A 57,671-nucleotide genomic window follows, 5' to 3' on the forward strand; every position below is an offset into this window, starting at 1 on the left:
TATACTCAAACAACCATTGATTCTGATCTAAGCCAGAAACTAAAAAATATTTTGAACGAAAAATTTAATCCAGAACATCCAGATGCTGTATGGTGCTCAGATATCACTTATATTTGGACTTTACAATACCCTTATCAACAGGCAGAAGGCCTTGAAAGGAGTTTTGAATATGAGCGTTTTACAAACCATTGACCTGAAAAAGTATTACGGCACAGAGCCAAACATTACCCGCGCATTGGACGGTGTAAACTTCTCCGTAGAAGACGGCGAGTTTGTGGCCGTTGTGGGAACATCCGGCAGCGGAAAATCCACTCTGCTTCACATGATGGGAGGACTGGACACTCCCACCAGCGGAACCGTGGTTGTCCGTGGCGAGGAACTGGCCAAAAAGAACGACGAGCAGCTTACCATTTTTAGACGCCGCAACATCGGTTTTATCTTCCAGAATTATAACCTTGTTCCCATTCTGAATGTATATGAGAACATTGTCCTGCCGGTGGAGCTGGACGGGGACACGGTGGATCAGAAGTTTTTGGATGAAATTATTCACCTGCTGGGGTTGGAAAATAAATTAAAAAATATGCCAAATAATCTTTCAGGCGGTCAGCAACAGCGTGTGGCGATTGCCCGTGCCCTAATTACCAAACCGGCCATTGTGCTGGCTGACGAGCCGACTGGCAACCTTGACAGCAAGACCAGCGCTGAGGTGCTTGGACTTATCAAGCGTACCAGTGCCAAGTTCCGGCAAACCGTCGTGATGATTACCCACAATAATGACATTGCCCGTCTTGCGGATCGAATTGTCCGCATTGAGGACGGAAAAATCATGGAGTAAGGAGGTGACGGCTATGACTTGGCCTTTTGAAAATGATACAAGCGCCATTGTAAAGAAATTGGCAGATAGGAGTATGAAAGCGGATAAGAGAAGCAAGACTTTTTTGCTTTTGACAATCGCCCTCTCTGTCTGTATGGTTTTTTCGATTATCCTAATATCAACAGGAACACAAGAGGAATTTAAGAACACACAGAGGAATAAAGCACAGATTGGCATTTTGGGAGTTACGGATGAACAGACAGCTTTGCTGCGCCAAAACAAAGATATTTCATGGATCGGAGAATATTCCGCTATTGGCTTTTTTTATGTGGATGATAAAACAATTACGGTTGCTTATGGAGATGAAGATTACTTGTTGCATCAGGAAGAAAAGACTTTACAGGGAAGTGTGCCGCAGAAAGAAAATGAGATTATGCTTCCGCAGAATTATATTGACTTTTTAGGAAAAGCGTATAAACCTGGCGATGTTATTTCCCTTGACGTGACCGGCACAGGGCAGAAAGCGGAATATACGCTTTCTGGTATTCTGGACGACACAAAGGAAAGCAACGGATATTTTATTTATGTCAGTAAAGAGCTTGCCCGAGATTTGGCAAAAGATTCTTTTCAGGTTACAGCATATACAAGGCTGAATACAGATGCCATAAGCTCCACGGCGATTCTTGATTTTGCCAGCAAAGCAATACAAAATACAGGCATCGTCGAGGAACAGGTAATGCTTACAGAATATATTGCTGTTATGTCGGGGGTGATCACATCGGGTATTCCGATTCCAGTGCCATTACTGGCGGCATTGACGGCTATTCTGGCGGCAACGATTGTCTATGGTGTCTTTTACACAAAGATTGTAAAAAATGTTCAGATGTTTGGGCAACTGCGGACACTTGGCATGACAAAAAGGCAGATTAAGCGGATGGCAGGAAAAGAGGGACGGTTATATGCCTTGACGGGTATTCCTCTAGGTCTTGTCATTGGCGCACTGATTGGATTTATTGGTTGTCCTGACGGATTTCAGCTGAAAACAACAGTTATTTATGCTGTACTGATCGCCGCAGTAGCCTTTATGACAGTGAATATTGCCATTTTTAAGCCTGTCCGGGTAGCAATGAACACTTCCCCGGTAGAGGGTGCGAAATATCTCACGTATGCCGGAAAGGCAAAAAACAGTCCGAAATTGCATCGGAAACTTACGCCGTCTCATCTGGCAAAATTAAATATACAAAGAAATAGGCAAAAGGCAGCTTTGACACTGCTAATGCTTGGAGTGAGCGGTGCTCTTTTACTGGTTACTTCTACGGTTGCTGGTTCTATTGATCCGGAAAAACAGGCGAGCTTTAAATATTATCCAGCTGGTAACATTCTTATACAAATAAAAAATACAGTGGGTAGTTCCTTTGATAACGAAGCGGAGCCATACGGAAGTGCAAAATTGCAGCTGGAAGAAAATCCGCTTGAGGATCAGACACTGATGCAGGAATTAGAAAAGATAGACGGGGTAGAAAAAATCACTGCATTCGACAGCGTTTATATGACGGTTACTTTTTCGGGCGGAAGTGGTTCTATCACGAGCATTTCAGATTTCTTTCCAACCTTAAACCGGGAGCAGACGGAAGAAAAGCAGGCAGTGCTATCCTCTGGAACGGCAGATTACGACGATATGGTTGAGAAAAATGGAATATTGGTTGAAGAAGGTATAGCACAGGTTGGCGATACTTTGAAGATTGAGGGCAGATCTTTTGATGGCAGTATCTTTAATGTGGAAGCCGTTGTTGTAGGCACATACAACAGGTCTGATTTGATGGAGAATAGCCCGGTCGTTCCCGGAAGTCCCTACTTCATGATGACTTATGATACAGCAGAGAAACTGACAGGAATAACAGAGCAGACGGGTATTCTGGCAGTCAAAAATTCAGACGGACATTTTGACGAAGTTTTGACTGCAGTTCAGGAGATTGCGGATGAAAATGGAAAAATAGAAGTAAATACGATTGATCAAACGATAAAAAATATTCAGCATCAATATAGAGCCTCTATAAATGCTCTGTATATGGCCTCTGCTATTCTGTTTGTCTTTGGAAGTATCAGTCTTATGAATATGCTTATGGTTGATTTTCAGAACAGGAAACGAGAGTTTGGCTTACTGAAGGCCGTTGGAGCAACGCAGAAGCAGCTAAAATCAATGTTAGACCGAGAGATTGGTAGTTACCTTGGTGGCTCCCTGTTGGTTTCTCTTGCATTTGGAGGACTTATCAGCATCGTGGCATGTCAACGCTTGGATGCAGTAAACCATTGTATTTCGTTGAAATTGCCGTGGCTGTTCCTCATAGCGCTTGTTGCTGTTATGGGAGGTATTTATCTGATTTTTGTAGCATATGCCAAAGTTGAATTAAAGAAAGCGGAAATTTTGCCTGCCATACGGGAAGAATAGCAGTAAATCAGCGGAGTAATTAATAAATGCTGCTTCGCTGATTTTCAACTTTATCCGATTTCTTTGAATTAAATGGTGTAGTGTGTTTACAATCATAGAAAGGAAAGCATAAAGGAAGGTGGTGCTTTTGGGAAGTTGCTGATTTTGTCCTTTGAAGATAACGAAGAACATATTATCAACAATATTTTATCATGTTTGAATGAGGAAACAGAAGTCTTACGACAGCAGATTGTCAATAAACGAAAACTGATATTTGATGGACTTCGCATTGACGAACATAAGCGGATTGTGGTTCGGGAAGATAATGAGATTGAGTTGACTTACACAGAGTTTGAAATCTTATTGTTGTTAGCACAAAATGCTGGAATAGTATTCAGTAAGGAGCAGATATACAATCGTGTTTGGAAAGAACCTTATTTTGGCAATCATAACATCGTCATGAGCCATATACGCAACATACGAGAAAAGATAGAAGATAACCCAAGCAAGCCAATCTACATACAGACGGTATGGGGTGTAGGCTATCGTTTCAACAAAAATTTAAGCAGCGGTCTGTAAAGAAGAAATACAGATCACTGCTTATTTTTCGCTTCTGACATCTAAAAGATATTCACAAGATACATGGAAAAATTCAGCAAGGGCAACCACTTCATAATCTGGTACAAAGCGTGTCCCTTGTTCTATTCGTAATACGGTCAAATCACTAAATTCATATCCGGCAAGTTGGAGCTGTTCTGCCAGTGCTTTTTGCGAAAGCTGCCTTTCAGTTCGCAATTCCTTTACTTTCTGACCTATCAGATTTTTGGAATTGCTTTTTTTATTCCAGTAAATTTTCATATCATCACCAACTTTCTAAAGATGAAGTGTGGAAAAATATTTTTGTAAGAAATTTAAGGATTGATAATACTGCCTGTAAAATGCAATACTTAGGGATAGAGAAAATTGTGTGGTGTGGGAAGTATTACTCTAAGCGGAGAAAAAGGTAGTGTTTGATTTATTTGATATTTCTGAAAGGGGTTGAGATAAAATATTGGTTTAATTGTTTCATTCGTTTTAAGAAAAAATGAGGAATCTTTTAATCATTTTAAGTGCATAACCCGTTATTATATATATACAGATATTCAATGGAAAGGAGTCTGATGCGTGTTGAGTGATGACGAATTAGTGGAACAGATTCTACTTGGAAATGAAAATGCAGCAGAAGAATTGATAAAACGCTATTATACATCTATTTTACGTTACTGTAGGTGGCATTGCTCTAATCTGGAAAAAGCAGAAGACCTGACTCAGGAAACATTTTTGAAGTTGTTTAAGAATTTATCCGGATATAAAGGGAAAAAGAAATTTAAGGCTTATCTATACACGATTGCAAATCATTTATGTATTGATGAAAGTAGGAAGGCTGAGTTTTATCCATTAGAAGATGAAGAAAATATAGTGCATGAGTATAACGACATAGTTCGGCTAGAGGATAGGGCAGAGATAAGCTATTTTTTGAATTTTTTATCATCAGAACAAAGGGAAGCAGTCATTCTACGCTTTGGAGAACAACTTAGTTTTGGAGAGATTGCAAAAGTGATGGGATGCAATATGCGAACAGCACAAAGCAGGGTTCGTAATGCTTTAAAAATTATGAGAAAGGAGCAGGAAAATGAAAGATAAAAATTTGAAGGGCTATTTACAGCAATCTTTAGGAGAGGAAGTACAGCCTAAAAGATTAGAGGAAACGATTAAGCTTTGCACTGAAATTGTACGAGAACAGGAAGTGACTAGGGCAGAACCGAGGACAGGTTTCTTTCACTATCTTTCAGATGTATTTCGCTTTGATGGTATTCCAATATTTGGTTTGCAGGCAGTAACGTTATTTATAGTTTGTTTAACAATTGCCAGCATTGCAGACGTGCCAAAGAATATACCAATTTTTATGCCGCTGTTTGTATTGGCTGTCATGCCAGCAATTTTTAAAAGCCAGTATTATGGAATGAGCGAGATTGAAGCGGTAACAAGAGCTTCTGGTGCCCAAATCACGTTAGCAAAGCTGGTTTTGGCTGGGGCTGCTAATTTGGTGTGTATAACAATTCTTTTGTGTATGGAAGTTTATTTGCAAAATTCTTATAAAGAGATTGGACAGATGGTTCTATACTGCCTTGTTCCGTACTTAGTGTGTATGGTTGCGTTGCTGCGTTTGATCCGTTTGCAAAAGAAACAGAGTTTACAGATATGTGCGATTGTAATGCTGGGTTCCTGCATTTGTTGGGGTATGTCAGCAAGAATATTGCCATGGTTATATGAAACATCAGCAGTGGGGGTGTGGATTGTTACATTTTTGATTTTTGCTATGTTCTTTATAAATGAAATTCATTATATTGCAGAGATGAGAAAGGAAGGAAAAATGTATGGAATTGTCGCTTGATCGTTTAACAAAACAGTATGGCAGGAAAATAGCGGTAGATTGTGTTAGTGCAACCTTAAAGCCGGGAGTATATGGTCTTTTGGGGGCTAACGGTGCAGGTAAAACAACATTGATGCGTATGCTATGTGCTGTTTTGGAGTCAACCTCAGGGGAGGTATTGCTGGATGGAAAAGAAGTAACTTCGATGGGGGCAGATTACCGGAATGTGTTGGGTTATTTACCACAGGATTTTGGATATTATCCAAATTATACTGCGATGGAGTTCTTAACGTATATTGCAGCACTGAAAGGAATACCGAAGAATGTTGCAAAAAAACGTGTGACTGAATTGTTGGAAGTAGTTGATTTAAGCCATGTGGCAAACAAAAAAGTAAAAACTTTTTCCGGTGGTATGAAACAAAGAGTAGGAATTGCACAGGCGTTACTTAATAATCCGAAAATTTTGATTTTGGATGAGCCGACTGCGGGACTTGATCCGAAAGAGCGTGTCCGTTTTCGTAATCTGCTCTCAGAGTATGCAGGCGATAAAATTGTAATTCTTTCCACACATATTGTATCGGATATAGAAGCAATAGCAGATGAAGTGCTATTGATGAAAAAAGGAAAATTTGTATTGCAGGGTACGGTTCCTGAGTTGATTCACAAGGCAAATGGTAAGGTTTGGGAGCTTTCTGTTTCTCCACAAGAAGCTAGACAATGGCAGACAAAAGCAACGGTTGCTAATTTACGGCATGAAGGAAAAGAAATTATATTGCGTATTATTTCAGACAATATGCCTAGTGAGCGAGCGGTTCCTTGTGAAGCTACATTGGAAGATCTTTATTTGTTTTATTTTCCCACAGAGGAAGGAGTGAAATAGAATGGAACTATTTTGGTTAGAGCATAAAAAGTTATGGCGAAAGAAAATTGTTAAAATATGTGTGTTGTTGTGTTTTGTTTATTATGTAATTTTTGGAAGCATACTTTCGTTTCAATGGTTCGGTTTTGGCAGCTCAGATGACTATACAAGTGCTTTTGGCAATAATTTTGATGGATATACAGTAATAAAGGATAGTCAGGGATATGCACTTTCATTTGGTGGAGAATTGACGGATGAAACCTTGCAGCAAATAGTAAGTGATTATCAGCAAATGGAAGCTGACGGTATGGAGAAAGAACTGGAAAAGACAGACTGGCAGATAGTTAATAGTTGGCTCGGAACATTGTATCCGGAGCTTCGAGATACCAGTAATTATAAAACGATGATAAGCTATGTTGATCCGGATAAGTTAACAGGCTTCTATGAAAGAAGACAGCAGGTGCTTGATGAGTTTTTGGAGGTCAGTGGTCAGGTAGGTGCTGAAAAAGAGTATTTACATCAGATAGAGAGAAAGGTAGAAAAACCATTTCATTATGAGTGGGTAGAAGGCTGGTCAACGCTTCTTGGTAGTATGGTTGCGGATCTGGGAGTTGTGATGGCTTTGTTTCTCAGTATTGTTTTATCCTCTTTATTTGCTGGCGAATGGCATGATAATACAAGCACACTAGTATTGACGACTCGAAATGGTTGGGGGAAAATAGCTCTTGCCAAAATTCTTACTGGTTTAGCGTTTACAGTGGAGTTATTTGCATTACTTGCTGCTTCAAATGTTATATCACAGTTGTTTTTTATGGGAACTGCCGGATGGGATATGCCGATTCAGAATATCAAGCTGATTGCTGTTGCACCTATGAATATGCTGCAGGCAGAAATTTATGAATATGCTTTTGTACTGCTTGGAGCAATAGGTTTTGCCGGAATTGTTATGTTTACATCAGCGGCTGTAAAAAATAATGTACTTACCTTACTGCTTAGTCTGGCTGTTGTATATGCACCAATGATGATTGCAGAATATCTTCCTTATGAAATGCAAAAAGCATTGGATTTAATACCATTGGTAGGAAGTTCAACAGATATTTTCAGAACTAATACTTTTCGTATTTTTGGGAAGCTTATCTGGTCACCATATCTACTTATTACTATTCCTGTCTTGATTGGTATTCTATGTATGCCATTCGCTATAAAGAGCTGGTCAAGAAGGATGAAGGCATAAATAACAATATGGCAAAGAAAAGAGATAAAAAAAATAAGTTGCGAGGGAAATGGTTGCGAGGAATTATCATAGTTTACTTGCTTTTGATACTATGTAATCTATTTCACGAATTTCCTTCAAGATTAGGGAATTTACATAGTATTCCGGTTTCGGAGGAGTGGTATTTAATTGTAGTAAACCGTTGGAATGAAATACCGGAAGATTATAGAGTGGAATTAACAGAATTATCAAATGGTCAAAAGGTGGATAGCAGGATATATCCGTATTTACAAGAAATGTTTGATGCAGCAAGGAAAGATGGAATATATCCGGTTGTTCGGGAAGGCTATCGAACTTATGAAGAACAGCAGAAAATATTAGATGATAAGATAAAAGCTTATATAAATGAAGGATATTCACAGTCAAGAGCAGAAAGAACTGCTAAGGAATGGGTAGCTTTGCCCGGAACAAGTGAACACCAATTAGGTATTGCAGTTGATATTAATGCTGATAAATCAAAGAGCTCAAATGATGAGGTATATACGTGGCTTGCCGCAAATGCACATAATTATGGTTTCATATTACGGTACCCACAAGGGAAACAGGAGATTACAGGGACAAGCTATGAGCCATGGCATTATCGATATGTAGGAGTAGATGCGGCACGAGAAATTTATGAAAGAGGAATATGTCTTGAAGAATATTTTGAGCAATAGATTGGGGAGTGAGGATTATAGCTAAGTTACTGTTGCTTTCACTTGAGGAAGATGAAGAAGTAGTATTAAATGCAGTTATGTCTGCATTGGGAAGTTTTGAAAATAAAACACAGTTAAAAGAAGAAATAGCGTGTGAAAAATTAGCCTTTGCAGGAATGGAAATAGATGCATCAAAACGGTTAGTATATCGTGGTGAGAAAGAAGTAAATATTACGTTTACAGAATTTGAAATATTGCATTTATTAGCAAGGAATCCAGGCAGAGTGTTCAGCAAGGAGCAGATTTATGATATTGTCTGGAAGGAATCCTATTCCGGCGATTACAACATCATCATGAGCCATATCCGGAATATTCGGGAGAAGATAGAGGATAATCCAAGTAAGCCAATCTACATACAGACGGTATGGGGGGTAGGTTATCGTTTCAACAAAAATATAAGCAGCGGTCTGTGAGTAGATTACAGATCACTGCTTATTTTTCATTTTTAATACCCAAGAGATATTCACAAGATACATGAAAAAATTCTGCCAGAGCCACTACCTCATAATCCGGTACAAAGCGTGTTCCTTGTTCAATACGAAGTACTGTAAGATCACTGAACTCATATCCGGCAAGCTGGAGTTGTTCAGCTAATGCTTTTTGTGATATGTGCTTTTCGGTTCGTAATTCTTTTACACGTTGTCCAATAAGGTTTTTGGAATTGTTTTCTTTATTCCAGTAAATCTTCATTCAAATACCAACTTTCTAAAGATGAAGTGCTACATGATTGATTTTACGGAATAATGTTGATAATATACTTCTAAAGATGAAGTATAAGAGAATAAAGTTGTTGAAAATAATGCAAGGACTGATAATACTGCCTGCAAAATGCAATACTTATATGGAAAGGTGGATACAAAAATGAACGAAGTATTTGAAACGGTGGCAGAGGTATTGGAGGAGCTTCGTAGCGAAGCAGGAGAGCGTGAGTATTCTGTTTGTACAAAAGAGGCGAAAAATGCAGCTAAAGAATTAAAAAAGGCAAATCAGGAATATGAGAAGTTGCTGGCAGAGATTTCAAGAGAACAGAAGGTGCTTTTGGAAAAATATATGGATATTGTGGATCATGCCCATTTTCAAGAAGAACAAAGAGCGTATTATCAGGGAATGATAGATGCGATACAGATATTTGAAGGATTGGGAATTTTGAAAAAAAGAAATAAAGTAAAAGAATTGCTTATGCATACTGAAAAATAGTTCAAACGGGGTGGAAGGCTTACAGGCAAGCTGACCACCCTGTTTTATCCAGAATTATTCAGAAATAATCCAGAAAAAATAGAAATCTTTCTGCTATTCTGTTTCATGGGTTTTATATGTACGAAGATAGGCTTCCACAAGTGCAAGGATGGTGGTTATCTGATCGGGAGTACATTCTGAAAGATAAATCAACAGCCTTTGGTAATCCAGATTATCGTTCAGAGCCGCTGGATAAAAAAATGGATCGGCAGAGATGTGTAAAGCACGAATGAGCTGTCCGAGTTTTTCAAGACTTGGAACATTGCCATGATTTTCAATCTCTTTAATATATCTTGATGAAACACCGGATTTTTCGGATAGCTCATCATAAGTCAGCTTTTGGTCTAATCTGGCTTTCTTCAGGCGAAAACCCATGTCTTTATCAATTTTCTTAGATTTAGCCATATCATACACCTCCATGTATAGTGTATATTTCACTTTAGAGAAAGAAAATGCACTAATAAATCACTATATTAGAGGGGCATCATGCACTTTTAGAAAAAGTAAGAAACTTTGGATATTGCATATAAAAAAAACGCAATGTTCAAAGGCTTTTTTTCGTGTTTTTATCCTTTGAACATGTTTGGGAGAGCTATGTATTCTGAACTGTTGAAAGGATTTTTTTGTGCTAATCAAAGCCAATCCTGCGTAATGCGTGGAAAGGCAGATAAATAAGTTGCATTTTAAGCAATGTAAATAGTTATGCAGTTGAGAGTGCATTATACCCACTCGAAACATGTGGGGAAAATTTAATATCAGATATAAACAACGTCCTATGGGTATCGGCCTGTAAGGGCGTTTTTTATATAAAAAAATATTTTTTAAAAACAGTGTCGGGTGTTCGACGCTGGATATATATCCATTCGTGCTATGGAGTGAAAGGGAGATATTTCACTCTGCTTCAGGTGGTTACGGAAGGAGGTGATCTCTTATGAAGAAATCTTCTTCCGAACAGCAGCCAAGAATAAGGAAACAGTTTGACAGTTTCTGCAAAACCCTGTTGAAGAATGAAATGATAGATTATGAGAGAGAAAGAAATTATCGTTTAAAATATGAAATTTCTTTTTCGGAATTAACGCAGAAGGAACTACGACAATTGGAAATCATGGATGATTACATAGTTGAATCAGAAATGTTCCATGTCTTTGATTATGACATAGAAGTAAAAGATGAGTTGATTGGTGAAGCATTAAAGTCTTTGCCGGAAAAGAAGCGAAATGTAATTTTATTATCTTTTTTTCTGGATATGACAGATACAGAAATTGCAAAATATATGAATCTTGTAAGAAGTACCATTCATCATCATCGTACAAGTTCCCTTATAGCTTTAAAAAAGATTATGGAGGAGATCAGGACTGGAAAAAAGAAATAATACAAAGTTACTACCGTATCATATTATCGTGTCGGCAGCGTCCGGAGATGTGGAAGCAATTAACAGGATTTTGAAACATTATGAAGGTTATATTGCAGTGTTATCAACCAGAAAATTATATGATGAATACGGAAATTTACATTATTGTGTGGATGAAACATTGAGACGCAGACTTGAAACAAAATTGATTACTAAAATACTGAAATTTAAGATTGCATAATTTTTATCTGAACGACTCCCTTTCGTAAATTGATATAAAAAGAGCAATCATTGTACCTTGAAAATTTCATATTTATCCTGCAGGACGAATGAAACAGAGGAGCTATACAGTAGATACGCCAGGACTGTCTGCATTATTGCTTTGCGACATCGTGACGCAAAGTGGAAATGGTATCAAAATGATATGGAAGCAAAGGCATGAGCGATAAATATTTGACTGTGATCAGAAAGTGGGATTTTTGTGGCGAAGATACTGTTTTTGATAATGATACTTCCGGGAAAGCTGCCCGGTCTGAGAAGATGGTGAAATACCAATGAGGCTGTTACCCGACAGCTACTGCAGGATTTTTGAATAAAAGTAGATGAGAAAGAATAGAGAGGGAAAATGAATAGTGCAAAATTGTTGAGATACAGTATGCAGCTGTCAATGTTGAAACAATTACGCTCGTTAAAACTTATAAGTGAAGCAGAGTATCAGCTGGTAGAGAAAAAGTTAAAAAAAGATTATGGTGTTATTTCTAATATTACCGCTTGACTATTATAGTGTTGCGTTGTAAAATTATATCAACACTACGGTAGGAACACAAAAAAGAAAGGAGCGGTCAAATGGAAGTTGAAATCATTAAGGCGAAGGGTGCTGGTGAGGATACTTCTACGGGAAGAAAGATTGATAGATTAAGAGTTGCCGCATATTGTCGTGTTAGTACTGATGATGAAGATCAGATTAAAAGTTATAATTCAATGGTCAGATATTACACGGATTTGATAAAGAGTAATAAGCAATGGGTTTTTGCAGGAGTTTTTGCTGATAAAGCAATTACAGGCACGAAAACAGATAAAAGAGAAGAATTCCAATTACTGATTCAGGAATGTCTTTCAGGCAATATTGATCTAGTGATTGCAAAAAGCATTCCTAGATTCGCACGAAATACATTAGATACATTAAAATATGTAAGAATGTTAAGAGAGAGGAATATAGCGGTATATTTTGAAGTCGAAAAAATTAATACGTTAAAAGATGGAGAATTTTTACTGACTATTTTAAGTTCTGTTGCACAGCAGGAAGTGGAAAATACATCTGCATATGTAAAAAAAGGTTTGAAAATGAAGATGAAACGTGGAGAACTTGTTGGTTTTCAGGGCTGCCTTGGATATGATTACGATGTAGTAACAAAGTCGTTGTCTATTAACGAAGAAGGTGCGGAAACGGTCAGATACATATTTGACAGATATGTTGCAGGAGCTGGAAGTACGATGATTGCAAGGGAACTGAATGAACAGGGAATTCCAACTATTAAAGGGAATCCGTGGACTTCTTCTAGTGTGATGGGAATTATTAATAATGAAAAATACAAAGGTGATATTTTATTAGGAAAAACCTTTACCGTAGATCCAATATCAAAAAGAAGGCTGGAGAATCTTGGAGAAGAAGATCGGTTTTACATCAAAAATCATCATAAACCGATTGTATCAGAAGAAACATTTGCAAGAGCCCAGGAGATACGGGAACGCCGTAATGGAGGACGCAAAAAGGGAGTAGCACCTGGAAAACGAGAAAAATTCAGTAGACAATATGCTTTTAGTTGTATGCTTGAATGTGGATTTTGTGGTGCGAATTTATCAAGGAGAAGGTGGCATAGCAGTTCGAAATATACAAAAACTATTTGGCAATGTGTAGAATCAACAAAACATGGTAAAAAGTTTTGTCCAGATAGTAAAGGAATTCCAGAGCAGGTTATAGAAGAGGCTTTTATTGAATCTTACCGTATGTTATGTACAGATCATAAAGATGTGTTGGAAGAATTTATTAAGAGAATCGAGAAAACTTTATCAGAGGACTCGATAGAAGATAAAATTGAAAAACTCAATAGAAGTGTTTATAATATTCAATATAAGAGAAAAAAGTTGCTGGAAAACTATTTAGAGGGTGTTGTGGCTAAAGACATTTATGAGGAAACAGATGTGGGGTATGAAAAGAAATTGTCTGAAGCAAAAGCACAGTTAAGTATGTTGGAACAACAATATGACAATGAAGGTAGCTTGCAAAGAAGACTGGCAGATTTTAGAAAAGCATTGTCAAAAAATCAGATTTTAGAAGAATTTGACAGAGGAATATTTGAAAGTATCATCGAAAAAGTTATTGTCGGTGGTTACGATGAAAATGGAGAGAAAGATCCCTATAAAATCATTTTCGTATATAAAACAGGATTCAAAAATGAAATTGGAAACGCAAAAGAACGATTTGGGAAGAAATCAAAAGCAGTAGAAAAAGCGAAAGAAATGTGTTCCCATATCGTAGACGAGGTAAAGGATGTGTGTTCCTATGTTAGTGACAACACATGTGGAGACGGTTGTTCTTTTGTCCCAACTTAAACAAAAGCCGGATGATTACATTAATGTCACGATTGAACTTGATGATATGGATATAACATCTGCAGAGACTAAGGCTACATATGATGAGATAAAGAGAGTGCAATTGTGGAGGCATTGAAGCATTTTAAGATGATTAGTTAATAAAGAGAGGTGCAGATGCTATGCCAGGTATACTCGTGGTTGAAGATGATGAAAATTTAAATCGTGGAATTACATTCTCACTGAAAAAATCCGGATATGAGGTTTTTTCAGCAGAATCAGTGAAAAAAGCGAAAAGAATTGCAAGTGATAATAATGTGGATGTTACCATTTGTGATGTGAATCTTCCGGATGGGAATGGACTGGAATTTGTAAAGTGGATGAGATGCAATTATAATACATACATTATTTGTCTTACAGCACTAGATCAGGAGATGGATCAGGTCATGGGATATGAAGCAGGGGCAGATGATTATATTACAAAGCCGTTTAGTCTTTCGGTACTTCTTTTGAAAATAGAAGCACATTTCCGCCGCAGACAGGAGAAAACGGAAGCCGGAAAGATGATTTCGGGAGATATCGTATTTATCGCAGGAGAAATGAAAGTCCTGATAAAGAGTCGTGAAATCAGTCTGACAAAAACGGAGTTGAAAATGCTGACTTTTTTTCTTCAGAATCCGAAACAGATTCTTTCAAAAACACAAATATTGGAAAATGTGTTTGATCTGGAAGGGGATTTTGTGGATGAAAATACAATCGCTGTCAATATCAGAAGACTCCGTGAGAAAATCGAAGACAATCCGGCTGCACCGGTCTATATAAAGAATATCAGAGGTCTTGGGTATATATGGAATCAGGAGGTAAGGCAGTGACAAAGAGATATCGCAAGAAGATTACAGTAGTGCTCTCCTTGGTATTACCTGTCATATTATTGTTTTCAATATTAAATTGCTTTACCACGTATGTGTTTTATGAAGATTATAAATATAAAATGAATCTTATGACAGAGATTGCTGCAAAGGAAGAATTTTCCGGGCTGGATGCTGTTTCGGAATTGCTTAAGGATAAGGATATTGAAACTAACGAACAGGGAAGGCGATTATTGGAGCAATATGGATACTGGGGGAATAAAGGGAATGCATTTTATTCGCAATTCCGGCATCAGGTTATGGTGACCGGTGCTATAAGCACTGTGATATGCGTGCTTCTTTTGACTTTTTTACTTTATTGGAAGAAAAAAGAAGATGCGTGTCATCAGAAAATTTTAGACCAGTTGGAAGAAATTCTGATCAGATTCCGTGAAAATAAATTTGATGATTTACTGAAAACGGAAAATCATGCAGAACTGGAAAAATTGAATGACCAGCTTGAAGCAATCGGACATCATATTCAGTTGATAAAGGAAGAAGCAAGGGCAGAAAAGGAGAATACGAAAGAAATGGTTTCTGATATTTCTCACCAGTTAAAGACACCGGTTGCAGCTTTGGATACATGTTTTAGTGTGCTGATGCAGAATGACTTAAGTGCCACAGAACAGGAGGAGTTTCGTATCCGTTGTCGGAGTGCGCTGGATGGACTGGAGACATTATTGCAGTCGCTTCTTGAAATATCCAAGATGGAAACTGGACTGATTCAGATTAATAAGAAAAAACTTCCGCTTATGGATACTGTCATATCTGCTGTGAACCGCACTTATCCTAAAGCGGATGAGAAAGAAATTGAATTCGTTTTTGACTATGAAAAAGAGCTGGAAACATGCACGATTATGCAGGATAAAAGGTGGCTTGGTGAAGCTGTGATCAACGTTCTGGATAATGCGGTCAAGTACAGTCCGTGTGGTTCAAAAATATTTATCCGGTTACAAAAAAGAAACGATCTTGTAAGAATGGAAATTGAGGATCAGGGAATTGGTATTCCGCAGAATGAGTATCACAAAATTTTTCAACGATTTTACAGAGGAAGTTCCAAGGAGGTCATGGAAAAGAGTGGTACAGGAATCGGACTTTTTCTATCGAGAGAAATTATCGAAAAACACGCAGGTACGATTACGGTAACCTCCGGCAAAAAGAAAAAAGGAAGCACGTTTGTGATTCAATTACCATATGTTGGTTAAATTTTAAGTGAGCAGAAATCTTACAATTCTGTAAGATTTCTGCTCGTTTTTTGAAAGTGAAATGAAAGATTGTCCTGATACAATTTGGATGTAGGTTGAAAAATGGCCAAATATATAAACAGGCAAAGAAAGCGTGCTGAAAAGGTACGCTTTACAGAATTGAAAAGGAGGCAACACATGAGTGTGATATTAGAAACCAAGCAGCTTTGTAAGTTTTATGGCGCAGGTGAGAATCAGGTCAAAGCGGTCAATCAGGTGGATATTCAGATTAAGCAGGGAGAATTTGTCGCAATTGTTGGAAAGTCAGGTTCCGGTAAAAGTACATTACTTCATATGCTTGGAGGGCTAGACACCCCGACAAAAGGCAGTGTTACTTTAGCAGGGAAAGATTTATACAGGATGAAGGAAGATGCCCTTGCTGTTTTCCGCAGAAGAAAAATCGGATTTGTTTTTCAGGCATTTAATCTGGTTTCATCTGTTAATGTCTGGGAAAATATTGTACTGCCACTGGGGCTGGATGGAAGAAAAGTGGATGAAGCGTATGTAAATGATATTATTGCAACTCTGGGGATTGAAAACCGGATTTATAATCTGCCAAATCAGTTATCCGGAGGACAGCAGCAGAGAGTAGCAATTGCAAGAGCAATGGTGAATCGTCCGGAAATTATATTTGCAGATGAGCCGACAGGAAATCTTGATTCTAAGACCAGTGATGAGGTAATCGCTCTGCTTAAGATGACAGCAAAAAAATATGGACAGACAATTGTAATGATTACCCATGATGACGAAATTGCACAGGTCGCTGACCGTATTCTGGTGATTGAGGACGGACAGGTGGGGGATTTCAGATGAAGACAATAAGCAGGATTGCATATAGCAATGACAAAAGGAACAGGACAAGAAGTATACTGATCATGATGGCAATCTGTCTGACCACGATGCTGCTTGTTATCATCAGTATTGTGGGAAATGGGGTAATTCATTTACAGAAAAGTCAGGCGGCAGGATCATATGGAAGCAATTATGGTCTGTTTGTTTCCGCAGACGGATCGCAGTTAAAAGAAGTAAACCGCCGTGCGGAAATAGATGCTACAGGCACTATGTGCACCGAAGGTATCATAAAAGGCAATGAAAAAGGCGGGTTTGTCTGCATGGATGAGACTGCAAGAAAAATGCTTCCTTATAATAAAGAATATGAGTTGAAGGAAGGAAAGTATCCGGAAAAAATGCAGGAAATTGCCGCAGGAAGAGCATTTTTTCGTGCAATGGGGTATGGTGATGTAAAGATCGGAGATACGGTTACACTGGATTACCGCGCAGGGATGCAGTCAGAATATAAGCCGGAAGAATTTGTTGTCAGCGGAATCTTATATGATCGGGATGAGTATACCATCGAGGCATCTTATGTTGCTTTCGGGTCACAGGAGTTTTATGATGAGCACGTCGCAGAGAATGACAGACAGTATAATATTTATTTTACTTTAAATGATTCTGCAAATGTATCTATGAATAATATTGATTCGGTTATAAAGCAGATTGCAGCAGCTTGTGGGATCGAAGAAAAAAACGTTATAGTCAATGATCTCTATTTGCAATGGGTCTTGCAGCCGAGTTATGAAACGATTGCGGTATGCGGGGTTTTGATTCTTGCAATTGTACTTTTCTCTGTTGTGGTCATTTATAATATTTTTCAGGTCGGTATTGCCAACAAGATACAGGAGTATGGAAAAATCAAGGCTCTGGGAGCAACAAAAAAGCAGATGAAACAACTGATCTTCAGAGAGGGCATTTTTTTGACAATTTTTTCAATACCGGTTGGATTGCTTTTTGGCTTTCTGATTGCAAAATGCGGTTTTAACTGGCTGGTAGAACAGGGAAACCTTGTATCAACCCAAACTGGCTCAATGGGAGCCCAAAATCAGCAGGTGCCTCTGTTTTCCCTGCCTGTTATGCTTCTCTGTATTTTAGTATCATTTCTTACCGTTGCTTTGGCACTGCGTAAACCAATGAAAATTGTTTCACGGATTTCACCTATCGAAGCAACACGGTATTTAGAAAATGCAGAAACACAAAAAAAAGGAAAACGAAATGGCAGAAAAAATGTCACCGTGTTTTCTATGGCAATGGCAAATGTAACGGGTAATCCCAAAAGAACTATTGGTACTATCCTCACAATGGGTTTTTCTTGCGTATTGTTTGTGATTATCTCTAATTATGTGGGAAATATTGACACGGAGCATGAAGCACGTCTTTCCGTTAATCATGGACAATTTGAACTGCAGCTTGACTATTCTGCTGAGTATGATGAAAGATATCCGGAGAATAATCTGGATACGATTCTGACGGATGATCCATTGAATGATTCGCTGATTGAAGAAATCAAAAGCATTCCAGGAGTAACAGATGTCATGACGAGAGAGATTGTCTCTGTAAATCTGAATGGAACAAGATTTCCGGCTGATATTGTGAGTAAAAAGGATTTTGATTTTATGCGCCAGGACGGGGATATTGGCTCTATGGACTATGATCAGGCGGTAAAGAATGGTGATATTTTCTTTGGCTGGTCAACGTGGATGGAACAAGATGGATATGCTCCGGGTGAATCCATTGCATTTGACTTTGAGAATGGAAGTGGAACCGATACCTATCAGGGAAAGATTGCAGGATCTTTTGTAAGTGCGGACACTTATCTTGTCATTCCGGAAGGTGTATATCGTTCCATGAATCCGAGAGGAACAGCCTATGGCTATCTGTGGGTGGACTGTGATAAAAAAGATGTGGCATCTGTAGAACAAAGTCTGAATACTTTGATTTCTAATACTTCGCATATAAAAATGGATACTTATCATGCGCAGTTACAATCTGCCGAATTTGCAAGCAGCATGATGAAGCTTGGCTGTTATCTGTTTATGGCTATTGTAGGACTCATCGGGTTTATGAATATGGCGAATACCATGATCATGAATATTACGACAAAAAAGCAGGAATATGGTATATTACAGGCTGTGGGTATGACAAATAAACAATTAAATTTATGCCTGCAGTTACAGGGACTGATTTTTACGGTTGGTACCATATGCGTAGCTTTGATCATTGGTCTGCCACTCGGCTATGCACTTTTTTCCTATGCAAAACATAATGGAATATTTGGAATGAATATCTATCATGTTCCAATCGTACCAATTTTTATTATGATTTTTTTGGTCGGTCTGTTGCAGATTGTACTTTCCTGCGTTTTAAGCAGTAATCTGAAAAAGGAAACGCTGGTAGAAAGAATAAGGTATCAGGGATAGCAATCTATATGAATCTGATATGCTGAGTATACAAAAGCTTTTGAATTTTTTAGGAGATGAAGCAAATGGATATAGGCGTTGTTATAAAAAAATATAGAAAAAAAGCTGGTATGACGCAGGAGGAGATGGCAAACAGATTAGGCGTGACGACACCGGCTGTAAACAAATGGGAGAATAGTAATTCCAAGCCGGATTTTGTTATAATTATTGTTTTCTTCGAGCATATTATAAATGAAAGAGAAGAGAAAATGCAAGAAAAATTGTTTGACTTTTAGAAAAACAGGAAATATAATAAATTCAAACGAGTAGCAAGTAAGCGTAAATCCAGTTTACTTTCTACTCGTTTTCTTTTGGTCAATATGATATGTGTCATGAAAAAGTGTGTAGCTTGTCAGCGTAAGTCCAGCTTATAAGACAAGATGCGCACTTTTTTTGTGCCAAAAAGAGAGGAGTTAAAACAAAATGGCAGAAAGCAACAAGATGAAGGAGATGCCGGTGAATAAGCTGATGATCCAAATGGGGATCCCGATGATCTTATCCATGGCATTACAGGCAGTCTATAATATTGTAGACAGTGCATTTGTAGGAAATATGAAAGTAGGCAGTGAAGCAGCACTAAATGCTTTGACGCTGGTATTTCCAGTGCAGATGCTCATGGTAGCAGTAGGAATCGGAACCGGTGTAGGAACCAATGCACTTCTGGCAAGGACACTTGGACAAGGGAACAGTAAAAAAGCTGCGAAGGTAGCTGGTAACAGTCTGTTTCTTGGCGTGATCATTTATGTGTTTTGTTTATTATTTGGTTTCTTTGGAGTGAGAGCATACATTTCATCTCAGACAGTAGATGCAGAAGTACTTGAAATGGGAGTCAATTATCTGAGGATATGCTGTGTGAGTTCTTTTGGAATTATCTTTTTTTCGTTATTTGAGAAATTACTTCAGGCGACAGGACGCTCTCTTTATTCAACAATCGGACAGGTAGTCGGAGCTGTGGTAAATATTATCATTGATCCGATCATGATCTATGGTATTGGATCTTGTCCCGAAATGGGAGTAAAAGGTGCAGCTTACGCAACTGTAATTGGTCAGGTGGCATCTGCAGTGTTATTGTTCATCTTTCACATGAAATTGAACAAGGAGTTTGAGCATGATGTGAAATACATGAAACCGAATAAAGATATCATAAAAGAAATTTATGCGATTGGATTTCCGGCTATTATTGCACAGGCATTGATGTCCTTTATGGTTTATGTGATGAACCTGATCCTGAAATTTAATCCGTCTGCACAGACAGCGTATGGTTTATTCTATAAAGTACAGCAGTTTGTTCTGTTCCTTGCGTTTGGACTTCGAGATGCAATCACCCCGATCATTGCATTCGCTTATGGAATGCGAAGTAAAAAGAGAATCCAGGATGGAGTTAAATATGGACTTATTTATACGATCGCATTAATGATTTTGGGTATTGCAATCACAGAGATTTTTCCGGGTGCATTTGCAACATTGTTTAATGCCGGACAGTCGAGAGCATATTTTATCAGTGCAATGAGAGTAATTTCTATCAGTTTTCTGTTTGCCGGAATCAATGTTGCCTATCAGGGAATTTATCAGGCACTGGATGGTGGCGTGGAATCGCTGGTTATTTCACTTCTGAGACAGCTTGTAATTATCTTGCCACTGGCTGGAATTTTTTCTGTATTTGTCAGAAACGCTCAGATGGGAGTTGCACTGATCTGGTGGGCATTTCCAATTACAGAAGCAATCTCATGTCTGGTGGGATATGCATTTTTAAAGAAAATCAGAAAAAATAAAGTGAATGTTCTGAAGTAAGGAAGAAGTAGCAAAGAAACCTGGAATTGCCTACTATGATAAAAATATTATCAGCCAGATTGCAGAAAAGTCCGGTTTAGCACCAGAATGCCGAGGCATTCTTGAATCAGGAAAGTGCAGAATTGTCTCCGAAAAAAGGCTTATTTGCATATGCACTTGCAGGGCGTGATATTACAGGAAAATCAGTAGAATCGTTAGATTTTTTAGTCTGACTTTTGGGGGTCGGCACAGTGGGAGGTGCCTTTTTCTTTCAGGAAATATGGTAAACAGGTTTACAGAAAGTGCTTCTGTTTCCGGTATTCCGTCGGGGTTAATTTGTAGCGTTTTTTGAATAATCTGCAAAAATAGTCAACGTTATGAAATCCTGTCTCAGAAGAAATGAGACTGACTTTTTTCTCAGTTTTTGAAAGCAACTGACCGGCCTGTTTTAAACGGTAGTTAATGAGATAGTTAACCGGCGTTATATGTAAATATTTCCGAAACAAATTCAAAGCGGTACTCTTACTGACCATTGCCTGTTCTGCAATGTCATCCAATGAGATACTCCGTGAGTAATTTAGGTGGATAAATTGCATCATGAGCTGTAACCGGGCTTGAGAAGCGGTTGAATGCTCCTTGTGTTCTTCCTGGTATGAAATGTCTGTGTTTTCAAATATTTCCAGCCAGAGATTCTGAAGGAGAGAACTGGTAAGGAGTTCTTTGGATAAAACGGAATCCTGTGCAGAAATAATTTGCCGCATGATAGATAAAACCTTTGCTTGCCAGCATACTTCTTTATGAAATATGAGAAATGGTAATGGGTAAGAAATGATCGGCAGAATATATTTCTGATAAATCAGGCTGTCGCAAGGGGCAATAAAAGAAGGCATAAATACAAAATTGGGAATGAGGGCTTTTGAGGGAGAATAAAGGCGATGGAGTACCTTTGTATTAATGAATATACCATTTCCTTCGGTTAAATTAAATTGGTCTTCTCCAATCCACAAAGTAACGGTTCCGGATTCGATATAAATAAACTCCAATTCTGTATGCCAGTGCCATTCGATACAGTTGAAATCAAAAACTGACAGATCTTCATAATAAAACTGGAAAGAATAGAGATTGCTTCCGTGCTGAACTGTCTCCATCAAATCTTCATCTGTAATGATTTTAGTATAGGTTGTATTTATATTCATAGAAACGTCCTTCTTTGAAACATACTTTACGATATTATACAATAAATTTCGGAAATAAATCAATGAAAACAAAAATATTATGTTATATAATTCAATAAAGAAACGAGGTGAAAGAACATGATATTTAAATGGTTAAATGAAAGTGAAATAAGGATGGGTGATTCTTAATATCTTATGAAAATAATGGTGAAAATAGAAAATTCCATATCCGGAAAGAGTCTTTCTCTGTATGTTGACAATAAGAGTAAGGTAAATAAATTAATGATCAATCTGATAGAAGCCGGATTTACCGTTAATTATGAGCCTCGTTATATATCGGGAAATTATGAAGGATGCTTTTTGTGTGAGAATGGAAATGTGATTAAAATATGTTGTAGAAAACAAAAGGAGTGATGACCATGCCAAATTATCGGAAAACAAAAAGAGCCTGTTATATGGGATTTATTACACAGGCAATTGCAGCTAATTTTGCCCCATTGTTATTTTTAAAATTTCATAATGATTATCAGATTACACTTGGAAAAATCGCATTGATTTCTACCTGCTTTTTTCTTACACAGTTGTTGGTAGACCTGTTTTGTGCAAAGTTTGTGGACAAAATAGGGTATCGTATCTGTATTGTTACTTCTGAGGTATGTTCCGCAGCAGGATTGGTTGGTCTGGCTTTTTTGCCGGATCTTTTACCGGAACCGCTTGTTGGAATTATCCTGAGTGTGATTGTATATGCAGTCGGAAGTGGTCTGATTGAAGTGCTTTGCAGTCCGATAGTGGAGGCGTGTCCATTTGATAACAAAGAGGCAACGATGAGTCTGCTTCACTCTTTTTATTGTTGGGGAGCAGTGGGAACGATTGTGATCTCCACACTGTTTTTTGCGGTGTTTGGCATGGACAGCTGGAAATGGCTGGCTGTCTTATGGGCACTTGTTCCGGCCATAAATATCTATAATTTTGCAACCTGTCCGATCGAGCATTTGGTAGATGAGGGGGAAGGAATGGGAATAAAAGAACTGTTTCGAAAACCTCTTTTCTGGCTTTCTATATGTTTAATGATTTGCTCCGGTGCATCAGAACTGGCTATGGCACAATGGGCATCTGCTTATGCGGAGGCTGCTCTGGGGCTGTCAAAGACAGTTGGTGACCTGGCCGGTCCCTGCATGTTTGCTGTTACAATGGGGATCAGTCGTATAATTTTCGGAAAATATGGTGATAAAATGGATCTGATGAAATTTATGATCGGATCTGGAATTTTATGTGTGATATGCTACCTTCTTGCTTCTGTATCGTCGAATCCGATATCAGGTTTGATGGGATGTATTATCTGTGGCTTTTCTGTTGGGATTATGTGGCCCGGTACAATCAGTATTTCATCAGAAAGATTTCCGGCAGGTGGAACGGCTATGTTTGCTTTGCTTGCTATGGCGGGAGACCTGGGTGGAAGCATAGGTCCAGGGATTGTTGGACGTGTTACACAAAGTGCAGGAGACAATATTCGTGCAGGTATGGGAGTTGGACTTTTGTTCCCGGTTACTTTATTAATCATGCTTTTTATTTTTGCAAGGCAAAAAAATAATAAATGAAATCTTTTTACCCAAAGTGGAAAAAAATCTGAGAATAGTCAACGGCGGATAATGATGTCCGCCGTAAAATTATGCCTGTTTATTTTTGGAGACCAAGATGCTAGGGTTTTAAGAGTCTTTTTATGACTTTCTGTATATGGTACCAATCCTCATTTTTTTCCCACCCCAGAGATTTATTCACGGCAAAATTTCCATGGAGCATATAAAGGAAAATTTTTTCTGCCTCCCATTCGTTGAGATGATAATCTCTCATGATTTCCGGAATACGCTGCGGTTTTTGTATTTGATACAGCTTCCTGAGCATATGATGGGATAAGCTTTCGTCCAGAAAAAGGATTCGATATTTGGGATTGCTGGCGGCGCGCTGACAGGCAGGAAGCAGGGCGTCGGGATCCGGGTTTCTTTCTTCGATGTTTTTCTCGTTTTCTATGCTCCGATTGGAGATGGCAGAGGGGAGCGGCTGGATGGCGTCAAGCTCTGTAAGCCGGAGGGCGTCGTCCAGCAATTCATCTAAAACGTTGTCGATATTATTATAATGCAGGTAAAAGGTCGCTCTGGTAATCTCGGATTGCTTGCACAGGGCGGTAACGGTTATCTTTTCATAGGATGTATTCTGGAGCAGTTCCAGAAGCGCATCCTTAATCATGCCTTTAGTCATGATAGTTCTTCGATCTGTTTTTCTTATTATCAATTTCGATTCCTCCATAAAAGTGTTATACAAAATCAGAGCATTTGTAAAGAACTGTTCCTATCCGAATGATGTTGGATAGGACTTTTTGTGTCGTATACAGCATAATCGTTTCTATACAGTGTGTCAAGAAAACGACGCATGGAAAGGAGACTGTTTTATGAGCGAATATAAAGAAATAGCAGATAAATTAAAAGAGGCGGATGCAATTTTAATCGGTGCAAGCAACGGATTTTCTATTTCGGAGGGACTTCATATTTTTGCGGATAATCAGGCTTTTGAAGATGTTTTCGGAGATTTTAAAAGAGCTTATGGGATTCGGAATATCCTTTCGGGGATTTTTGCAGACTGGCCCTCGGAAGAAGTAAAATGGGCATTCTTAAGCAGGCTGATTCATCATTATAGCATTGGGTACACGGGCAGCCAAAATACAGAGGCATTAAAAACACTCATCGGAGATAAGCCGTATTTCTTTGTGACTTCCAACGGAGAAAATCATTTTGAACTTGCCGGATTTTCCCCGGACTGCATCTGGGAGATTGAAGGAAGCTGGAAAGAAATGCAGTGCGAGCAGGGCTGCCATGATACCTTGTATCCCTTATTTCCGCTGATTCCGGAAATGGCAGCGTCCGAGAAAAACATGAAAATCCCATCGGAGCTTGTGCCCAGGTGCCCGAAATGCGGCGGGACGATGGGCGGTCATTCGCCCCAGAGATATATGACGGCGGCAGACAGGGAGATACAGAGGAGGTTTCAGAATTTTATTCAGAAGTATCATGGAAAAAAGCTGGTTGTTCTGGAGTTGGGAATTGGCTGGAGAAATCAACTGATCAAGGCGCCGCTGATGAATCTGGTTAAGAAAGAGCCTTATGCTGCTTATATTACGATCAACAAAGGTGAGATCTATATTCCGGATGAGATTGCGGCAAAATCCTATGGTCTTGACGGAGACATGACAGAGATATTAGAAAGGCTGAAAGAGGCTTCGGAAGAAAAGAATGATGGAGGAAATGCCAATGAGTATGTATGAAAATCTGGTTATACAGACACAGATGAATTATTCCAGATATTATGGAAGGTATGCCGCCGGAAAAACGCCGGTCAGATTAAGCGACAGAAAGGCGCTGCCTTACGAGAAGCAGATTGAGAAATTGAACGAAAAAATAAAAGAAGCCGACTGCATTGTAGTTGGAGGAGCTTCCGGATTGTCCTCCGCGGGAGGCGGGGATTTTTACTATGAGGATACGCCGTCCTTTCGTCGTTATTTCGGGAAGTTTGCAGAAAAATATGGGTTTCAGGGAGCATTTGCCGGCATGGGACATCCATATAAAACCCGTGGGGAATTCTGGGCTTATCTGGCTACCTTCCTTTATACGACGCAGACTGCGCCCATTAGGGAACCCTATCTGGATTTAGATGCTATTCTGCGGGGAAAAGATTTCTTTATTCTGACCACGAATCAGGACACACAGTTTGTAAAGATTTATCCCGAAGAGAAGGTGGCGCAGATCCAGGGGGATCACCGCTTTTTCCAATGTTCCAAACAGTGCTGCGACCGGACGTGGGATGCGGTAAAGCCAGTAGAAAGAATGATAGAGGCCATGAGAGATGGTATATGCATTCCAGAAGAGCTGATCCCGCGCTGTCCGGTCTGCGGTGCGGAGGCGTTTCCGTGGGTGCGCGGTTACGGTAATTTCCTGCAGGGAAGAAAATACGATGAACAATATCAGAAAATCTCAAAGTATATCATGAACAACAAAGAGAAAAAGATACTCTTCCTGGAACTGGGGGTGGGGAGAATGACGCCGATGTTTATACAGGAACCTTTCTGGAACCTAACGCTGAACCTTCCGGACGCCTATTATATCGCTGTAAACGCACAATATGATTTCCTGCCCAAAGACATAGAGGAAAAGGGAATGGTCATTAAGGGAGATATTGCAAAGGTGCTGAAAGATGCTGCGGAAGGGATGTGAAAAAATGGACAGCTTTTTTAAAGATACGCTTCCGCACAACAGAGCTTTTAGCGAGATGCTTCGTCCCGCAAAGGAACAGGTAAAACATCTGTCCCCGGATAACATAGCCCAAAGAAGCGGGGCAGTCTTTCACGAAAGTAATGGAGTATTGGAGTTACAAAGCCTGAACCAAACGGTTCGGATTGCAGTTCCTGAATATACATTTTCTCCCAGTCTTGAGGAATGGCATCAACTGGTGATTCTTCATTATTTGGCTCTGGCAGACGGGACTGCGGTTTCTGATCAGGTCATTACGTTTGGAGGATTAAAGGATGGTCTTATCAGAGGGACGAAGTTTGACCATGACATGGAAAAGGAACTTCAGAGATTTCTGAAAGGAAAAACACCGGATTGCATTCGGAAGATTTGCAAAGCACTTGGGGCAGAATTTGCAGACAGCAATGCCGATCTATGTGCAGTATTTCACTTTCTGCCAAATTATCCGGTCTGGCTGAAGATATGGTTTGCGGATGAAGAGTTTGAAGCGTCTGGAAAGCTCTATCTTAGCAGAAGTGCTGACCACTATCTGAGTATGGAGGATGCGGTTACAGTTGGAGAAGTTTTTTTATCAAAACTAAAAATACAGGAACAGGAGTATTGTAAAGAGGATAACGACAAAGAATAAAAGCTATGAGGAACAAGTAAAGTTACTTGCTGAACATATCGAAGAGACCGAAGCCATCGTTGTGGGAGCAGAACAATATATTTTTACAGGGCGAAGCGTGGAAAACTGCGTATCTGGGATATGACCGCTAAATTGCCAGATACCTTTTTGATAACGGTAAATCTGGCGAAAACCAGCGCCCTGGAACATCTGAAAGGAAAGTGTATGACAATCTGTGGCAATTTATCTGTCTTTTTGCAGGAATTGAAAAACGAATATACTGAAAAATGAATATAAAACTCATAAGAAAAACTTGCTAAACTGATAAAAAGTGTATAAAAAAGTAGGTAATCTATCCTCTTTGTTTTAGATGGCTTTACATGACCTCTTCACGCTGGTCATGTATCAGGAAGGTTTCTAATCCTCCCTTGATAAATTGATCGATGGTCTGCTGTATTTTCGTCCAGTCGCTGCAATGATTTTTGAGCATCATGCGGTTGATCGCAAGGCATCCATTCATCTGAAAATAAAAGACAGCTTCCGCCTCTTCAAAGGTCAGGAGGCTGTTTTTCATCAGGTGCGTAACAAAATCCTCTTTGCCGAGATCTGCCAGTTTCTCCAGCATACGGGCAGATGTGACATCATCAAAGAACAGCACCTGATAATGGGATGAGGAACGGATTTTTTCACAGAACGGATAGGTGCATGTCTGTTTATAAGGACAAAGGATATGATCCAGAACGCCGGACGTATCTGAAAGAAAATCCTCTAAAATGTCGTTCAGAACATCATCGATATCGTAATAATGAAGGTAGAAAGTTCCCCGGTTCATTTCTGCCTTTTTGCATATCTCTGTCACGGTAATTTTACTGTATGGTTTGGTTTTCAGTTCTTCCAGCAGAATATTTTTAATGGTGTGGCACGTGTATCTGGTGCGCCGGTCTGTTTTTTGTGTTTTGTCCATGAGAGTTCCTTTCATTTCTGCACAATTTTCGGATTCTGTTCAGAAACCTATCAATGTGAAAATATTGACGATTGAATTATCAGACAGGTTTATTATAATGAGTTTGACGTTAAAAATCAACACTATGTTCAGAAAAAGGACATAGCGTGCAAAATGAAAGAGGGGTAACAAAATGGGACATATCATAGCAGTTGCGGGAAAAGGTGGCGTAGGGAAAACGACATTGACAGGCCTGCTGATTCAGTATTTGTGTGAAAGCGGGAAAAAACCGGTGCTGGCAGTAGATGCTGACGCAAATGCGAACCTGAATGAGGTTCTTGGTGTGGAAATCGAATGCACACTGGGAGAACTGCGGGAGGAAATTGAAAGAGCCGGTGTGGACAGCCGTTATCAGATCCCTGCTGGAATGACGAAGCAGGCATATCTGGAAGCGCGGTTGGCAGACGCCATTACGGAGGAAGATGATTATGATCTGATGGTAATGGGACGCACACAGGGGCAGGGCTGTTATTGCTTTGTGAACGGTCTGGTACAAACACAGATACAGAAGCTGCAGAGCCATTATCCATATGTGGTGGTAGATAATGAGGCCGGCATGGAGCATATCAGCCGGGGACTGATTCCGACAATGGAAATTGCCATCTTAGTCAGCGACTGTTCCAGAAGAGGTGTGCAGGCTGCAGGCAGAATTGCGGCATTGATGAAAGAACTGAATTTCAAACCGAAGACGGTGGGATTGATTGTGAACCGGGCTCCGGAAGGCAAGCTCGATGCAGGAACTATGGAAGAAGTTGAAAAACAGGGCTTAACACTTTTGGGCGTCGTGCCGCAGGATCAGGACGTGTATCAGTATGACTGCGATGGAAAACCCATCGTTCGGCTTCCGAAGGATTCACCTGTACGCAGCGCGCTCCATGATATTGTGCAGAAGTTGGGCTTATAGGAGACAGAGAAGATGCGTTTGGAAAAACTGCAGGCTTATCTGCGGGATAAAGGACAAGAATACCAGTATACGGAAGAAGATGGCTGAGGAAGCATTGACTGGGAGCACAGAGGTCTTATGTACCATGTGTGGGAACTTCCCGAATCCTGTGCAGAGAGCAATGTGAGAATAGCTGGAAAAATGGAAGAGTACAAAGGTAATTATGAGGAACAGATCATAAACATCATGGAAAGATGGGTATAAGTATATGAAGATTGCAGTGACCGGAAAAGGCGGTGTGGGGAAATCCCCGTATGACTGCAGCCCGGAGCTGGTAAAAGAAGTAAAAGATATTGTACAGAGAATGAGAGGAGAGAACTTATGATTGCTTTCGGATGTGAAGATAAAAACAGATCGCCAATCATCGAGGACAGGATTTGCCCAAAATGCGGCAGGGACATAGAAGTATTTTTGTTGAGAGGAAGAATCATGGAGGATGCGGTCTGTGAATGCGGTTATGTGATTGAGGCGCAGGAAGCGATATTGAAGGTAACAGATCGTAAGAAAGAGGGCTGAAAGTCAGGAGGATGAAAAATTGCCGTTTGATTATGCAAAAGACAATATGGAGAGAAGACCGTATGAGTTTTATATAGCGGAATACCGGCAGGCTGATCCCATAGAGATCAGTAATCGACTGAGTATTTTTATTTTCCGGTAATTTTCCGGCAGCGTTTGACGCTTATGATCTGGCGGAGGTCGGAGAAATCTGTATTAATGCGTTTAATGAAATCGCAAAGAGGCTGTAGGAGATAAGGCATATGGAACAGTATGCCAGACTTGCAGCTGAGGACATGAAGAAAGCCGTGAAAAAGATTGTTATTTTGTGGTGATTTAAGGGGAGAGCCGCAGATGGCTGTGGACGGTGAGTTTTACGTTAAAGGAAATGTAGGGAGATGGTATAATGGGAGCATCAAAATTGGAAATTTAACGTTTGAGGAAAAATAATGGAATTTTTGAATAGTGAAATTATGAAACGCTTTATGCACAGTGCGCCGGTTAATATTTTTTTTAAGGATACGGAATGTAAATACTGTTTTGTTTCCGAAATCTGTGACCTGGTTTCTGTTGGGGAAAATGGAAGTATCGTAGGAAAAACAGACCTGGAAGTACAGAAGTTTCCAGAAATGGGAAAAATGTATTATGAGGATGATAAAAAAATACTGGCTACTGGGGAAGGCAGCCAGTATATCAATGAATTTCCGATGGAAGATGGAGAATCATTGTATTTTGAGATAAAAAAGAGTGCAGTACGGGATGAAAACGGTAGTATCATCGGAATCGTAGGAATTGTTGACAATGTTACCGAACGTGTTCGTCTGGAGAAGAAGGTGGAAGAGCTTTCCATCATAGATGGCCTGACAGGTGTGTATAATCGTAACTATCTGAAATACAGAGTAGAGGAAAAGAAAAAGAAGCTGATTTTTCCGTTTACGGTGATTATGTCCGACTGTAATTATCTGAATGAGGTAAATGACCAATACGGTCATGAATATGGTGATATTTTGCTTAAAATCGTAGCAGATACCTTGAAGGAAGAAGTGCCGGAAGATTCTCCGGTTATTCGAATGGGTGGAGACGAATTTATGATTCTGGGTAATGGGATCACAGAAGAAAAAGCTTCCGAACTGATGGTAAATATCCGGGAAAGTCTGAAACGAAAAAGTAAAGAAAATATTCCGTTAAGTCTGGCAATGGGAAGCTATACCGTACAGAGCAAAGATTTTTCCTTTGACGAAGTATGCCATGAAGCCGATTTGCGGATGTATGCAGATAAAAAAGGGTTAAAAGTTGATGAAGGTGTAGAAATCACAGAATAACTGCATCGGTTTATGAAAAATCCGGATTTGTGGAGAGATTTCCTGAACTTTCCTTATTTTACAGGCTTTTCAGCCCTTTAGATAGTGAAATGATATGTATTTTCCCTTATTTTTGCCCTTGTGAGGAATTCGCAAGGGAAATAAGGGAAATTTTTTTAGGCATTGTTCGCTACTTTATCAAGAAGTCTTGCGGAAGCCCGCTTTGCTTTTCGTGTTGAGTGAGCGTAAATATTCATTGTGGTACTGACATCAGAATGTCCTAGCAGTTCCTGTACATCTTTCGGAGCCACTCCGTTGGAGTGCAGGTTGCTGGTGTGGATGTGACGTAACTGGTGGAAGTGAAAATCTTCAAATCCTTCCAGCTATTCATAACATATCAATCCCCTTGGACGATGGAGTTTCATTTCGTGTCAAACAGATATCGGAAATCATGGAAGACGCAGATTATCCGGGTGTTCGTGTAAGCATGGAAAGAAAATTCGATGGTGTAATCACCCCATTAAAGATTGATATTTCTACAGGGGATGTAATCACGCCAAGAGAAATCAAGTACAAATTTAATCTTATGCTTGAAGATCGCACAATTGAGGTATGGGCATATAATCTGGAAACGGTATTGGCTGAAAAACTGGAAACTGTTATTAGTCGAAATGTTACGAATACACGCATGAGAGATTTTTATGATATTTATATCAAATTGGATGTTCTGTTGATTTTTGAAATAAACATACTTTCTCCATTAAAAATTCAAGAAAAAATGATAATCTGTAATATGGAGGTGAAGTAATGCAGAAAATTTTAATTGTCGAAGATGATTCTGATATTCAGGACATACTGAAAAACCATCTTATTGATGCAGGATATGAAGTTGTTGTCGCTTCTGACGGAGTGGTCGGGATAGCAATGTTTGATGATACAATTGACCTTATATTGTTAGATATTATGCTTCCTAAAATCGATGGTTATGGTGTATGTGAGGTCATTCGCAAGAAATCGCAAGTCCCAATCATCATGCTTACTGCGTTGTCAGATGAAGAAAACCAGTTGAAGGGATTTGAACAGCAGATTGACGATTACATTTCAAAGCCATTTTCGCCAAAAATCTTGTTGTGTAAAATTGCGGCTATTCTTCGGCGTAGAACTACTGAAAATCAAAATCAATCCCTGCTCACTTATAAGGAGTTGAGTATGGATATTGATGGATTTCATGTATATCAAAACGGAAACGAAGTCGTTTTAACGAGCAAGGAGTTTGCACTTCTTAGGCTTATGATTGAAAATCAAGGAAAAGTTTTTACCCGCCAGATGTTGCTTGACCGGTTGTGGTCGGATGATTTAGAAGTCGAAGATCGGATTGTTGACAGCCATATGAAGAATATTCGTAAAAAGCTAAATGTGGATTATATAAAAACAATCAGAGGGGTGGGATATAGAATTGATAAAGTGCATTAAAAGGCGACTATCTGTCAAGATTTTTTTAATTACTTTTCTTTTACTGGGAGCAGCTTGCAGCGGAACATATTTCTTTATCTCAAAGCTACTGCCTACGACATATTCAAATTTTGTAAACTCGGCTACGGAGAAAGCCGCTATGCATCTTGCCGAGCAAATGACGGATTTTGATAATATAGACGATTGTAAAAATGAATTAGTAGATTTTTCAGCGAAAACAAATGCTACTTTTTGGATTGAGGACAGCAACGGCTATATTATCTATCCGAATGAAATGTCAATGGAAACTTCTACAGTTTCGGCAGATCAAACAGTCACATTTGATGAAGATGAATCGTTTGTAGATATGCAGTCGTCTGGGGCAACCACGACAAACTTTTACCCGATTACTTTAAAAAATAGTACGGCGTATACGTTGGCAGTTCAAACGGATTTGTTCGTTGTACAGCAGGCAACAAAAGTATTATTGTCCATACTTCCGTATGTCATTCTAATGATTTTTGTACTCTCTCTCCTGTGTTCATGGCTCTATACACGGTACATTACTCGACCTATTGTGCGTCTGAGCAGGATTTCAAAGCAAATGGCTGAACTGAATTTTTCCGGTCAATGTAATACTACGAGAGAAGATGAATTGGGGTGTTTGACGCAAAATCTAAATTCGTTGTCTGCTTCGCTCTCTACTGCATTGAATGACCTTCAAACTGCAAACCAGCAGCTCAAAATAGATATTGAAAAGGAACAAGCATTAGAACAACAACGGGTAGACTTTTTCTCGGCAGCATCCCATGAACTGAAAACACCGCTGACTATTTTGAAAGGTCATTTAGCTGGGATGCTGAACGGAGTCAGCGGTTATGAGAACCACACAGAGTACATGGAGCGTTCCTTTGCGGTTGTTGAAAGGATGGAAAAGTTGGTAAAAGAGGTGTTATATGTTTCTAAAGTGGATGGAACTAAAAAATGTGAATATAAAACCGTTGATATTTCGGAAATATTTCGGGTACAGATTGCTACAGTAACAGATTTATTGGAAAAAAAGAAACAGAGCCTTGAAGCAAATATTCCTGATCGACTTTACTGTGAAGCTGAACAAGTGCAGATGGAACGAGCAATTCAAAACATATTGGTAAACGCAATTCGGTATTCTCCAAGTGGCGAATTGATTCATATTTCTTTGTTTGAAATGAATGATATGATTCGTGGGGAAATAGAAAATACAGGTGTCCATATATCTGGTGATGCTATCCCACACTTGTTTGATGCTTTCTACCGGGCGGACACATCTCGTAATCGCAATACAGGCGGAACAGGATTAGGGCTTTATATTGTTCGTAAAATCATGGAAATGCACCATGCAAAGTATGGCATCTCAAATACAAACAAAGGTGTACTGTTTTGGTTTGAACTGTCTTGCAAGCAGCCAATAGATAACTCCATCCAAAATCCATAATCAATGCAAACTATATCCAAGTTGCTTTGCTATAGTTTAGCTGTCCTCAAAGGACAGCTAAAATTTTTATAAAGAGAGGTCTTATCTATGAAAAACAAAAAAATATTAGTAGTGGGATTGTGTGGAGCAATTTGTTTAAGTGGTGCAGGATTTACTTATGCAAGTGCGTTGGCTTCGGACAGACCAAAGGTTTCGGCATTCGAAATGGAAAATACATCCGGCGTAGATATTTTCTATCAGGATACAGATGGTGGTCAAATCAGCACTGACGGTGAAGATTGGATTGCCGAAGCAGATTACGAAAGGAACAATGCAGCACCTAATGTGCAGTGGTGGACAGCCGATGAGTATGAGGCATGGATGAATGAACAGCAAAAAGAAATGGAATCGTTGATTGGAACTGGAGATGGTTGGTATGATGGGCAAGGCGTATTCCATGAATTTACGCAGGAAAGTGTAGATGCCATGATGAGCAGCTATAAAGAAACTTTGGAAAGTATTAAAAATGGAGTGCTATATTCCAAAGATAGCGGCGATGGTGATACCTACTCAATGATTCCACCTATCGAAGATGTGGTTTCCGATTATAGCGTTGATATTACAACGAATGATGGTCAAAATGTACACATTGGAAATTATTCAACAGTTGAAGAATTGGATGAAGCAATTTCTGATGCTGTTAAAACTGGAAAAATCACTCAAGAAGAAGCGGACATAGCTTACAAGTAAATATACGAGGCTTGTCTTAAAAAAGACAATGAAACTGTCACTCTCTGGAGATACTGGGAGTGACAGTATAATCATAAATAAAATGAATCTTCTGCATCAACCCACATCTGCATAGTTCCATCAAGATATAGTCTTGCATATTCAAGTAGTTCATCAATAGTAAGAGCATTTAATGCACATTCATTTTTATTTGTCCTTTCCTGTAAATATAAAAAGCATTTCAATCAGTTCACATAGTTCGTTCATTTCGTGTTATAATGTGTTATCAGATTTTGCTTCTCTTATTTTGCCCTTATGAGGGTTCGTAAAGTCACATGGTATAACAGCTTTTATTTCCTTTAAATTATGTCATTTCTTAATCGGAAATTTGACATAGGACCAATGGTAAGATTGCAAGAAATTCAGGAAAATAATATTTTGGATTGAAACATTTGAGAGTAAAAAGATGAACCACACTATGAGATTGCAGTATGGTTCATCTTTTTTAACGTTATTCCGGCCAGATGAAGCTGCAGTTTCCGGCTTCCAGTCCGTCGATCAGGATATTCTGTCCGGTACAGAAGCGGTTGGTTACGGACATGAAGTAGATCCACTGGGCAGCTTCTTCTACGGTCATCCACCGTTTCAGAGGAGTGAGCTTCATAATCTGATTCCAGAGGGATTCATCCTCCATAACCGGACGGTTTAATTCAGTGAGTACACCTCCGAAGTCCAGGCTGTTGCAGGTGGCCTGGTAAGGAGCAATGCGCATGGCGACGTTCTTGGTGTAAGCGAGAAGGCCGCCTTTACTGGCTGCATATTCAGGAAATTCAGAACCGGTATGTCCGCTGGCGGAACCAATCATGATCACGGAGCGGATTGCCGGATGAATGGCATAATGTTCTGTGATGGAAATGGTTCCCTTCAGATTCACATCGATATCATCTTTATCCTGCACACCGGCATTATTAATTACGATATCCACAGGAGAAAGCTTTGGGTAGGCAGATTTATCCCGTATGTCCAGACAGAAATGAGTATAAGCAGGATGTGAAATTGTAGAAGTATCTTTGTCAAATCCATATACCAGATGCCCTTCTTTCAGAAAATATTCTGCGCAGCCCTTTCCGATTCCTGAGCTGGTACCTGTAATTAATATGTTCATTTTGCAAAAATCCCTTTCATATTTTTTCGCAGTGCAGTGATCAGAACTGCAGATACTGCAAGGCATAAAACACGGTCAATATAATCAGTAATAAACTGAACTACGAAGCAGCTTCCCACCATACCAAGCGGTGTTCTTGCCAGAATCTGTACCAGGATGGTAGATCCGGAAGAAGTAATACCACCGAATAAAAATGCGGTAATGCAGGAACTGATAATGGTAGATGGCAGGGTAATCAGCAGGGCTGCCGGAAGGATGCCCCATTTTTTCGGCTGCCATTTTCTGTACACAAGACCGGTGACAAAACCAAGTACAATACCGACCGGTGCATAATACAGAGAATAGACGTCTACGGTCATACCCATCAACAGGCCACTGAGCAGATTTGGCAGCATACCGTAAAACGGACCCAGTGTAGAAGCTACGAAGACGGTACCGATGCTGTCCAGATAAATCGGGAGTCTCAGAAGCAAAGCAATCTGTCCGCCTACAAAGTTGATACAAATAGCAAAAGCGATCATGCAGATCTTATATGTTGTCATTTTTGATGTTTTCATAATTCACACGCCTCCTTAGATCAAATCCTGTAAAATATCCAGTTTTTCCGGTTCCAAATCCAGAATCCTTGACAGGAATGTCTGGAAGAAAGAGTATACATCCACTTCTGTCAGCACTTTGGTATTCGGTGTTTTCCGATAGAAGTTCATGGCATCTACTACGGACTGACCAAGGGAGATCCCTTCGGTCTCGATCTGTACATAAGAGTTAAATCCCTGACAGATAGATGGATTCAGAAAATAAGCAACCGCCAGAGGGTCATTGATGACACAGCCAATGATATGTTCCCATTCCCAGTGGAAGTCAAAGTAGAACTTTGTGATCTTGCGTATGAATGAACCAGTTTCTTGATCCAGACGGCAGATATATTCCAGAAGAGTAGGTGTCAGGACAATCTTTCTTGTCACATCCAGACCCACCATATGGATGGTTTTACCCAGCTCGTGCATGGTATCATAAACAAGAGCAGCAGCATCAGGGTCACACCAGTAATTGTATTCTGCCACAGGAGAGCAGTTACCATGGCTTTTAAAAGTACCACCCATGGAAACAAACGTATCAATATTGGCAAATGCATCTTTGTCCTTTTGAATCAGTCTGGCCAGATTCGTCATCGGAGCCAGTGCAATCACAGAGATGGATTCTTTTTTTAAAATATCAGCCAGAAAGTCTACAGCACTCCTATCCTGATGGAAGCCTGGAACTTCTGGCAGAAAGCTTTCTCCCAATCCATCTTCCCCATGGGTATCCAGGGCATTTACATAGTCCCGTTTTAACGGGGTACTTTCACCGATGAACACCGGTACATCCAGTCGATTCATCTGTTTCAAAATTTTTTTGGCATTTTCAAATCCCATCTCTACAGGGGAATTGCCACAGACAACGGTGATTCCCACTACTTCGATCTCCGGAGACTTCAGTGCCAGCATGATGGCGAGACTGTCATCAATGCCCGGATCACAGTCAATAATAACTTTTCTTTTTTCCATTACAATCCTTTCTTGCGTGTAAAAATAGAAATAGAATCTTGCTTGCGGCATAAAAAAAGCTCTTGTTTATACCTCAATAAACAAAAGCAACAGTAAAAAGACTGCCAGAGCAGTCCGATCTTTCTATTTTTACTTTGCCTAGTTTTTTATACTGGGAGGTTTCCGAACCAGTTAGGCTGTCATTTTAACATATGTTTTCTGTGATATCAATATTATTTTCATAAAATCAATGTTTTTCGCATTTTCTGGTTACTTTATTTACAGTTCTATGTTACACTGTTCCTTGCGAATTATATAAAAATGAAGGAGATTTAAGGTTATGAGCAAAAACAAAGGAGAAGGCCTGAAATTGTTTAACAAAGGATTTACCGTGCCGGATACCTACATTATTATCTTTTTTGTAGTGGTCATTGCAGCGGTTATGACATTCCTTGTTCCAAAAGGCTATTACGAGACAACAGATATCTCGTACACAATCAACGGGGCAGAAAAGACCCGTACCGTAATCAAAGATGGAAGTTTTCAGTATCTGACAGATGATGCAGGAAAACCGGTAACAGAGGGAGTAGCGTTATTCAGCGGTGATGGCGAAGCAGGTTTCTTTAATTATATGTATAATGGAATCGTCAGCAGTTCAGCAATTGAGATTATTGCATTCCTGCTGATAGTTGGCGGTGCATTTGGGATTATGATTCGAACCGGTGCCATTGAAGCTGGACTGATTGGCTTGATCCGTAAGGCTAAGGGTACAGAAAAACTGCTGATTCCGGTACTTTTCGTACTGTTTTCTTTAGGAGGAGCAGTATTTGGAATGGGAGAGGAAGCACTTCCATTTACCATGATTCTCTGCCCATTGTTTGTAGCAGTGGGATACGATACGGTCATTGCTGTACTGGTAACTTATGTGGCTACTCAGATTGGTTTCGGAGCATCCTGGATGAATCCGTTTTCCGTAGGGATTGCACAGGGGATTGCTGGTATTGATGTATTCTCAGGAGCAGGATTCAGAATAGTGATGTGGGTGGTATTTACCGCACTGGGCTGCGGAATGACTATGTTCTATGCATCCAGGGTGAAAAAGAATCCAAAGATTTCAGTTGCATACGAAAGTGATCAGTATTTCCGTGATCAGAATGAAAAGACCGGGATTGACGAGGAACATTGCTTTGGTATCGGACATATTCTGGTACTGCTGACACTGGCAATAACGGTAGTCTGGGTTATCTGGGGCGTTATGACAAAAGGCTATTATATGGCGGAGATTGCTACCCAGTTTTTTGTGATGGGTGTAGCAGCCGGTATCATTGGTATAATCTTCCACTTAAATGATATGAAGATGAATGATATCGCTTCTTCTTTTAAAGATGGAGCAAAAGACTTGATTGGTGCAGCCCTGGTAGTAGCCATGGCACAGGGGATTATGCAGGTGCTTGGCGGTTCTGACCCGACTACACCGACCGTCATCAATACGATTATGTACAATATTTCACAGGCATTGTCAGGAGTATCTGGTGCAGTAGCAGCTGTGCTGATGTATCTGTTCCAGTCAGTATTTAATTTCTTTGTGGTATCTGGTTCCGGACAGGCAGCAATCACCATGCCGATTATGGCACCGCTGGCAGATCTGCTGGGTGTAACCCGTCAGACTTCCGTACTGGCTTTCCAGTTGGGGGATGCATTTACGAATTTAATTGTCCCTACATCGGGATGTCTGATCGGATCGCTGGCAATTGCCAAGATTGAATGGTCCAACTGGATTAAATTCATGTGGAAGTTCCTTGGTATTTTAATGATCGGAGCAGTTATTACTATATTGATTGCAGTAGGAATTGGTTTCTAAAGAGGGGCAGTGTAGAAGCATGATGAAATTCATTCAGAATATTGACGTATATGCACCACAGCATCTGGGAAAAAAAGATGTACTTACCATCCATGATAAAATTGTAAAGATCGCGGATGCAGATACAATGCAGCTGACTGGCATTTTTCCGGAAGCAGAGATCATTGATGGAACAGATCGGATTCTGACACCGGGATTTATCGACTGCCATGTTCATGTGCTGGGCGGCGGCGGTGAAGGTGGATTTGCCAACCGAACCCCGGAGGCTACCATGGAAGGATTGACGAAGTTTGGGGTAACGACAGTGGTTGGCTGTCTGGGTACGGATGGAATTGGTCGTGATATGTGTGCACTTGTAGCAAAAACGAAGGGGTTAAATGAACAGGGCCTGACTGCTTACTGTTATACAGGAAGCTATCAGGTTCCGGTGCGTACACTGACGGATAGTATTACAAAGGACATTATGATGATTAAGGAGATCATTGGAACAGGAGAGATCGCTATTTCCGATCATCGTTCCTCTCAGCCAACCTTTGAAGAATTTGCCCGTGTGGCAGCAGACACCAGACTGGGCGGTGTGCTTTCCGGAAAAGCAGGGATCATCAATGTGCATCTGGGTGACAGCCCGAGATGTATGGATCTGATTGAACAGGTGATTGATGAGACAGAAATCCCAGCATCCCAGTTTCTTCCAACCCATATCAACCGGAATGAAATGTTGTTCTGTAAAGCCATCACATATGCTTTAAAAGGTGGGGCTGTGGACTTTACCGGAAATGAAGATATTGATTACTGGGAGACCATCTGTGACGAAGTTCGGGTCTGCAATGGTATAAAACGTATGTTAGATGCAGGCGTGAATCCAAACCGTATCACGATTTCGTCTGATGGACAGGGAAGTCTGCCGATCTACAACAAACAGGGCGAATTCCTTGGAATGGGCGTAGGCCAGTCCAGCTGTCTGTTAAAAGAAGTGAAAGAATGCGTAGAGCGTACAGAGATTCCGCTGGAAATAGCACTTTCTACTATCACATCCAACCCGGCTGATATCCTGAATCTGAAGGGGAAAGGAAAGATAGAAGAAGGAAACGATGCCGATCTGTGTATTCTGGATCAGAACCTGCAGGTGATGGAAGTTATCGCAAAGGGAAAAACAGTGTATACAAAATAAGGTAAGGCTGGCTTGACTTTATATACCATTCTTTTTATAATATCCCCAAGTAAATATGGGTGCAACGTGGCACATGGACAGAAGATGTCTGTGTGCCTTATTTTTTTACATATAAAGTGGGGGAAAAGATATGGCAGCTTTCGAAAGAATTTGTTCGGGAATTCCAGATATGGATCAGGCACTGGATTTTATCAGGCTTGGAGATAATGTGGTCTGGAGAGTTTCAAATCTTCAGGAATTCCGGTATTTCTGTGAACCATACATAGAGCAGGCAATTCAAGACAAACGTCGGATCATATACTTTCGGTTTGCCAGTCATGAACCGCTGGTAAAAGACTGCCCGCAGGTTGAGAAGATAGAGATTCCGTTATCACATCGATTTGAAGATTTCACAGTGAAAATACATAAGATCATTGAAAAAGCGGGCTTTGACGTATTTTATGTATTTGACTGTCTGTCAGAACTTCAGACAGTCTGGGCCACAGATCTGATGATGGGTAATTTTTTCCGTGTGACCTGTCCGTTTCTGTTTACGTTGGATACAGTTGCGTTTTTTCCGATCATCCGGGGAAAGCATTCTTTTCATGCAGTGAAAAAGATATTAAATACCACACAGCTGTTTCTGGATGTGTATTCGGATCGGAAAAATATATATGTCCGTCCGGCAAAGGTGTGGAACCGTGATTCCGAAACCATGTTCTTGCCACATATCTATAACAGAGAAGCAGGGACATTTAAGCCGATTCTGGACGGTGTACAGTCCAGCCGGTTTTATCAGGTGCTTGGAAAGTTTCAGAGACCGGGAGAAGAACAGTTTACCGATTCCTGGAATCGTTTTTTTAATACGGCAAAAATGCTATATGACAACCATATGAATACAGAAGATGCCTGCAATACCATGTGCGATATTATGATGACCAGAGATGAAAAGATGCGGCGTATGGTGAAAAAACATTTTACACCGGAAGATTATTTCCGTGTTCGCAATCATATGATCGGAACAGGTATGATTGGAGGAAAAGCCTGCGGTATGCTGCTTTCCAGAGCAATTGTACGCAATCTGGCGCCGGACATTGAGGAGGTACTGGAGCCTCATGATTCTTTTTTCATAGGATCGGATGTGTATTATACCTATATCGTAGATAATGGATTCTGGGATATCCGCATTCGTCAGAGAGAGGAAGAAGAATATTTTTCACTGGCAGAGGAGTTTGCGCAGCGCCTGAAGGATGGTGTATTTTCAGAAGAGATGAAAAATCAATTCCTGCATATTCTGGAATATTATGGGCAGGATCCCTTTATAGTGCGTTCCAGCAGTATTCTGGAAGATGGATTTGGCAATGCATTTGCAGGTAAGTATGAGTCTGTTTTCTGTGCCAACCGGGGAACGCTGGAAGAACGCCTTTTGGAATTTGAAAATGCGATAAAGACAGTCTATGCCAGTTCCATGAGTATATCTGCGCTGGATTACCGAAAGAGGAGAGGTCTGGATAAACGGGATGAACAGATGGCGCTTCTGGTGCAGAGAGTATCGGGATCTTATTATGGGTCGTATTACATGCCGTGTGCGGCAGGTGTGGGATATTCCTACAGCCCTTACAAATTTCTGGAACAGATTGATCCAAAGGCAGGAATGCTCAGGCTGGTTATGGGACTTGGAACGTCAGCAGTAGACCGCACAGAAGGGTCTTATCCACGTTTGGTCAGCCTGGATATGCCACAGGCAACAAGCTGTAATACCATTGCAGAAAAACATCAGTTTTCTCAGCGTAATATAGAGGCGGTGGATACAGCCATGCACTGTGTGAGACAACTGGATTTGAAACAGATCGAGCCGTTACTTCCGGGATATCTTGGCAATATTCTGTTAGATCATGATTTTGAAGCGGAAAGATCCTTCCGGGAAAGGGGGATCAACCGGTCGATTCGTTTTATTTCCTGCAGCGGTATTGTGAAAAATGAGATATTAATGAAGCAGATACAGGCAATTATGCAGCTCATTCAGAAGGAATACGAATATCCGGTAGACATTGAGTTTACCGTGAATCTCTCGGAAACAGGAGAATATTCCATAAATCTGCTGCAGTGCCGCCCGCTGCAGGTATTTAAGGATACCGGAAAAGTGCAGATCCCAGAGCACATTCCAGAAGAAAACATCATTCTGGAGAATGTACATTCTTCCATGGGGTTATCCAGAAATGTAAAAATGGATCTCATTGTTCTGGTGGATCCGATTGCTTACTATCAAATGCCTTATGCAAAAAAGACGAATGCAGCACGCCTGATCGGAACAGTGAACTGGAAAAATAAAGGACAGAATAAGCACATGCTGCTGATGGTTCCAGGACGGATAGGTACTTCTTCACCGGAACTGGGGGTACCGACTACATTTGCGGATATCAGTGAATTTGAAGCTATCTGTGAAATTGAAGAGAAAAAGGCAGGATATAATCCGGAGCTTTCTTATGGAAGCCATATCTTTCAGGATCTGGTGGAGGCAGAAATATTATATACAGCCATATTTTCCAACGAAAAGACCCTGCGGTTTGCACCGGAAAAACTGGCGGAATATCCGGATATTGTCAGTCAGTTCACAGAAGATCCCGAACTTAGACAGATCATGCATGTGTATGATATGAGCAGGGGATCCTGTGAATTATGCAATGATCTGCAGAGTGAAAGACTCATGCTGTATTTGCAATGAACATAATAAGGACATAAGGGAATCAGGTATTTTGGAATCATAAAAAGATTCAGTCCGATAAAAACCAGTGGAATGCTCCCAGATTTTCAATTCGTGCTATTTTCCGACTGTTCATGCCAGATCCATTGAAAAAAATCTCTCATTTTTTATAATGGGGATATACCAAGCAATACAGGAGGAAATGACGATGAAGAGAAGAACCATCATGCTTGCATTACTCGCGTGTATGTTTACTGCAGCACCGAATGGAATGATAAAGGCAGAAGAAATACAGACTGGGGAGAATAATGTGGCAGAAGTGCCGATAAAAGCACTTGCCCCGAAAACAATGGATGAAAATCCATATATGGGAAGGAATGATGCCAATATTCATCATGATGGATATAATTCGGATACAACCGATGCAGTGCTGCCGGTAGATATCTATTCAGAAATCAATGTTTCTTATGAAAAAGTAAATCCAAATGCATCACCGGCCATCTTTTTTGACTCTTATGGGCATGCTGTAGTCCCGTTTCAGGGAGGTCTGGCAATCCGTGATATCAATGCGGATGAGACACAGACAGAAGGGTATTTTTCACCGAAGCAGAACGATGGAGGAGAGTATCGGATACAGAGTTCCTATTCATTTGTAGACGAGAGCAACCGGCTGGTATGCCCGACAAGCAACAACCATGTGCTCATGCTGAAAGCAACAGATGAAAATGGAAATGTACTCCCGGAATTTGAAAAGGTTCTGGATATCGACATTAAGGCAGCGGCAGAAGCTGCACTGGGAAAAACACTGGATCAGAATCTTTTATCGGTAGTATTTGACTATGAGGGAAATCTCTGGTTTGCAACGGGAGGATTTCGGATCTATCCGGATCGGAAACAACAGGGAACCTTTGGGTATATTTCCCGTTCAGCCATTGACGCTATTTTAGATGGAGAAGAGACAGATCTGGCAGAAGCAGTCTTTGTATATGATCTGGAACCGGGTGAGGGTGCAGAAAACGGAATTGCAGCTTCTAAAGAAGGAGCAGTGATTCTCACCAATCAGAACTGCTATCTGCTGCAGGCGGATAACGGAGTGAAAAAAGTATGGCAGACTCCATACGAAAGCGTTGGGGCAAAAGACAGTAAAGAAGGCGATAAGACAACCGGCGGTGGACTGGCATGGGGCAGTGGCTGCTCCCCGTCACTGACCAGAGATCTGGTTATGTTTACAGATAATCAGGATCCTGTAAATCTAATGGCACTGGATATGAAAACAGGAGAAGTAGCAGACACATTACCTGTGCTGGATGAACTCCCGGAAGGAACACAAGTTTCTGTGGAGAATTCAGCAATTGTATATGACAACGGAGAAGGAACGGTGAGCACCATCATCTGCAACTGGTTTGGTGCAGGCAGTGCCAAACTGGCAGAAACAGACAGTGATTCTTCCATCCAGAGTTATGAAAATATCTATGATGTGAACTGGCTGAGACAGGGCAATCAGATGATTTTGCCTGGTGTAGAGCGTGTGGATACGATAAAAACAGACAATGGTTATGAAATGAAAAGCATCTGGTGCAGAAATGACCTGGCAGATACATCCATTTTGAAGTTGTCCACAGCAACCGGATATGTTTATGGATATGTGCAGGATCTGTCAACTGGTATGTGGCAGTATATCATGTTGGATTTTGAAACAGGTGAAACCGTATTTTCCATGGATGTTTCCAGTAAGCCGGGATATAACAATATGGCAATCGGAATGTATGCCGGAAACAGTGGAAATGCACTGTATTGTCCGACCGGTTATCTGGAACTGTTAAGACTGCAGGATCGTTTTGTATATCTGCCGGAAATGCTTTACCGCAAGGTAGATCTGGACAAGGCAATGCGTAATGTACTGAGTCAGGAAGCATTTGAGGCAGATGGCGGAGTGGGCAGTGTGGAAGGCTGGCTGAGCACCGTGACGGTGGAAAATGTTCATCCAAATACTACCGTGGCACTGAGAATGAAGGGACTTTCAGGAAGTACAGACAGTCTGAAGCTGTACGCTTATGATGTCGATAGTATTTTACAGGAAGTAGGATCTGAATTATGGCATATTCAGACAGAAGACGGAGAAGAACCAGATACCTTATCTGAAACGGAACTTTATGAAGTGCATGTGACAGTAGAAGATGGCGGAGCACTTGACCTAAGTAATATTGAAAAAGAGATAAAGATTTCTGTTGTACTGGGTTCTCAGGCGGTATAAAGTAATAAAATCCAATATATTTCTATTCTTGACATAAAAAATGGTTGTACTATCATCAAGATGGTTGATAGTACAACCATCTTGCTTTTTATGGAAGGAGAATTTGATGTGATACAAGAACAGTCATTTTAGGATAGCTGTTCTTGTTTTGTCTCTTGAAATCTGATAAAAGTGTGCTATACTGTTATTAACATATGTGAAAAACAAGGGGAGATTCATATGGCAAGACCTACAAAGAAAAGACGCATTTGTGGAAGACCGAAGTATTGCAGTTTTTCTGCCGGTTCTTATGAACAAAACCAGGAGCGTATTGTGATGAGCCTGGATGAATTTGAATGTATCCGGCTGATTGATTATGAGGGGATTACACAGGAAGAATGTGCAGAGCAGATCAATATGGATCGAACCAGTGTGACACTGATGTATGCAAGAGCACGGAAGAAGCTGGCAGAATGTCTTGTGACAGGAAAGGAGTTGCGGATAGAGGGCGGAAACTATGAGTTTTGCCCCGGTAATCTGGAATGCTGCAGACGCAGGATGACAGCAGGAAACCGATGTCTTGGAAGAATGAGTGAAGAATGGAGGAAGCAGAAAATGGTAATTGCAGTAACTTATGAGAATGGACAGGTATTTCAGCATTTTGGACACAGTGAATATTTTAAGATCTATGAGGTGGAGGATGGTAAAATAGTAAAGTCAGAAGTGTATGATACCAATGGACAGGGACATGGTGCACTGGCAGGATTCCTGAAAAATTATTCTGTGAATGTATTAATCTGTGGCGGTATTGGTGGTGGTGCAAGAACCGCACTGGCACAGCAGGGAATTGAGCTGTATCCGGGTGTAAGCGGAAGCGCAGATGAAGCGGTCAAAGCACTGATCGAAGGAAGTTTATCATACGATCCAGATACCGTATGTAATCATCACGGTGAAGGACAAGAGCATACCTGTGGTGAGCATGGATGCGGGAATCATTAAAAAAAGATGATAAAAACCTGTGAAATGACAGTTCAGAATGTCAGATCACAGGTTTTATGTTTTATCCAAAAAATCATGGGGAATAAGAACATTCTTGAATGGGATTTTAAAAAATATCGTATTGCATTGGCGTGATATTGTAGTAAAATAAAAAACTGAGATTAACTTTTGGAGTGAGGATCTATGACAAAAGATTTAACTACCGGAAAGATCATGCCGATTCTGGTGAATTTTACGGTACCGCTTGTTCTTGGCAATCTGTTTCAACTTACTTATAATGCGGTAGACAGTATTATTGTGGGGCAATTTGTTGGAAAAGAAGCTCTTGCAGCAGTAGGAATCTGCAATCCGATCAGTACGCTGATGATTTTGTTCCTAAATGGGTTGTGTATGGGAGCCAGTATTCTCATGGGTATCCAGTACGGAGCGAAGGATTATAAGACGCTGCACAGACAGATCAGTACCACGATGCTGTCAGGTATGATTTTTTCTTTCATTTTGACCTTATTTTGTGTGATTTGTGCCACACCGATCCTGCATCTGTTGCAGGTAGATCCATCGATTATGGATATGACAAGACAGTATCTGCGGATCATTTTCCTGGGACTGATGTTTACGTTCCTGTACAATTTCTTTTCCAGCACCTTAAGGGCACTGGGCGACAGCGCATCACCATTGTATTTCCTGATTATCAGTGCAGTGCTGAATATTTTTGGTGACCTGTTCTTTGTCATTGTATTAAAGACAGGAAGTAACGGATGTGCTGTATCTACCGTATTAAGTGAAGCACTCTGCTGTCTGTTCTGCATTATCTACATACAGAGAAAAGTGCCGATTCTCCGTCTGGGGAAGAAGTGGCTGGTATTTGATGTCAGTCTGTTAAAGAAAACGGTTGCTTATGGATGGGCATCTGCCATGCAGCAGGCAACGGTACAGATGGGAAAGATTGCGATACAGGCGCTGGTGAATACCATGGGTGTGTCAGTAGCAGCGGCTTTTGCGGTCGTGAACCGTATCGATGACTTTGCCATTACACCGGAGCAGAACATTGCACATGCCATGACTGCTTTGATGGCACAGAACAAGGGCGCAGGGAAGACAGACCGCATGAAAGAAGGCTTTCGGTGCGGCACCATACTGGAGCTTATTTATGGTGTGGCAGTTATGCTGATCTGCCTTCTTTTTGCCAGACCGCTCATGTCTCTGTTTGTAAAAGATGAAGAAGTAATCGGACATGGTGTGATTTACCTGCATTTGATTGCTGTGATGTATATTTTACCGGCAATTACCAATGCTATTCAGGGATTCTTCCGTGGAATCGGAGACCTGAAGGTGACACTGCTCAGCAGTTTTACCAATATGGGCGTGCGTGTGATTGCGGCAGCACCTATGATCCTGTTATGGAACTTTGGTATCGAAGCACTGCCATATTCCTATCTGGCTGGCTGGATTGCCATGCTGATTGTGGAGGCACCGCTGATGGTCAAGATTTATCGAAAATCCGGAAAAGGAGAATAGGAATGGAACTTCAAATATTAGATGTATTACAAACCATACATAACCAGGCTTTGGATACTATTATGTGTGCGATAACCCGTCTGGGAGATGCAGGAATCATCTGGATTTTACTTTGCGTTGTCCTGCTGATACTGCCAAAGACCAGAAAGACAGGAGTAGTTTTAATGGCTGCACTGCTGGTGGATCTGGTGGTCTGCAACGGAATTTTAAAACCACTGGTACACAGAATCCGTCCGTTTGATGTAAAGACAGGAATCGAATTGCTGATCAACCGACCGACGGATTATTCATTCCCGTCCGGACATACGGCAGCATCTTTTGCATCGGTGATGGCGCTGTATCTGGCAGGAGAAAAGAAACTTTGGATACCGACACTGGTACTGGCAGTCCTGATTGCCTTTTCCAGACTGTATTTGTACGTACATTACCCAACAGATGTACTGGGCGGTATGATAATTGGGATAGCGGCAGGAGCCATTGGGTATTGGCTGGTGAAGAAAGTACAGGAATTGAAGAATATATAAAGTAGAAAAGCAGGAGTTTACAAATGATAAAATTAACCACACTTTGTTATCTGGAAAAGGAAGATCAGTACCTGATGCTTCACCGTACGAAGAAGGAGCAGGATGAGAATAAGGATAAATGGATTGGCGCAGGCGGCAAGTTTGAATACGGAGAAAGTCCGGAAGACTGCCTGCTTCGCGAAGTAAAAGAGGAGACTGGCTATACGTTACATTCTTGGCGTTTCAGAGGGATCGTGACTTTTGTATACGGAGAAGATACGGTGGAGTATATGTGTCTGTATACAGCAGACAGATGGGAAGGGAAGCAAATAATCTGTACAGAAGGTGATCTGGAATGGGTGAAGAAAGAAGAAATCTGGAAGATGAACCTCTGGGAAGGTGACCGGATTTTTTTTCGGCTGTTGACAGAAGAGACGCCGTTTTTCTCTCTGAAACTGGTTTATAATATAGAAGGAACATTGAAACAGGCGGTGTTGAATGGAAAAAAACTGGAGCTGTTTGATATTTTGAATGAGGACGGTACGAAGTCGGGCATTGTCAGGGAACGGGGCGTGGCCCATCTGGATGGCTCACTTCATGCAACCGTACATATCTGGATTGCCAGGCCAAACGAAAAGAGCGGCTATGATATTTTATTGCAGAGGAGAAGCCATCATAAGGATTCCAGTCCGGACTGCCTGGATATTTCATCTGCAGGGCACATCAGTACCGGAGATGGTTTTCTGCCAAGTGCTATGCGGGAAGCAAAAGAAGAACTGGGTCTGACACTGGATCCTGAGAAATTGAAGGAGTTGGGATTCCATCGAAAGAAGTTCGAAGGAGAATTCTACGGAAGACCATTCCGGGATAATCAGTTAAGCAAAGTTTATCTTTATATAGAAGCAATTGATATTACAAAACTCACCCTGCAGGAGGAAGAAGTCTCAGAGGTAATCTGGATGGATTATCAGGAATGCAAAAAGGGAATACAGGAGAACACAATTAAGAATTGTATTTATCTGGATGAATTTGAACTGGTCGGAAAAGGACTGGGAATTGACGGATAAACCAAAGCATGAAAAATTAACCTCTTTTCAAAAAAACGGAAATAGGGTATGATGTTACATATTTGTGCGTTTCGGCAAAATATGTAACAGATACCCGTTGAGAACTTGCAATATGTGAAGAGGAGGATTTATGTTTGAAACAGTCATTGACGTAATCAACACGTTTCTCTACAGTAAACTGTTGATTGTGATATTAATTGGTTCCGGTATTTATTTTACGATCCGAACCAGATTCCTACAGGTTCGTTTGTTTAAGAACGCCTGCAGTGCGGTAATGGAGAAGCCAGAAGGAGAGGCAAGTGTATCATCCTTTCAGGCATTGATGGTTTCCACAGCATCTCGTGTGGGTACTGGAAACATCGTAGGCGTATCATCTGCCATCTGTATTGGTGGTGTTGGATCTGTGTTCTGGATGTGGGTGATTGCTATTATTGGCAGTGCATCTGCCTTGGCAGAGAGTACTCTGGCACAGATCTACAAGAAAAAAGGCGAAGATGGAGAATGCTATGGCGGACCGGCGTATTATATCGAAGCAGCTCTGCACAGCAGAGGACTGGCCATTGCTTTCTGTATCGCCATGATTCTGACCTATGCCTTTGGATTTAATATGCTGGCGTCTTACAATCTGCAGTCTACCTTTGCAGGAATGTCTTTTTATAATGCAGAGGTAACCCCATGGATCATCGGAGGTATTCTGGCACTGGTAACCGGATGGTGTCTGCTGGGAGGAGGTCACAGAATTGTGAATGTAACATCTACCGTGGTTCCATTTATGGGGATTGTATATATTCTGATATCACTTCTGGTGGTAGTATTAAATATCGGCCAATTACCGGCAGTTTTGGCACAGATCTTTGAAGAAGCATTTAATTTTAAAGCAATTTTTGCAGGATTTGCCGGATCTGCCATGATGCAGGGAATCCGCAGGGGACTGTATTCCAATGAAGCGGGTATCGGTTCTGCACCGAATGCGGCAGCATCTGCCAATGTATCCCATCCGGTAAAACAGGGACTGGTGCAGATGTTGTCTGTCTTTATTGATACACTGTTACTGTGCACTGCAACTGCCATGATGTGTCTGGTGTCCGGTGTGGCACCGGCAAAAGAGCTGCAGGGAGCACCGTGGGTACAGGCAGCCCTTCATAAGACACTGGGATCTTTTGGACCCTATTTTATTATGATTGCCATGGTATTATTTGCATTCACCACATTACTGGGTAATTGTTTTTACTGCGATAATCTTCTGACTTATATTCACAAAAAGCGGCCGGGTAAGGAGTTCATGACAGGATTTCGGATCGTGTCTGCTCTGGTAGTATTCCTGGGAGCAGGAATGGAAATGACACTGCTGTGGCATATTTCCGATGTACTTATGGGTGTAATGGCGCTGATTAATATTCCGGTGATACTGATCCTATCCAATACCGTATTAAAGGCATTAAAAGATTATGAGACGCAGGTAAAAGAAAAAAAGAACCCGGTATTCTACAGCAGGAATATTGATTTAAAGCAAAAAACAGATTATTGGAATTAAAAAATATGAGGACTTCTACAGGTATCAGAGTCTGCAAGAAGTCCTTTTTGTCATCCTGCAAAAATAAAAGGTTTTATATGGAAAAAACTTGCGAAAAATGTCAGATTATAGTAAATTGAAAGACAGGGCAATTTAAGGATATGAGAACGAAAGGAAAGAAAAATGGAATTATTTGTAACAGTTATGAACGCTGTGAATGACATCATCTGGCATCCGGTGATGTGTGTGTTCCTGATGTGTGCAGCGATCTGGTTTACGGTTCGTCTGCGAGGCATTCAGGTACGCAGGTTCAAAGACATGGTAAAATGTCTGGTAGAAAAGGGTGACAATAAAAAAGATACTGGTCTGTCAGCGTTTCAGGCATTCGCGACCACAGTAGGGGGAAGAGTCGGTACCGGTAATATTGCAGGAACTGCAACAGCCATATTTATGGGAGGTCCTGGTGCATTATTCTGGATGTGGGTAACTGCGATCCTTGGAGCATCAACAGGTATTGTGGAATGTATTCTTGGTCAGGCTTATAAGACCAGAAACCTGGGAGAACTGACCGGTGGTCCGGCTTATTATATGTCGAACGGTATCAAAAATAAAAAGTTTGGAAGAGCGTTGGCAGTATTGTTCTGTATTGCTGTTTTCATTGGACCTGGATTCCTTCTTCCTGCTATGCAGACGCAGACAGCAGCTACTGCGATTAAAGGAGCGTTTGGAATTCCGTTTATCGTAGTTGGAATTGCTATGGTGATTATTGTTGGTGTGGTAACGATGGGAGGAATCAAGCGTATCGGACGGGTAGCAGAAGTTCTGGCACCGATTATGTGCGGAATTTACTTCTTTATTACCATTGTTATCTTTGTAATGAATTATAAAGAGATCCCGGGCATGTTTGGTTCTATTTTTGCCAGTGCATTTGGAAAGAATGCTGTATTTGGCGGAATCGTAGGATCCGCAGTGGCATGGGGAATCAAGAGAGGATTCTTCTCCAATGATGCAGGAAACGGAATGAGCCCGCTGATTTCTGCAACTACGGACACTTCTCATCCGGTAAAACAAGGACTGGTACAGGGACTGTCGGTTTATATCGATACACTGCTGGTATGCAGTTGTACCGGATTCTGCATTCTGCTGGCAGGTACTTATAATGTAGCAGCAGACGGAACAGGAGCAGTGCTACTGGTAGAACAGGCACCAGGCATTCAGTATGGTATTTCCTTTATGCAGGAAGCACTGCGTGTATCGATTGGAAAAGCAGGAGCCATGTTCCTGGCTGTGATGCTGTTTATCTTTATCTTTACTACGATGCTGTCTTATTCTTATCAGCTGGAATCTACCTGCAGATATCTGTGGGGAGAGAATAAAGTGGTAGTAACCATTGTACGTATTTTATTCCTGGTGTTCTGCCTCTTTGGAATCCTTATCGATGGAGATACCATCTGGCCAATGGGTGATATCGGAGTGGGCTGTATGCTCTGGGTCAATACCTTCAGTATTCTGCTTCTGACACCACAGGTAATCAGAATTGTGAAAGATTATGAAAATCAGAAAAAAGCAGGGTTGGATCCTCTGTTTGACCCTGAAACCGTCGGAATTCAGGATGAAGCTAATGTATGGGGAACCTATGTAGAAAAGAAAAAGAACCGCGGAGACTACGAGAATCCGGATCTTGGTTATAACAAAAAGTAAATAGTTTATGAGATGGTTCTGTGGACGGTCCAGTGGAGTGTTCACAGAACTTTTATATTTTAACACTTGTATATTAGAAGAAAAAGCAGTAAACTGTGCTCGAAGTTGTTTAAGAAATAAGAAAGTGCAGCTGGGAGTACAAGAACTGTGATCAGAGACACCCGGCTCATTTATCGGAGGATAGAGTATGCGTAAAAAATCACATATAGCATTGGCAGGGTATCTGGTACGGGAGATGGATGATGCCAATATGCAGAAGCATTGGAAGGCATTTTATTTTGGATCCATACTGCCAGATCTGACGCCAAAGATGATTACTGACCCGCATGAGTTTGATTCATCTTATCTGGAACTGAAGAAGAAAATTGCAAAGCTGCTGTCTGAAGCGAGAGAACATGCCTGTAAGGAACGGACACTGTTCTGCAGACTGGGAGTGGTGATGCATTATTTGGCAGATTATTTTACGTTTCCGCATAACACTACATTTGGCGGGAATCTGAAGGATCACTGCCTGTATGAAAGAGATATGAAGCATGAACTGCGTGTCAGAATTCATACGGAAGAGGCCGTACAGATTTTTGAACATCAGCAGAAGAAGCAGAATCAGATCCGTACAGCGGCTCAGCTCTTTGATTATATCGAAGAAATGCATCGCACTTATTTAAAAAGAAGAGAGAATCTGGCAGATGACTGTCGCTGGATTATGGAGATGTGCTCCTGGGCACTGATTGGGTTAGTAAATATCATTAGTGGTTATGAAAATACTGCAACAGCGGTTGTAATTTAAAAAAGAATATGCTATAGTATAGAACATTAGAGGACAAAGGCGCTCTCGACAACGAGATAGCTTTGTCCTTTTTTATTTGCGCGAACAACGAGCCAAAGTCTGTGCTTGCACAAGACCTTGGCGACTGTCGCGACAACTTGAGAAACTAGTAAAGTGTGTTTCTCATAGTTTTTAAGAGAAGAGGAGAGAAAAAATGAACAAAAGTGTAAAAACAGCAGCAGGCGTCATGTGTGCAACCGCTATGGTAATGGCAATGAGTAACAGTGTATTTGCAGAAGATGCAAAGACATTAAAAGTGGCAATGGAGTGTGGCTATGCACCATATAACTGGACACAGCCAACAGACGAGAACGGTGCAGTACAGATCTCAGACAGTACCGAATATGCATACGGATATGATGTTATGATGGCAAAACATATTTGTGAAGAACTGGGATATAATCTGGAGATCGTAAAAATGGACTGGGATTCTCTGGTACCGGCCGTTGTATCCGGAACGGTTGACTGTGTTATCGCAGGTCAGTCTATCACATCAGAACGTCAGGAAGTGGTAGATTTTACAGATCCATATTATTATGCATCGATTATTACACTGACAAAATCAGACAGTAAGTACGCAGATGCCAAGGGAGTAGCAGATCTGGCAGGTGCTACCTGTACATCACAGCTGAATACTATCTGGTATGATAATTGTCTGCCTCAGATCAAGGACGCTAATATCCTGCCTGCACAGGAATCTGCACCTGCTATGCTGGTAGCGCTGGAAGCAGATAAATGTGATATCGTAGTGACAGACCAGCCAACAGGACTGGCTGCATGTGTAGCTTACCCAGACTTTACATTACTGGATTTTTCAGATTCTGATGATCCATTTGAAGTATCTGATGAAGACATCAATATCGGCATTTCCCTTCAGAAAGGAAATACGGAACTGAAAGATGCTATCAATGGTGTTCTGGAAAAAATGACTGCGGATGACTATGAGGAAATGATGAACGAGGCAATTGCTGTTCAGCCGCTTTCTGACGCAGAATAAAGGAGCGTGTTACTATGCCACAGGATTTTTGGGGCAGAGTGATTTATCTGCTTCAGACAAGAGGAAGTTCCTATGCGATGGGAGCGTTAAATACCATGATCATTGCTCTGGTCAGCACATTTATTGGCTGCGTGATCGGATTTGCAGTGGGTATTGTCCAGACGATACCAGTGAGTAAAAAGGATTCTGTCTGGAAAAAGGGAATTTTAGGAATTATCAAATTTATCTTAGGCGTGTATGTAGAAGTTTTCCGTGGAACACCTATGATGGCGCAGGCCATGTTTATTTACTTTGGATCTTCTGCTGTATTTGGTATTAATATGTCTATGTGGTTTGCTGCATTCTTCATCGTATCGATTAATACAGGAGCTTATATGGCGGAGACAGTCCGCGGAGGAATACTGTCTATTGATGAAGGACAGACAGAAGGAGCAAAAGCCATTGGAATGACACATTTTCAGACCATGCTGTATGTAATACTGCCACAGGCTCTGAGAAACATTATGCCACAGATCGGCAATAACCTGATTATTAATATCAAGGATACCTGTGTACTGTCTGTCATCGGTATTGTAGAGCTGTTCTACGCAACCAAGAGTGTGGCAGGCGCATTGTATACCTATTTTGAATCTTTTGCCATTGCGATGGTGATCTATTTTGTGCTGACCTTTACCTGCTCCAGGATTTTACGTCACTGGGAAAAGAAGATGGACGGCAGTGACAACTATGATCTGGCAACGTCAGATACACTGGCACATACCAGTGGCATGTACAGCTACAGCAAGAAGGAGGAGAAGGACGAATGAGCGAAGAAGTTATAAAGGTGAATCATTTAAGCAAGTCCTTCGGGAAACATGTGGTTTTGCGGGATATTGATTTTTCCGTATCCACAGGGGATGTGACCTGTATTATAGGGGCATCAGGATCCGGCAAATCGACTCTGCTGCGCTGTATGAATCTGCTGGAGACACCAACTACCGGAGAGATCCTCTATCATGGCAAAAATATTGCCGACGGACGTACGGATGCGGCTGGATACCGGGCAAAGGTAGGTATGGTATTCCAGAGCTTTAACCTGTTTAACAATATGACGGTTTTGCAGAACTGTATAATCGGACAAACCAAGGTTATGAAAAAAGAGAAAGAAGCAGCAAGGACAAGTGCTCTTTCATATCTGGAAAAGGTAGGCATGGCACCTTATATCAATGCCAAGCCACGTCAGCTCTCCGGTGGACAAAAACAGCGTGTGGCAATCGCCCGTGCGCTGGCTATGGAACCGGAAGTGCTGCTCTTTGACGAACCAACGTCCGCATTAGATCCTCAGATGGTAGGAGAAGTGCTGGATGTTATGAAACAGCTGGCAAAAGAGGGACTGACTATGATCATTGTTACCCATGAGATGGCATTTGCAAGAGATGTATCCAATCATGTGGTGTATATGTCAGATGGAGTAATTGAAGAGGAAGGAGATCCTCATCAGATCTTTACCAGCCCACAGAGTCCGAAAACAAAAGACTTCCTCAGCCGCTTTATGCGAGGTTAGAAAAAAAGCTTGACAGATCCTATAATCAGGATTAGTATAGGGAAAATAAAACAAAAGATAAAATGAAAAGGACGCAGGTGTCGAATAGATCGACATCTGCGCTCTTTTTTATTTTCAGAGGAATTACAGGATATAAAACATTGGAGGCAATATGGAAACAGAAAAACAGGAAGAATTGCTGAAGGTCAACAACCTGGCAATTTCATTTTATAACAAATCCGGGGAAGTACAGGCGGTTCGCGGAATCACCTATACATTACATAAAGGGGAAGTACTTGGGATTGTAGGAGAATCCGGAAGTGGCAAATCCGTTTCCAGTCACGGAATCCTGAGATTGACCCCGGACACCGGAAAAGTGAAAAGCGGAGAGATATTATTTCATGGAAAAGACATTCTGAAAATGTCAAAAAAAGAACTGCAGGAGCTGCGGGGAAATAAAATTGCCATGATTTTTCAGGATCCCATGACTTCACTGGATCCGCTGTTCACGGTAGAGTATCAGCTGGATGAATCTTTGAAAAAACACACAAAGCTGGATGCACAGGCAAGAAAAAAGAGGATGATTGAACTACTGAATCTGGTGGGAATCAATCAGCCGGAACGGAGAGTGAAACAGTATCCATATGAATTTTCGGGAGGTATGAGACAGCGTGTGATGATTGCCATGGCGTTATCCTGTGACCCGGAGCTGCTGATTGCAGATGAGCCTACCACAGCACTGGATGTAACCATTCAGGCGCAGATCGTGGAATTGCTGAAAGAACTGAAAGATAAGCTGGGAATGGCTATTATATTTATTACCCATGATCTGGGTGTGGTTTCTGAAATATGCGACAAAATTATTGTTATGTATGCAGGAAAAATTGTAGAAGAAGGAACCAGCAGACAGATTTTTTATGAAAGAAAGCATCCATATACCGAAGGTCTTCTGGCTTCTGTACCAAAGCTGGATACGGATTCCAGTGAAAAACTGAAGCCGATTAAGGGAAATCCACCGGATATGAGCTGTGTAAAACCAGGCTGTGCATTTGCACCCAGATGCGGATGTGCCATGCAGATCTGTGTAAGAGAAGAAGCACCGGAATGTGAATTGAATGAAACACATAATGTGTCCTGCTGGCAGATCATAAAAAAAGCAATGGAAGGGCAGGTGACAGCAAATGGAAAAGAATGAGATCCTGCTGGAAGTAAAAAACCTGAAAAAATATTATCCGGTACGTACCGGATTTGTTAAAAAAACAGAATTAAAAGCAGTAGATGATGTCAGCTTTTTTATTCGAAGAGGAGAGACTCTGGGAATTGTCGGAGAGAGCGGATGTGGAAAAACCACACTGGGAAGAAGTATCCTAAGACTGGAAGAACCGACATCCGGTGATATTCTTTATGAAGGAAATTCGATTATCGGTAAGAAAATGAAAGATTACCGTACAAAGATGCAGATTGTTTTTCAGGATCCGTATGCATCACTGGATCCGAGAAAAACAGTTTCGGATCTGATCGGAGAAGCTATGGATCTTCAGAATCTGTGTAGCAGCAAAGCTGAGAGGAAAGAACGAATTCTGGAACTGATGAAGCTGGTGGGATTAAATACACAGTTTTATAATCGTTTTCCTCATGAATTTTCCGGAGGACAGAGACAGCGTATCGGAATTGCCAGAGCACTGGCAGTGAATCCCGGATTTATCGTCTGTGATGAACCTGTTTCCGCACTGGATGTATCTATTCAGGCACAGATCATCAACATGCTGGAAGAATTACAGGAAACCAGGCAGCTTACTTATCTGTTCATAGCACATGATCTGGCAATTGTAAAGCATATCAGTGACCGGATTGGAGTCATGTATCTGGGACATATGGTAGAACTGACAGATGGAGAAGAACTCTACAGGACGCCGCTTCATCCATACACAGAGATGCTTTTATCTGCTATCCCGATTGCAGATCCGGATCTTTCCGCTGCAAGGAAACGAATCCGGCTGGACGGAGAAATTCCGAGTCCTTTGAATCCGCCGTCAGGATGTCCATTCCGCACC

56 protein-coding genes, 5 pseudogenes and 1 riboswitch (1 of these 62 running past the window's edge) are annotated in these 57,671 nt (G+C 40.8%); of the genes and pseudogenes, 50 read left to right on the forward strand and 11 right to left on the reverse strand.

From position 1 onward, the window contains the following. The 4 genes and pseudogenes from H8716_RS09560 to H8716_RS09575 all read left to right on the forward strand — a co-directional run. A pseudogene (locus tag H8716_RS09560) lies at nucleotides 1-192 on the forward strand (hypothetical protein); the annotation flags it as partial. After that, nucleotides 170-835 (forward strand): ABC transporter ATP-binding protein, encoded by a 666-nt coding sequence (locus H8716_RS09565; RefSeq protein ID WP_118699247.1) that lies wholly within the window; start codon nucleotides 170-172, stop codon nucleotides 833-835. The pseudogene H8716_RS09560 and the gene H8716_RS09565, both read left to right, overlap by 23 nt. Nucleotides 836-848: 13 nt before the next feature. Further along, nucleotides 849-3,263, forward strand: coding sequence for an ABC transporter permease (locus tag H8716_RS09570; protein WP_249308471.1), 2,415 nt, complete (start codon nucleotides 849-851; stop codon nucleotides 3,261-3,263). Nucleotides 3,264-3,407: 144 nt separating this feature from the next. After that, entirely contained in the window at nucleotides 3,408-3,821 is a 414-nt protein-coding gene (locus tag H8716_RS09575; RefSeq protein ID WP_330606545.1) for a winged helix-turn-helix domain-containing protein, read from the forward strand. 21 nt (nucleotides 3,822-3,842) lie between these two features. Here the strand turns inward: H8716_RS09575 and H8716_RS09580 are convergent, their stop codons facing one another. Continuing rightward, complete coding sequence (locus H8716_RS09580; protein WP_249308475.1) at nucleotides 3,843-4,100, reverse strand: helix-turn-helix domain-containing protein; 258 nt, start codon at nucleotides 4,098-4,100, stop codon at nucleotides 3,843-3,845. A 306-nt stretch (nucleotides 4,101-4,406) separates the two neighbouring features. On the opposite strand from H8716_RS09580, the gene H8716_RS09585 reads away from it, so the two are divergent. The 6 genes from H8716_RS09585 to H8716_RS09610 are packed head-to-tail and all read left to right on the forward strand — an operon-like array spanning nucleotide 4,407 to nucleotide 8,895. Then, nucleotides 4,407-4,925, forward strand: a complete 519-nt coding sequence (locus H8716_RS09585; protein WP_249308477.1) for an RNA polymerase sigma factor — start codon at nucleotides 4,407-4,409, stop codon at nucleotides 4,923-4,925. Further along, nucleotides 4,915-5,676 carry a hypothetical protein gene (locus H8716_RS09590; RefSeq protein ID WP_249308479.1) on the forward strand — a complete coding sequence of 254 codons (762 nt, stop codon included), beginning with the start codon at nucleotides 4,915-4,917 and terminating at the stop codon, nucleotides 5,674-5,676. Before H8716_RS09585 ends, H8716_RS09590 begins: the two co-directional genes overlap by 11 nt. Continuing rightward, nucleotides 5,660-6,535 (forward strand): ABC transporter ATP-binding protein, encoded by an 876-nt coding sequence (locus H8716_RS09595; protein WP_249308481.1) that lies wholly within the window; start codon nucleotides 5,660-5,662, stop codon nucleotides 6,533-6,535. The genes H8716_RS09590 and H8716_RS09595 overlap by 17 nt, the downstream gene beginning before the upstream one ends. Before the next feature lies 1 nt (nucleotide 6,536). Beyond that, a complete protein-coding gene (locus tag H8716_RS09600; RefSeq protein ID WP_249308483.1) occupies nucleotides 6,537-7,748 on the forward strand; it encodes an ABC transporter permease subunit in 1,212 nt (403 codons plus the stop codon). Between the two features lie 8 nt (nucleotides 7,749-7,756). Beyond that, nucleotides 7,757-8,443 (forward strand): M15 family metallopeptidase, encoded by a 687-nt coding sequence (locus tag H8716_RS09605; RefSeq protein WP_334299711.1) that lies wholly within the window; start codon nucleotides 7,757-7,759, stop codon nucleotides 8,441-8,443. Nucleotides 8,444-8,451: 8 nt separating this feature from the next. Beyond that, complete coding sequence (locus H8716_RS09610) at nucleotides 8,452-8,895, forward strand: winged helix-turn-helix domain-containing protein (protein WP_330606547.1); 444 nt, start codon at nucleotides 8,452-8,454, stop codon at nucleotides 8,893-8,895. A 19-nt stretch (nucleotides 8,896-8,914) separates the two neighbouring features. On the opposite strand, the gene H8716_RS09615 is transcribed toward H8716_RS09610, so the two are convergent. Continuing rightward, a complete protein-coding gene (locus H8716_RS09615; RefSeq protein ID WP_227709685.1) occupies nucleotides 8,915-9,172 on the reverse strand; it encodes a helix-turn-helix domain-containing protein in 258 nt (85 codons plus the stop codon). 171 nt (nucleotides 9,173-9,343) lie between these two features. Here H8716_RS09615 and H8716_RS09620 point away from each other — a divergent pair, with 171 nt between their 5' ends. Further along, the gene (locus H8716_RS09620; RefSeq protein WP_249308485.1) at nucleotides 9,344-9,679 is read left to right on the forward strand and encodes a hypothetical protein; all 336 of its coding nucleotides are present in this window, start codon (nucleotides 9,344-9,346) and stop codon (nucleotides 9,677-9,679) included. Between the two features lie 93 nt (nucleotides 9,680-9,772). Here H8716_RS09620 and H8716_RS09625 read toward each other — a convergent pair whose 3' ends face one another. Beyond that, nucleotides 9,773-10,123, reverse strand: a complete 351-nt coding sequence (locus H8716_RS09625; RefSeq protein ID WP_002594763.1) for a helix-turn-helix domain-containing protein — start codon at nucleotides 10,121-10,123, stop codon at nucleotides 9,773-9,775. 526 nt (nucleotides 10,124-10,649) lie between these two features. On the opposite strand from H8716_RS09625, the gene H8716_RS09630 reads away from it, so the two are divergent. The 11 genes and pseudogenes from H8716_RS09630 to H8716_RS17870 all read left to right on the forward strand — a co-directional run. Beyond that, on the forward strand, nucleotides 10,650-11,090 hold the full coding sequence (locus H8716_RS09630; protein WP_173897082.1) for a sigma-70 family RNA polymerase sigma factor: 441 nt from the start codon (nucleotides 10,650-10,652) through the stop codon (nucleotides 11,088-11,090). Beyond that, on the forward strand, nucleotides 11,074-11,310 hold the full coding sequence (locus tag H8716_RS09635; protein ID WP_038292684.1) for a helix-turn-helix domain-containing protein: 237 nt from the start codon (nucleotides 11,074-11,076) through the stop codon (nucleotides 11,308-11,310). Before H8716_RS09630 ends, H8716_RS09635 begins: the two co-directional genes overlap by 17 nt. A gap of 384 nt (nucleotides 11,311-11,694) precedes the next feature. Continuing rightward, nucleotides 11,695-11,844 carry an SHOCT domain-containing protein gene (locus H8716_RS09640; RefSeq protein WP_004613393.1) on the forward strand — a complete coding sequence of 50 codons (150 nt, stop codon included), beginning with the start codon at nucleotides 11,695-11,697 and terminating at the stop codon, nucleotides 11,842-11,844. Between the two features lie 71 nt (nucleotides 11,845-11,915). Continuing rightward, nucleotides 11,916-13,682, forward strand: coding sequence for a recombinase family protein (locus tag H8716_RS09645; RefSeq protein ID WP_249308486.1), 1,767 nt, complete (start codon nucleotides 11,916-11,918; stop codon nucleotides 13,680-13,682). Between the two features lie 161 nt (nucleotides 13,683-13,843). Continuing rightward, nucleotides 13,844-14,533, forward strand: a complete 690-nt coding sequence (locus H8716_RS09655; protein ID WP_249308487.1) for a response regulator transcription factor — start codon at nucleotides 13,844-13,846, stop codon at nucleotides 14,531-14,533. Continuing rightward, complete coding sequence (locus tag H8716_RS09660) at nucleotides 14,509-15,774, forward strand: sensor histidine kinase (protein ID WP_249308488.1); 1,266 nt, start codon at nucleotides 14,509-14,511, stop codon at nucleotides 15,772-15,774. Before H8716_RS09655 ends, H8716_RS09660 begins: the two co-directional genes overlap by 25 nt. A 177-nt stretch (nucleotides 15,775-15,951) precedes the next feature. Next, nucleotides 15,952-16,626 carry an ABC transporter ATP-binding protein gene (locus H8716_RS09665; RefSeq protein ID WP_249308489.1) on the forward strand — a complete coding sequence of 225 codons (675 nt, stop codon included), beginning with the start codon at nucleotides 15,952-15,954 and terminating at the stop codon, nucleotides 16,624-16,626. After that, nucleotides 16,623-19,067, forward strand: coding sequence for an ABC transporter permease (locus H8716_RS09670; protein WP_249308490.1), 2,445 nt, complete (start codon nucleotides 16,623-16,625; stop codon nucleotides 19,065-19,067). The genes H8716_RS09665 and H8716_RS09670 overlap by 4 nt, the downstream gene beginning before the upstream one ends. A 65-nt stretch (nucleotides 19,068-19,132) precedes the next feature. Beyond that, on the forward strand, nucleotides 19,133-19,342 hold the full coding sequence (locus tag H8716_RS17725) for a helix-turn-helix transcriptional regulator (RefSeq protein ID WP_330606550.1): 210 nt from the start codon (nucleotides 19,133-19,135) through the stop codon (nucleotides 19,340-19,342). Nucleotides 19,343-19,529: 187 nt separating this feature from the next. Further along, nucleotides 19,530-20,897: an MATE family efflux transporter gene (locus tag H8716_RS09680; RefSeq protein ID WP_249308491.1), complete on the forward strand. Its 1,368-nt coding sequence runs from the start codon at nucleotides 19,530-19,532 to the stop codon at nucleotides 20,895-20,897. Between the two features lies 1 nt (nucleotide 20,898). Then, nucleotides 20,899-21,094 (forward strand): annotated as a pseudogene (locus H8716_RS17870) (cytidylate kinase-like family protein); the annotation flags it as partial. 75 nt (nucleotides 21,095-21,169) lie between these two features. On the opposite strand, the gene H8716_RS09690 reads toward H8716_RS17870, so the two are convergent. Further along, complete coding sequence (locus H8716_RS09690; protein WP_249308493.1) at nucleotides 21,170-22,072, reverse strand: AraC family transcriptional regulator; 903 nt, start codon at nucleotides 22,070-22,072, stop codon at nucleotides 21,170-21,172. Nucleotides 22,073-22,470: 398 nt separating this feature from the next. Between H8716_RS09690 and H8716_RS09695 the strand changes: the two genes are divergently transcribed. Next, nucleotides 22,471-23,649 (forward strand): MFS transporter, encoded by a 1,179-nt coding sequence (locus H8716_RS09695; RefSeq protein WP_249308495.1) that lies wholly within the window; start codon nucleotides 22,471-22,473, stop codon nucleotides 23,647-23,649. Nucleotides 23,650-23,749: 100 nt separating this feature from the next. Here the strand turns inward: H8716_RS09695 and H8716_RS09700 are convergent, their stop codons facing one another. Further along, complete coding sequence (locus H8716_RS09700) at nucleotides 23,750-24,307, reverse strand: TetR/AcrR family transcriptional regulator (protein ID WP_249308497.1); 558 nt, start codon at nucleotides 24,305-24,307, stop codon at nucleotides 23,750-23,752. 190 nt (nucleotides 24,308-24,497) lie between these two features. Between H8716_RS09700 and H8716_RS09705 the strand changes: the two genes are divergently transcribed. From H8716_RS09705 to H8716_RS09715, 3 genes are read left to right on the forward strand one after another with little or no spacing between them, the layout of a single operon-like run. Continuing rightward, on the forward strand, nucleotides 24,498-25,367 hold the full coding sequence (locus tag H8716_RS09705; protein WP_249308499.1) for an SIR2 family NAD-dependent protein deacylase: 870 nt from the start codon (nucleotides 24,498-24,500) through the stop codon (nucleotides 25,365-25,367). Then, nucleotides 25,354-26,313, forward strand: coding sequence for an SIR2 family NAD-dependent protein deacylase (locus tag H8716_RS09710; RefSeq protein ID WP_249308501.1), 960 nt, complete (start codon nucleotides 25,354-25,356; stop codon nucleotides 26,311-26,313). Before H8716_RS09705 ends, H8716_RS09710 begins: the two co-directional genes overlap by 14 nt. Nucleotides 26,314-26,317: 4 nt before the next feature. After that, nucleotides 26,318-26,977: a DUF3786 domain-containing protein gene (locus tag H8716_RS09715; protein WP_249308503.1), complete on the forward strand. Its 660-nt coding sequence runs from the start codon at nucleotides 26,318-26,320 to the stop codon at nucleotides 26,975-26,977. A gap of 355 nt (nucleotides 26,978-27,332) precedes the next feature. Here the strand turns inward: H8716_RS09715 and H8716_RS09720 are convergent, their stop codons facing one another. Next, nucleotides 27,333-27,920 carry a TetR/AcrR family transcriptional regulator gene (locus H8716_RS09720; protein WP_249308505.1) on the reverse strand — a complete coding sequence of 196 codons (588 nt, stop codon included), beginning with the start codon at nucleotides 27,918-27,920 and terminating at the stop codon, nucleotides 27,333-27,335. A 172-nt stretch (nucleotides 27,921-28,092) separates the two neighbouring features. Between H8716_RS09720 and H8716_RS09725 the strand changes: the two genes are divergently transcribed. The 4 genes from H8716_RS09725 to H8716_RS09735 all read left to right on the forward strand — a co-directional run bounded on the left by H8716_RS09725 (nucleotide 28,093) and on the right by H8716_RS09735 (nucleotide 30,719). Then, nucleotides 28,093-28,863 (forward strand): ATP-binding protein, encoded by a 771-nt coding sequence (locus H8716_RS09725; RefSeq protein WP_249308506.1) that lies wholly within the window; start codon nucleotides 28,093-28,095, stop codon nucleotides 28,861-28,863. A gap of 360 nt (nucleotides 28,864-29,223) precedes the next feature. Further along, nucleotides 29,224-29,418 (forward strand): hypothetical protein, encoded by a 195-nt coding sequence (locus H8716_RS09730; protein WP_249308508.1) that lies wholly within the window; start codon nucleotides 29,224-29,226, stop codon nucleotides 29,416-29,418. 19 nt (nucleotides 29,419-29,437) lie between these two features. Further along, entirely contained in the window at nucleotides 29,438-29,560 is a 123-nt protein-coding gene (locus H8716_RS17615) for a hypothetical protein (RefSeq protein WP_283243078.1), read from the forward strand. 286 nt (nucleotides 29,561-29,846) lie between these two features. Then, complete coding sequence (locus H8716_RS09735) at nucleotides 29,847-30,719, forward strand: sensor domain-containing diguanylate cyclase (RefSeq protein WP_249308510.1); 873 nt, start codon at nucleotides 29,847-29,849, stop codon at nucleotides 30,717-30,719. 155 nt (nucleotides 30,720-30,874) lie between these two features. On the opposite strand, the pseudogene H8716_RS09740 reads toward H8716_RS09735, so the two are convergent. Then, a pseudogene (locus H8716_RS09740) lies at nucleotides 30,875-31,081 on the reverse strand (tyrosine-type recombinase/integrase); the annotation flags it as partial. Nucleotides 31,082-31,092: 11 nt separating this feature from the next. Here H8716_RS09740 and H8716_RS09745 point away from each other — a divergent pair. From H8716_RS09745 to H8716_RS09760, 4 genes and pseudogenes are all read left to right on the forward strand, one after another. Beyond that, a pseudogene (locus tag H8716_RS09745) lies at nucleotides 31,093-31,413 on the forward strand (nucleotidyl transferase AbiEii/AbiGii toxin family protein); the annotation flags it as partial. Nucleotides 31,414-31,505: 92 nt separating this feature from the next. After that, nucleotides 31,506-32,171: a response regulator transcription factor gene (locus H8716_RS09750; RefSeq protein ID WP_249308512.1), complete on the forward strand. Its 666-nt coding sequence runs from the start codon at nucleotides 31,506-31,508 to the stop codon at nucleotides 32,169-32,171. A 139-nt stretch (nucleotides 32,172-32,310) separates the two neighbouring features. Continuing rightward, nucleotides 32,311-33,624 carry a sensor histidine kinase gene (locus tag H8716_RS09755; protein WP_249308514.1) on the forward strand — a complete coding sequence of 438 codons (1,314 nt, stop codon included), beginning with the start codon at nucleotides 32,311-32,313 and terminating at the stop codon, nucleotides 33,622-33,624. Between the two features lie 87 nt (nucleotides 33,625-33,711). Then, nucleotides 33,712-34,353 (forward strand): hypothetical protein, encoded by a 642-nt coding sequence (locus H8716_RS09760; protein ID WP_249308515.1) that lies wholly within the window; start codon nucleotides 33,712-33,714, stop codon nucleotides 34,351-34,353. A gap of 71 nt (nucleotides 34,354-34,424) precedes the next feature. Here the strand turns inward: H8716_RS09760 and H8716_RS09765 are convergent. The 4 genes and pseudogenes from H8716_RS09765 to H8716_RS09780 form a co-directional block, all read right to left on the reverse strand. Next, nucleotides 34,425-34,547: pseudogene (locus H8716_RS09765) on the reverse strand (DUF6061 family protein); the annotation flags it as partial. 296 nt (nucleotides 34,548-34,843) lie between these two features. Further along, nucleotides 34,844-35,497, reverse strand: a complete 654-nt coding sequence (locus H8716_RS09770) for an SDR family NAD(P)-dependent oxidoreductase (RefSeq protein WP_249308517.1) — start codon at nucleotides 35,495-35,497, stop codon at nucleotides 34,844-34,846. Further along, a complete protein-coding gene (locus H8716_RS09775) occupies nucleotides 35,494-36,054 on the reverse strand; it encodes an ECF transporter S component (RefSeq protein WP_249308518.1) in 561 nt (186 codons plus the stop codon). The genes H8716_RS09770 and H8716_RS09775 overlap by 4 nt, the downstream gene beginning before the upstream one ends. A 15-nt stretch (nucleotides 36,055-36,069) precedes the next feature. Beyond that, entirely contained in the window at nucleotides 36,070-37,044 is a 975-nt protein-coding gene (locus H8716_RS09780) for a nucleoside hydrolase (RefSeq protein WP_249308519.1), read from the reverse strand. Nucleotides 37,045-37,176: 132 nt separating this feature from the next. Further along, nucleotides 37,177-37,221: riboswitch (PreQ1 riboswitch) on the reverse strand. Nucleotides 37,222-37,363: 142 nt separating this feature from the next. Here H8716_RS09780 and yfcC point away from each other — a divergent pair. The 16 genes from yfcC to H8716_RS09860 form a co-directional block, all read left to right on the forward strand. Next, nucleotides 37,364-38,884, forward strand: a complete 1,521-nt coding sequence (gene yfcC, locus H8716_RS09785) for a putative basic amino acid antiporter YfcC (RefSeq protein WP_249308520.1) — start codon at nucleotides 37,364-37,366, stop codon at nucleotides 38,882-38,884. A 22-nt stretch (nucleotides 38,885-38,906) separates the two neighbouring features. Further along, nucleotides 38,907-40,055 carry a beta-aspartyl-peptidase gene (gene iadA / locus H8716_RS09790; protein ID WP_249308692.1) on the forward strand — a complete coding sequence of 383 codons (1,149 nt, stop codon included), beginning with the start codon at nucleotides 38,907-38,909 and terminating at the stop codon, nucleotides 40,053-40,055. Between the two features lie 130 nt (nucleotides 40,056-40,185). Further along, nucleotides 40,186-42,759, forward strand: coding sequence for a PEP/pyruvate-binding domain-containing protein (locus H8716_RS09795; RefSeq protein ID WP_249308521.1), 2,574 nt, complete (start codon nucleotides 40,186-40,188; stop codon nucleotides 42,757-42,759). 250 nt (nucleotides 42,760-43,009) lie between these two features. Further along, entirely contained in the window at nucleotides 43,010-44,992 is a 1,983-nt protein-coding gene (locus H8716_RS09800; protein ID WP_408610891.1) for a hypothetical protein, read from the forward strand. Nucleotides 44,993-45,211: 219 nt separating this feature from the next. Further along, a complete protein-coding gene (locus H8716_RS09805; protein ID WP_249308523.1) occupies nucleotides 45,212-45,970 on the forward strand; it encodes a NifB/NifX family molybdenum-iron cluster-binding protein in 759 nt (252 codons plus the stop codon). 183 nt (nucleotides 45,971-46,153) lie between these two features. Then, the gene (locus H8716_RS09810) at nucleotides 46,154-47,488 is read left to right on the forward strand and encodes an MATE family efflux transporter (protein ID WP_249308524.1); all 1,335 of its coding nucleotides are present in this window, start codon (nucleotides 46,154-46,156) and stop codon (nucleotides 47,486-47,488) included. A 2-nt stretch (nucleotides 47,489-47,490) separates the two neighbouring features. Next, nucleotides 47,491-48,012 carry a phosphatase PAP2 family protein gene (locus tag H8716_RS09815; protein ID WP_249308525.1) on the forward strand — a complete coding sequence of 174 codons (522 nt, stop codon included), beginning with the start codon at nucleotides 47,491-47,493 and terminating at the stop codon, nucleotides 48,010-48,012. Between the two features lie 23 nt (nucleotides 48,013-48,035). Beyond that, on the forward strand, nucleotides 48,036-49,058 hold the full coding sequence (locus H8716_RS09820) for an NUDIX domain-containing protein (RefSeq protein ID WP_249308526.1): 1,023 nt from the start codon (nucleotides 48,036-48,038) through the stop codon (nucleotides 49,056-49,058). 130 nt (nucleotides 49,059-49,188) lie between these two features. Next, nucleotides 49,189-50,592, forward strand: coding sequence for an alanine/glycine:cation symporter family protein (locus H8716_RS09825; RefSeq protein WP_249308529.1), 1,404 nt, complete (start codon nucleotides 49,189-49,191; stop codon nucleotides 50,590-50,592). A gap of 162 nt (nucleotides 50,593-50,754) precedes the next feature. Next, entirely contained in the window at nucleotides 50,755-52,272 is a 1,518-nt protein-coding gene (locus tag H8716_RS09830; RefSeq protein WP_249308531.1) for an alanine/glycine:cation symporter family protein, read from the forward strand. 187 nt (nucleotides 52,273-52,459) lie between these two features. Beyond that, entirely contained in the window at nucleotides 52,460-53,059 is a 600-nt protein-coding gene (locus tag H8716_RS09835) for a zinc dependent phospholipase C family protein (RefSeq protein ID WP_249308533.1), read from the forward strand. 193 nt (nucleotides 53,060-53,252) lie between these two features. Further along, on the forward strand, nucleotides 53,253-54,095 hold the full coding sequence (locus H8716_RS09840) for a transporter substrate-binding domain-containing protein (RefSeq protein ID WP_330606554.1): 843 nt from the start codon (nucleotides 53,253-53,255) through the stop codon (nucleotides 54,093-54,095). 14 nt (nucleotides 54,096-54,109) lie between these two features. After that, nucleotides 54,110-54,901 (forward strand): amino acid ABC transporter permease, encoded by a 792-nt coding sequence (locus H8716_RS09845; protein WP_249308535.1) that lies wholly within the window; start codon nucleotides 54,110-54,112, stop codon nucleotides 54,899-54,901. Further along, complete coding sequence (locus tag H8716_RS09850) at nucleotides 54,898-55,638, forward strand: amino acid ABC transporter ATP-binding protein (RefSeq protein ID WP_249308537.1); 741 nt, start codon at nucleotides 54,898-54,900, stop codon at nucleotides 55,636-55,638. The genes H8716_RS09845 and H8716_RS09850 overlap by 4 nt, the downstream gene beginning before the upstream one ends. Nucleotides 55,639-55,789: 151 nt before the next feature. Continuing rightward, nucleotides 55,790-56,812 carry an ABC transporter ATP-binding protein gene (locus H8716_RS09855; protein ID WP_249308539.1) on the forward strand — a complete coding sequence of 341 codons (1,023 nt, stop codon included), beginning with the start codon at nucleotides 55,790-55,792 and terminating at the stop codon, nucleotides 56,810-56,812. Next, nucleotides 56,799-57,671: the 5' portion of an ABC transporter ATP-binding protein gene (locus H8716_RS09860; RefSeq protein ID WP_249308540.1), read on the forward strand. It continues 93 nt past the right edge of the window; only the first 873 of its 966 coding nucleotides appear in the window; the start codon lies at nucleotides 56,799-56,801; its stop codon lies beyond the right edge, outside the window. The genes H8716_RS09855 and H8716_RS09860 overlap by 14 nt, the downstream gene beginning before the upstream one ends.

The sequence above is a fragment of the Jingyaoa shaoxingensis genome (assembly GCF_014385005.1).
Taxonomy (GTDB): domain Bacteria; phylum Bacillota; class Clostridia; order Lachnospirales; family Lachnospiraceae; genus Marvinbryantia; species Marvinbryantia shaoxingensis.

Excerpts from the sequence above, each read along its gene's own strand:
- H8716_RS09565 (WP_118699247.1), top strand. The coding sequence starts at position 170 with ATGAGCGTTTTACAAACCATTGACCTGAAAAAGTATTACGGCACAGAG.
- H8716_RS09570 (WP_249308471.1), top strand. The coding sequence starts at position 849 with ATGACTTGGCCTTTTGAAAATGATACAAGCGCCATTGTAAAGAAATTG.
- H8716_RS09580 (WP_249308475.1), bottom strand. The coding sequence starts at position 4,100 with ATGAAAATTTACTGGAATAAAAAAAGCAATTCCAAAAATCTGATAGGT.
- H8716_RS09590 (WP_249308479.1), top strand. The coding sequence starts at position 4,915 with ATGAAAGATAAAAATTTGAAGGGCTATTTACAGCAATCTTTAGGAGAG.
- H8716_RS09595 (WP_249308481.1), top strand. The coding sequence starts at position 5,660 with ATGGAATTGTCGCTTGATCGTTTAACAAAACAGTATGGCAGGAAAATA.
- H8716_RS09600 (WP_249308483.1), top strand. The coding sequence starts at position 6,537 with ATGGAACTATTTTGGTTAGAGCATAAAAAGTTATGGCGAAAGAAAATT.
- H8716_RS09605 (WP_334299711.1), top strand. The coding sequence starts at position 7,757 with ATGGCAAAGAAAAGAGATAAAAAAAATAAGTTGCGAGGGAAATGGTTG.
- H8716_RS09615 (WP_227709685.1), bottom strand. The coding sequence starts at position 9,172 with ATGAAGATTTACTGGAATAAAGAAAACAATTCCAAAAACCTTATTGGA.
- H8716_RS09620 (WP_249308485.1), top strand. The coding sequence starts at position 9,344 with ATGAACGAAGTATTTGAAACGGTGGCAGAGGTATTGGAGGAGCTTCGT.
- H8716_RS09625 (WP_002594763.1), bottom strand. The coding sequence starts at position 10,123 with ATGGCTAAATCTAAGAAAATTGATAAAGACATGGGTTTTCGCCTGAAG.
- H8716_RS09630 (WP_173897082.1), top strand. The coding sequence starts at position 10,650 with ATGAAGAAATCTTCTTCCGAACAGCAGCCAAGAATAAGGAAACAGTTT.
- H8716_RS09640 (WP_004613393.1), top strand. The coding sequence starts at position 11,695 with ATGAATAGTGCAAAATTGTTGAGATACAGTATGCAGCTGTCAATGTTG.
- H8716_RS09645 (WP_249308486.1), top strand. The coding sequence starts at position 11,916 with ATGGAAGTTGAAATCATTAAGGCGAAGGGTGCTGGTGAGGATACTTCT.
- H8716_RS09655 (WP_249308487.1), top strand. The coding sequence starts at position 13,844 with ATGCCAGGTATACTCGTGGTTGAAGATGATGAAAATTTAAATCGTGGA.
- H8716_RS09660 (WP_249308488.1), top strand. The coding sequence starts at position 14,509 with ATGGAATCAGGAGGTAAGGCAGTGACAAAGAGATATCGCAAGAAGATT.
- H8716_RS09665 (WP_249308489.1), top strand. The coding sequence starts at position 15,952 with ATGAGTGTGATATTAGAAACCAAGCAGCTTTGTAAGTTTTATGGCGCA.
- H8716_RS09670 (WP_249308490.1), top strand. The coding sequence starts at position 16,623 with ATGAAGACAATAAGCAGGATTGCATATAGCAATGACAAAAGGAACAGG.
- H8716_RS17725 (WP_330606550.1), top strand. The coding sequence starts at position 19,133 with ATGGATATAGGCGTTGTTATAAAAAAATATAGAAAAAAAGCTGGTATG.
- H8716_RS09680 (WP_249308491.1), top strand. The coding sequence starts at position 19,530 with ATGGCAGAAAGCAACAAGATGAAGGAGATGCCGGTGAATAAGCTGATG.
- H8716_RS09690 (WP_249308493.1), bottom strand. The coding sequence starts at position 22,072 with ATGAATATAAATACAACCTATACTAAAATCATTACAGATGAAGATTTG.
- H8716_RS09695 (WP_249308495.1), top strand. The coding sequence starts at position 22,471 with ATGCCAAATTATCGGAAAACAAAAAGAGCCTGTTATATGGGATTTATT.
- H8716_RS09700 (WP_249308497.1), bottom strand. The coding sequence starts at position 24,307 with ATGACTAAAGGCATGATTAAGGATGCGCTTCTGGAACTGCTCCAGAAT.
- H8716_RS09705 (WP_249308499.1), top strand. The coding sequence starts at position 24,498 with ATGAGCGAATATAAAGAAATAGCAGATAAATTAAAAGAGGCGGATGCA.
- H8716_RS09710 (WP_249308501.1), top strand. The coding sequence starts at position 25,354 with ATGAGTATGTATGAAAATCTGGTTATACAGACACAGATGAATTATTCC.
- H8716_RS09715 (WP_249308503.1), top strand. The coding sequence starts at position 26,318 with ATGGACAGCTTTTTTAAAGATACGCTTCCGCACAACAGAGCTTTTAGC.
- H8716_RS09720 (WP_249308505.1), bottom strand. The coding sequence starts at position 27,920 with ATGGACAAAACACAAAAAACAGACCGGCGCACCAGATACACGTGCCAC.
- H8716_RS09725 (WP_249308506.1), top strand. The coding sequence starts at position 28,093 with ATGGGACATATCATAGCAGTTGCGGGAAAAGGTGGCGTAGGGAAAACG.
- H8716_RS09730 (WP_249308508.1), top strand. The coding sequence starts at position 29,224 with ATGATTGCTTTCGGATGTGAAGATAAAAACAGATCGCCAATCATCGAG.
- H8716_RS09735 (WP_249308510.1), top strand. The coding sequence starts at position 29,847 with ATGGAATTTTTGAATAGTGAAATTATGAAACGCTTTATGCACAGTGCG.
- H8716_RS09750 (WP_249308512.1), top strand. The coding sequence starts at position 31,506 with ATGCAGAAAATTTTAATTGTCGAAGATGATTCTGATATTCAGGACATA.
- H8716_RS09755 (WP_249308514.1), top strand. The coding sequence starts at position 32,311 with ATGCATCTTGCCGAGCAAATGACGGATTTTGATAATATAGACGATTGT.
- H8716_RS09760 (WP_249308515.1), top strand. The coding sequence starts at position 33,712 with ATGAAAAACAAAAAAATATTAGTAGTGGGATTGTGTGGAGCAATTTGT.
- H8716_RS09770 (WP_249308517.1), bottom strand. The coding sequence starts at position 35,497 with ATGAACATATTAATTACAGGTACCAGCTCAGGAATCGGAAAGGGCTGC.
- H8716_RS09775 (WP_249308518.1), bottom strand. The coding sequence starts at position 36,054 with ATGAAAACATCAAAAATGACAACATATAAGATCTGCATGATCGCTTTT.
- H8716_RS09780 (WP_249308519.1), bottom strand. The coding sequence starts at position 37,044 with ATGGAAAAAAGAAAAGTTATTATTGACTGTGATCCGGGCATTGATGAC.
- yfcC (WP_249308520.1), top strand. The coding sequence starts at position 37,364 with ATGAGCAAAAACAAAGGAGAAGGCCTGAAATTGTTTAACAAAGGATTT.
- iadA (WP_249308692.1), top strand. The coding sequence starts at position 38,907 with ATGAAATTCATTCAGAATATTGACGTATATGCACCACAGCATCTGGGA.
- H8716_RS09795 (WP_249308521.1), top strand. The coding sequence starts at position 40,186 with ATGGCAGCTTTCGAAAGAATTTGTTCGGGAATTCCAGATATGGATCAG.
- H8716_RS09800 (WP_408610891.1), top strand. The coding sequence starts at position 43,010 with ATGATAAAGGCAGAAGAAATACAGACTGGGGAGAATAATGTGGCAGAA.
- H8716_RS09805 (WP_249308523.1), top strand. The coding sequence starts at position 45,212 with ATGGCAAGACCTACAAAGAAAAGACGCATTTGTGGAAGACCGAAGTAT.
- H8716_RS09810 (WP_249308524.1), top strand. The coding sequence starts at position 46,154 with ATGACAAAAGATTTAACTACCGGAAAGATCATGCCGATTCTGGTGAAT.
- H8716_RS09815 (WP_249308525.1), top strand. The coding sequence starts at position 47,491 with ATGGAACTTCAAATATTAGATGTATTACAAACCATACATAACCAGGCT.
- H8716_RS09820 (WP_249308526.1), top strand. The coding sequence starts at position 48,036 with ATGATAAAATTAACCACACTTTGTTATCTGGAAAAGGAAGATCAGTAC.
- H8716_RS09825 (WP_249308529.1), top strand. The coding sequence starts at position 49,189 with ATGTTTGAAACAGTCATTGACGTAATCAACACGTTTCTCTACAGTAAA.
- H8716_RS09830 (WP_249308531.1), top strand. The coding sequence starts at position 50,755 with ATGGAATTATTTGTAACAGTTATGAACGCTGTGAATGACATCATCTGG.
- H8716_RS09835 (WP_249308533.1), top strand. The coding sequence starts at position 52,460 with ATGCGTAAAAAATCACATATAGCATTGGCAGGGTATCTGGTACGGGAG.
- H8716_RS09840 (WP_330606554.1), top strand. The coding sequence starts at position 53,253 with ATGAACAAAAGTGTAAAAACAGCAGCAGGCGTCATGTGTGCAACCGCT.
- H8716_RS09845 (WP_249308535.1), top strand. The coding sequence starts at position 54,110 with ATGCCACAGGATTTTTGGGGCAGAGTGATTTATCTGCTTCAGACAAGA.
- H8716_RS09850 (WP_249308537.1), top strand. The coding sequence starts at position 54,898 with ATGAGCGAAGAAGTTATAAAGGTGAATCATTTAAGCAAGTCCTTCGGG.
- H8716_RS09855 (WP_249308539.1), top strand. The coding sequence starts at position 55,790 with ATGGAAACAGAAAAACAGGAAGAATTGCTGAAGGTCAACAACCTGGCA.